Genomic DNA, 55,815 nt, shown 5'->3' on the forward strand with positions numbered 1-55,815 from the left:
GGGCGAGCACCTGATCCACCACCGCCTCGATGGCGCCGGTGTCGGTCACCTGCCTCAGCCCCCGCTCCTCCACGATCTCGCCGGGCGCGCGGCCCGTCTCGACCATGGCCTCGAAGACCTCCTTGGCCAGCTTGCCGGACAGGGTGTTGTCCGCCATCAGGTCCAGCAGGGCGCCCAGGTCCTTCGCCGAGACCGGCGAGGTGGTGATGTCCGTCTTCGTGCGGTTCAGCGCGGCGAAGAGGTCGCCCATCACCCAGTTGGCCGCCAGCTTGGCATCGCGCCCGCGGGCGACCTCCTCGTAATAGGCCGCCGTCTCCTTCTCCAGCGTCAGCACATGGGCGTCATAGGCGGTGAGGCCGTATTCGCCGACATAGCGGGCGCGGCGGTCGTCCGGCAGTTCGGAAAGCCCGGCCCTCAGCTCCTCGATCCAGGCCGGCTCCAGCACCAGCGGCGGCAGGTCCGGATCGGGGAAGTAGCGGTAGTCATGCGCATCCTCCTTGGAGCGCATGGAGCGCGTCACGCCCCGCGTGGTGTCGAAGAGCCGCGTCTCCTGCTCCACCGTGCCGCCCGACTCCCAGACCTCGATCTGGCGCCGTGCCTCAGCCTCGACCGCCTGCATGACGAAGCGGATGGAGTTGACGTTCTTCACCTCGCAGCGCGTGCGGAACCCCTCCCCCGCCTTGCGGACGGAGACGTTCACGTCGGCGCGGAGGCTGCCTTCCTCCATGTTGCCGTCGCAGGTGCCGAGATAGCGCAGGATCTGCCGCAGCTTGGTGACATAGGCCCCGGCTTCCTCCGGAGAGCGGAGGTCGGGTTCGGAGACGATCTCCATCAGCGCCACGCCGGCCCGGTTCAGGTCCACGAAGGTCCGCGACGGGTCCTGGTCATGCAGCGACTTGCCCGCATCCTGTTCCAGATGCAGGCGGGTGATGCCGATCTCCTTGGTCGTGCCGTCGGAAAGCTCGATGGTCAGCTTGCCCTCCCCCACGATGGGAAAGGCGAACTGGCTGATCTGATAGCCCGTCGGCAGGTCGGCGTAGAAATAGTTCTTCCGGTCGAAACGCGACCAGGGGTTGATCTTCGCCTTCAGCCCCAACCCGGTGCGCACCGCCTGGGCCACGCATTCCCGGTTGATGACCGGCAGCATGCCCGGCATGCCGGCATCCACGAAGGAGACCTGGCTGTTCGGCGCGGCACCGAAGGCGGTCGCCGCGCCGGAGAAGAGCTTGGCCTCGGAACTGACCTGGGCATGGACCTCCAGCCCGATCACCAGTTCCCAGGGGCCGGTCTCGCCCTCGATCGTATAGCTCATGCGAAAGCCCTCACGCCCGGCAGGGCGGTGAAATCGGCGGCCCGCTCCAGGGCGGTGCCGATCGCGAAGACGGTTTCCTCGTCGAAGGGCTTGCCGATCACCTGCAGGCCCAGCGGCAGGCCCTGCGCATCCAGCCCGGCCGGGACGGAAAGGCCCGGCAGGCCGGCGAGGTTCGCCGTCACGGTGAAGACGTCGTTCAGGTACATGGCGACGGGGTCGTCCTGCTTCTCGTCCGCGCCGAAAGCGGCCGAGGGCGTGGCGGGGGTCAGGATGGCGTCCACCCTCTCCCAGGCCTCGTCGAAGTCGCGCTTGATCAGCGCCCGCACCCGCTGCGCCTTCAGGTAGTAGGCGTCGTAATAGCCGGCGGAGAGCACATAGGTACCGATCATGATGCGGCGCTTCACCTCGGCGCCGAAGCCGGCGGCGCGGGTGTGCTCGTAGAGATCCTTGAGGTCGCCGCCGGTGGAGACGCGGGCGCCGTAGCGCACCCCGTCATAGCGGGCGAGGTTCGAGGAAGCCTCGGCCGGCGCCACGATATAGTAGGTCGGCAGCGCGTATTTCGTATGCGGCAGGGAGATCTCCACGATCTCCGCCCCCTCGGCGCGCAGCCAGTCGAGCCCCTGGTCCCAGAGCCTGCCGATCTCCTCCGGCATGCCCGGCAGGCGGTACTCCTTCGGCACGCCGATGCGCAGCCCCTTCACCCCGCGCGCGCAGGCGGCGGCGAAATCCGGCACCGGCATGTCCACCGAGGTGGAGTCCTTCGGGTCGAACCCGGCCATGGAGCCGAGCAGCAGGGCGCAGTCCTCCACGGTCCGCGCCACCGGCCCCGCCTGGTCGAGCGAGGAGGCGAAGGCCACCACGCCCCAGCGCGAGCAGCGGCCATAGGTCGGCTTGATCCCCGCGATGCCGCAGAAGGCCGCCGGCTGGCGGATCGAGCCGCCCGTGTCCGTCGCCGTGGCGCCCAGGGCCAGCCGCGCCGCGACAGCGGCGGCGGAACCGCCCGAGGACCCGCCGGGAACCAGCTTCGTCTCCGGGTCGTTGCGGCGGGACCAGGGGTTCTCCACCCCGCCGAAGGCGGAGGTGGCGTTGGAGGAGCCCATGGCGAACTCGTCCAGGTTCACCTTGCCCAGGAAGACGGCGCCGTCGCGCAGCAGGTTGGCGGTGACGGTGCTCTCATAGGGCGGCACGAATTCGCCCAGGATCTGGCTGGCCGCCGTGGTGCGGGTGCCCTCGGTGCAGAACAGGTCCTTGATGGCCAGCGGCACGCCGTCCAGCCTGCCCGCCCGCCCCGCCTTGCGGCGAGCGTCGGAGGCGCGCGCGGCCTCCAGCGCCTTCTCCGCCGTGACGGTGATATAGGCGTTCAGCCGGGGGTTCAGGGCCTCGATCGCGTCCAGATGGGCGCGGGTCAGCTCTTCGGAAGTGATCTCGCCCTCGTTCAGCGCGTCCAGCGCGCCACGGAGCGTGAAATCGGTCGGGCGCATCTTATTCGACGACCTTCGGAACGGTGAAGAAATCGCCCTGGCGGTCGGGCGCGTTGGCGAGGATCTTTTCCGGCATGCCGCCATCGGTCACGACATCGTCCCGCATGCGCAGGACGGCGAGCTCGGGCATGGCGGCGCCACCCGCCATGGGCTCGACGCCGGCCGTGTCCACGGCCTGGAGCTGCTCCACCCAGGCCAGGATGCCATTCAGCTCGGCTTGCAGGCGCGTGACCTCCTCATCCTCCAGGTGGATGCGGGCGAGCGACGCGACGCGCCGGACGGTGGCGGTATCGAGCGACATGTTCGGGAAGGAACCCCAGTTCAGAGTACAGACAAAGGCCAGGAAGCGAGCGGCGGCCCCGAAGTCAAGGCCCGTGCGTCGCCGGCCTCCGCGAAGGGGCCCCGGAGACGACCGGGCCGGCCCCCGCGCCCTGCCCGACCCGGGCTTGCCGGCCCCTGTGGGGCGGGGGCGGTTCACGGCCTGAAACCCGGCGCGTCCCAGTGGCTTTTGCCGCTGGGACGCGGGCGGCACCGGGAAACGAAGCGTAACTTCGGGGGCGCAACGGTCGATCCTCGGGCGGGTTCGGCCTAGAAGCACCGCTCACCGAGAAAGACCACGGCCGGATCAGGGGCCGCGGACCCTTGGCCTGTCCTTGGAGCCGCGCCCCGGCACAGCGAAGAGGACAGTGACTGCATGAGGCTATCGCGCGTCGGACACGGACCGGCCCCAGGCCGGGACCGCCGGAGAACCATGACCGCCGGGATGAACCGCCCTGGCGCGAGGTCCCCGGCTCCGGCCCTCGGCCTGCCTCTGCTGCTGCTCGCTCTCCTGCTGGCCCTGGCTGCGCCCGGCCTGTCCCGGCCCGCCCTGGCCCAGAATACCTCGCCCCAGAACGCCGCCACGGCTCCCCAGCCCGCGGCGGCCGGGCTGACGCCCGAGGAGGCGCGGCGGGCACTGGATGTGTTGCAGAACGACGCGCGCCGCCGGGACGTCATCACCACCCTGGAAGCCATCGCCCGCACCGCGCCGCCCCCCCATGGCACGCCCGCTTCGGGCACCACCGCCGCGGCCCCGGCGGCGGGAGGCACAGACGAGGCTCCGAAGACCCCCGCACCGCCGGCCGACGCCGCGCCCGCGGCAGGGACCCCGGACCGTGTTTCATTGCAGGCGGACGGCATCCTGGCGCAGCTCATCGTCGCGCTGTCCGGATGGTTCGGGAATGCCTCGGACTACCTGGTCACGGCGGGGCGGACCGTGGGCAATGTCCCCCTGGTCTGGGACTGGATGACCCGCACGGCGACCAACCCCTATGCCCAGTCCACCGCCCTCGACGCGGGCTGGAAGCTGGTGCTGGTCTGCGCCCTGGCCTGGACGGCCCGCCGCCTCGCCAGCCGCGCCCTGCGGCGCCCCACCCAGATGGTGATCCACCGGGCCGAGGAAGGCGTGGCCCGGCGCCGGCGGGAGCGTGAGGCCATAGGGCCGGAGGCGGCCGGCCTCGCCAGCCGGGCGGAGCTGCGCTTCCTGCGCCGCCTGCCCCTGGCGCTGCTGCGCCTGCTGCTGGAGCTCCTGCCCATCGCCGCCTTCGCCGCCGTGGGCAACCTGCTGCTGGCCACGCCGCTGAACGATGGCTGGACGGTGCCGCTGATCATCCTGGCCGCCGTCAATGCCTATGTGATCCAGCACATCGTCATGGCCATCTGCCACATGCTGGCCTCGCCGGACCATGCGGCCCTGCGCCTCTTCGACATCAGCGACGAGACCGCCGCCTATATCGAGGTCTGGCTGGCCCGGATCAGCCGCGTCGTGGTCTATGGCATGGCAGTGCTGGAGATCGCCCGGGTGCTGGGCCTCTACAGCCTGGCCTATATGTCCGCGGCGAAGCTGCTGATCCTCATCACCCACCTGATGATGGTCGTGGTGGTCCTGCAATGCCGCAAGCCGGTGGCCGAGGCGATCGCCGCCCCGCATGGCTCGCACACTGCCTTCGCCCTGGCGCGCAACTGGCTGGCCGCCATCTGGCACGTGCTGGCGATCTTCCTGATCCTCGCCATCTGGTTCGTCTGGGCGGTGGAGATCCGCAACGGCTACGGCCTGCTCTTTCGCTATTTCGGCCTGACCGTGGTGGTGCTGGTGGTGGCGCGCCTGGTCACCGTCGGCATCCTGGGCCTGCTGGACCGCATCTTCCGCATCGATGCCGAGAAGAAGCTGCGCCTGCCTTTCCTGGAGGAACGGGCCAACCGCTACTACCCCGCCCTGCGCCGGCTGATCTCGCTGGCCATGACCCTGGTGACGGTGCTCGCCGTGCTGCAGGTCTGGGGGGTGGACGCCTTCGCCTGGTTCCACAATGGCCGGCTGGGCGAGCGCATCGCCAATTCCGCCGTGGTCGTGCTGATCGCCGCCCTGGTCGCGGTGGTGATCTGGGAACTCACCAATTCCTGGGTGGACCGGCAGATCACCGACATGGCCGCGCGGGGCGACTATGCCCGCTCCGCCCGGCTGCGCACCCTCTTGCCGCTGCTGCGCACCGCGCTGCTGACCGCCATCCTGATCGTGGTGGGCTTCACCGCCCTCAGCCAGCTCGGCGTCAACATCGCCCCGCTGCTGGCCGGTGCCTCGATCATCGGCGTGGCGCTCGGCTTCGGCTCGCAGAAGCTGGTGCAGGACGTGATCAACGGCATGTTCCTGCTGCTGGAGAACGCCATGCAGGTGGGCGACTGGGTGACCGTCTCCGGCCTGTCCGGCTCGGTGGAGGCGCTCTCCGTCCGCACCATCCGGCTGCGGGCGGGCGACGGCTCGGTGCATGTGATCCCCTTCTCCTCCGTGACCACGGTGACCAACACCAACAAGGGCGTCGGCAATGCCGCCGTCTCCGTCACCGTCGCTTCCGACGAGGACACCGACCGGGTGGGCGAGGTGCTGAAGGAGATCGGCGCCGGGCTGCGGCAGGACCCGGCCTTCCGCGACAACATCCTGGACGACTTCGCCCTCTGGGGCGTGGACAAGGTGGATGGCGCCACCGCCACGGTGGTCGGGCAGATGAAGTGCCGCGACAGCGGCCGCTGGGGCGTGCAGCGGGAGTTCAACCGCCGCATCAAGAAGCGTTTCCAGGAGCTGGGAATCCAGATCGCGGTCCCGGCGCAGGCCATCATCCTCGCCCGCGCGCCGCGGGATGAGGAGCACCGGCCGGAACCTGCCCCGGCCAAGCCCAAGGACCCGTCCGGCGCCGAGACGCGCTCGCCGCCGCCTTCCGCGCTCAGCAACACCGAGTGAATGGCAGGCACCTCACGGATCGGGCGAGATTTCCGGTCCAGGGGGTTGTTTTTACGGCTATCCTGCCCCGGGCATCCGATCCGGCAGGGCTGGGTGGCGTGGCTTCCGCTTGACGGCGGCCACGCCCCCGGCGAAAGCCCGGGCTCATGCCCCTCCTGCCCCTGCCCGAATTGCGGGCCGCCCTGCCCCGGGATGCCCGGCTGATCGGGATCGATCCCGGCCGCCGGACCATCGGCCTCGCGCTCTCGGACGTGCTGCTGATGCTGGCCTCACCCTACCGTTCCATCCCCGGGGCAAGCTCGCCGCCAATGCCGCCGAGATCCGGGCCATCGCCACCCGTGAGGGCGCGGGCGGACTGGTGGTGGGACTGCCGCTGGGGCTGGACGGTTCCTTCGGCCCCGCCGCCCAGGCCGCCAAGGACTGGGCCATGGCTGTGTCCGAGGCCGTGGGCCTGCCCGTTTCCCTCTGGGACGAGCGCCTGTCCTCCTCCGCGGTGAACCGGATGCTGATCGACGAGGCCGACCTGTCCCGCGCCAAGCGGGCGAAGGCCGTGGATGCCGCCGCCGCCGCCTACATGCTGCAATCGGCGCTGGACGCCACCCGCCCCCCGCCCGCCCCCTGATCCCCCCACACAGGACCGGAACGCGGCGGGCTTCCGCCGAATCCACGCCGCGCCTATGGTCCGCCGCGACATTGGACGCCCGCCCGGAATGGTTGCCTTCCCCTCCCGACATCTCCTGGCCATCGAGGGCCTGCACCCGGTCCATATCGCGGACCTGCTGGACCTCGCCGAGAGCTATGCCCTGCTCAACCGCTCCGGGAAGACGCAGCGCGACGTGCTCAAGGGCCGCACGCTGATCAACCTCTTCTTCGAGGACTCGACCCGCACCCGCACCAGCTTCGAACTGGCGGGCAAGCGGCTGGGGGCGGACGTGATCAACATGTCCGTCTCCAACAGCAGCGTGAACAAGGGTGAGACGCTGCTCGACACCGCCTCGACCCTGAACGCCATGAAGACGGACCTGCTGGTGGTCCGCCATGCCCAGTCCGGCGCCCCGGCCCTGCTGAGCCAGAAGGTGGATGCCGCGGTGATCAACGCGGGCGACGGCACGCATGAGCACCCGACCCAGGCGTTGCTGGATGCGCTGACCATCCGCCGCCACAAGGGCAGCCTGGAGAACCTGACCGTCGCCATCTGCGGCGACGTGCTGCATTCCCGGGTCGCGCGCTCCAACATCCATCTGCTGAGCGCCATGAACTGCCGCGTGCGGATCGTCGGCCCGCCGACCCTGATCCCCTCCGCCGCCGACCGGCTGGGGGTGGAGATCCACCACGAGATGCGCTCCGGCCTGAAGGATGCCGACGTGGTCATGATGCTGCGCCTGCAGAAGGAGCGCATGGCCGGCGGCCTCGTCCCCTCGGCCCGCGAATTCTTCCGCTTCTACGGGCTGGATGCCGAGAAGCTGCGTGTCGCGAAGCCGGATGCCATCGTCATGCATCCCGGCCCGATGAACCGGGGCGTGGAGATCGACAGCGCCGTGGCCGACGACCCCAGCCGCAGCGTGATCGGCGAGCAGGTGGAGATGGGCGTGGCCGTCCGCATGGCCGTGCTCGACATCCTCTCGCGTGGCCCGGGCCGGAACGACCGCTGATGACCGATACGATCTTCACCAATATCCGGCTGCTCGACCCGGCGAGCGGCCTCGACGCCACCGGCGGCCTGCTGGTGCGCGGCGGCGCGATCGCGGAAGTGCTGCAGGGAGGCCCGGCGGGCATCCCCGAGGGCGCGACGGTGGTGGATGGCGGCGGCGCCTGCCTCGCCCCCGGGCTGATCGACCTGCGCGCCGCCGTGGGCGAGCCGGGGGCCGAGCACCGGGAGACCATCGCCTCCGCCGCCCTGGCCGCGGCGGCGGGCGGCATCACCACGCTCTGCGCCCTGCCGGACAGCGAGCCGGCGCTGGACGATCCGGCGCTGCTGCAATTCGTGCTCCGGCGCGGGGAGGCGACGGGCAGCCTCTCCATCCTGCCCTATGGCGCCGCCACGCGCGGCTGCGCCGGCAAGGAGATGACCGAGTTCGGCCTGCTGCGGGAGGCCGGGGCGGTCGCCTTCACCGACGGCAACCATGCCATCGGCGACGCCAGGACCATGCGCCTGGCCCTTTCCTATGCCCGGGCCTTCGGCAGCTTCATCGTGCAGCACCCGGCCGTGCCGAGCCTGTCGCGCGGCGCGGCGGCGACCGAGGGGGAGCTGGCGACGCGGCTGGGCCTGCCCAGTGTGCCGGCGGCGGCGGAGGCGATGCAGGTCGCCCGGGACATCGCCCTGGCACGGCTGACCGGCGGCCATGTCCACTTCGCCCACCTGTCCACCGCGGCGGCGCTGGAACTGGTGCGGGAGGCCAAGGCCGAGGGGCTGCGCGTCACCTGCGACACCGCGCCGCCCTATTTCGACCTGAACGAGACGGCGATCGGCGACTACCGCACCTATGCCAAGCTGGAGCCGCCCCTGCGCCCCGAGCGCGACCGCGAGGCGGTGGTGGCGGCCCTGGCCGACGGCACGATCGACGCCATCGCCTCCGACCACCAGCCGCGCGACGCCGATGACAAGCGCCTGCCCTTCGCCCAGGCCGAGGCCGGCGGCGCCGGGCTGGCCACGCTGCTCGCCGTCACCCTGGCCCGCGTCCATGCCGGGGACCTGCCGCTGCTGCGGGCGCTGGAGCTGCTGACCATTGCTCCGGCGAAGCTGCTGGGGCTGGAGGCCGGGCGCCTCGCCGCAGGCGCGCCGGCCGATCTCGTGCTCTTCGACCTGGAGCGCGCCTGGAAGGTCGAGGCCGGCAGGCTGCCCGGCAAGGCGCAGAACTCGCCCTTCGACGGGCGCGCGCTGGAGGGCCGGGTCCTGGGCACCTGGAAGGCCGGGCGGCGGGTCTTCGGATGAATCCCGGGATCACCCCCTGGACCCTGCATCTGCTGGGGCTGCTGATCGGGCTGCTGCTGGGCTCCATCCCCTTCGGCCTGATCCTGACCCGGGCCGCCGGGCTGGGCGATATCCGCAGCATCGGCTCCGGCAATATCGGCGCCACCAACGTGCTGCGCACGGGCAACAAGAAACTGGCCGCCGCGACGCTCTGCTGGATGCGCTGAAGGGCACGGCAGCGGTGCTGCTGGCCTCCGCCCTGCTCGGCCCCGGTGCCGCCCCGGCGGCGGCGCTGGGCGCGGTGCTGGGCCATTGCCATCCGCCCTGGCTCGGCTTCCGGGGGGGCAAGGGTGTCGCCACCTCGCTCGGCGTCTTCCTGGCCCTGTCGGTCTGGGTCTTCCTGGCGGCGGCGCTGGGCTGGCTATTGGTGGCGAAGATCACCCGCATCTCCTCCGCCGGGGCGCTGGGCGGCTTGGCCGTGGCGCTGCTGGCGGCCTGGGCGCTGGAGGTGCCCGCGGTGGCGGTCGCGGTGACGCTGATCGTGCTCTACGTCTATGTGCGGCACCACGCGAACATCCGCCGCCTGCTGGCCGGCACGGAGCCGCGTATCGGGCAAGGCAAGGAAAAGGCTTGAACGAGGCGGAGGCCCTGGCCCGGCTGCGGCTGGCCCGCACCGAGGGGATCGGCACGGTGCGGTTCCGCCAGTTGCTGGAGACCTTCGGCAGCGGCAGCGCCGCGCTGGAGGCCCTGCCCCGCTGGCCGGCGCGGCGGGAAGGCGGGCGCTTCGAGCCCCCGCCCCCGATGCGGTCCGGCGGGAATACGATGCGGTGCGGGAGGCGGGCGGCCGTTTCCTGTACTGGCAGGAGGAAGGCTATCCCGAACTCCTGTTCCTGATCGGCGATCCCCCGGCGGTCCTGGCCGTGCTGGGCGATCCGGCGATCCTGGCGCTGCGGCAGGTGGCCATCGTCGGCGCGCGGAACGCCTCGGCCCCCGGGCGCCGCATCGCGGAGGAGATCGCGGCCACGCTGACCGCGGATGGGATCGTCGTCACCTCCGGCCTGGCGCGCGGGGTGGATACGGCCGCTCATGAGGGCGCCCTGCGCAAGGGGCGCACCGTGGCGGTCCTGCCCGGCGGTCTGGACATCGCCTACCCGCCCGAGAATGCGCGGCTTCAGGAGCGGATCGCGCTGGAAGGCGGCGCGCTGGTAGCCGAGCATCCGCTGGGCACGCAACCCTCCGCCCGGCATTTCCCGCGCCGCAACCGGATCGTCGCCGGGCTCAGCCTGGGCGTGGTGGTGGTGGAGGCCGCGATGAATTCCGGCACCCTCCTCACCGCCCGCCATGCCATCGAGGCCGGGCGCGAGGTCTTCGCCGTGCCGGGCAGCCCGCTCGACCCGCGCTGCCGGGGCTCCAACGACCTGCTGCGGCAGGGTGCGACCCTGTGCGAGCATGCCGGCGACGTGCTGGCGCACCTGCCGGAAGCGCCGCGCCCGGTGCTGCTGCGGGCCCCCACCGTGGTGCGGCAGACGGCCACCGGACCCGCCCCGAAGGCGGTAGATTCGGTATCAGAACCATCCGCCGATACCTCGGAACCCGGTTATCTCCTTGACCTGATTGGCTATTCTCCTGTGGCGGTTGACGAAATCCTGCGCCGCTGCCACCTCTCCCATTCCGATCTTCAGGGCCTGATCGCCGATCTCGAGATCTCGGGACGGATCGAGGTGCTGCCTGGAAACCGCATTGTCCGGTCCGCCGTTGCGGGTCGGGAGGACACCTCAGAGCGAAAATGACCGACGTCGTCGTCGTAGAATCCCCCGCCAAGGCCAAGACCATCAACAAGTATCTGGGTGGCGGCTACAAGGTCATCGCCTCCTTCGGCCATGTGCGCGACCTGCCCGCTAAGGACGGTTCCGTGCGGCCCGAGGAGGGCTTCGCCATGGACTGGGAGTCCGAGGAACGCGGTGAGCGGCAGCTGCGCGAGATCGCCTCGGCGCTGAAGGGGGCCAAGCGGCTCTTCCTCGCCACCGACCCGGATCGCGAGGGCGAGGCCATCTCCTGGCATGTGCGGGAGATGCTGGAGAAGAAGCGGCTGCTGAAGGGCCTCGAGGTCCACCGCATCACCTTCAACGAGATCACCAAGCGCGCCGTCCAGTACGCCATCGAGCATCCGCGCGACCTGGATACGCCGCTGATCGAGGCCTATCTCGCCCGGCGCGCGCTCGACTACCTCGTCGGCTTCACCCTCTCCCCCGTGCTCTGGCGCAAGCTACCGGGCAGCCGCTCGGCCGGGCGGGTGCAGTCCGTCGCGCTGCGCCTGATCTGCGAGCGCGAGGCGGAGATCGAGGTCTTCAAGCCGCGCGAATACTGGACGGTCGAGACGCGCTTCGCCACGCCGATCGGGGCGCAGTTCACCGCCCGGCTGACGCATCTCGACGGCAAGCGGCTGGAGCAGTTCGACCTGCCCGACGAGGCGGCCGCGAAGCGCGCCGTCGCCGCGATCGAGGCCGGGGCCTTCTCCGTCGCCTCGGTGGAGAAGAAACGGGTCCGCCGCAACCCGCAGGCGCCCTTCACCACCTCGACCCTGCAGCAGGAGGCCTCGCGCAAGCTCGGCTTCGGCGCCCAGGCGACGATGCGCTTGGCGCAGCAGCTCTACGAGGGCGTGGAGATCGGCGGCGAGACGGTCGGCCTGATCACCTATATGCGAACCGACGGCGTGCAGATGTCGGCGGAGGCGATCCAGGCCATCCGCGGCCATGTCGGCGAGGAGTTCGGCCAGAACTACCTGCCGCCGCAGGCCCGCGAATACTCCTCCCGCGCCAAGAACGCCCAGGAGGCGCACGAGGCGATCCGCCCGACCGACGTGCACCGCACGCCGGGGCAGGTCGCGCGCTACCTGAACCCGGACCAGCGTCGCCTCTATGATCTGGTCTGGAAGCGCGCCGTGGCCAGCCAGATGGCCTCGGCCGAGCTGGACCAGACCACGGTGGAGATCGCCGAGGGTACGGGCCGGACGAAGCTGCGCGCCACCGGCTCGGTGATCGCCTTCGACGGCTTCCTGAAGCTGTACCGGGAGGATGTGGACGACGCTCCCGCCTCCGCGCTCGGCGAGGAGGACGGCCGCGTGCTGCCGCCCATGGCGGAGAAGGACCCGCTGAAGCGCGGCGAGGTGACGCCGGAGCAGCATTTCACCCAGCCGCCGCCCCGCTATTCCGAGGCCTCGCTGGTGAAGAAGATGGAGGAGCTCGGCATCGGCCGCCCCTCCACCTATGCCTCCATCCTGCAGACGCTGCAGGACCGCAACTATGTGAAGCTGGAGAAGCGGCGCTTCCAGCCGGAGGATCGCGGGCGCCTCGTCACCGCCTTCCTGGTCGCTTTCTTCGAGCGCTATGTGGACACCGGCTTCACCGCCGCGCTGGAGGAGAAGCTCGACGACATCAGCGGCGGCCGCGCCGACTGGCGGGAGGTCATGGCCGAGTTCTGGGATGCATTCTCCAAGGCCGTGGATGCGACCAAGGACCTCAAGATCAGCGACGTGATCGACGCGCTGGATGAGGATCTGGGCCCGCACTTCTTTCCGCCCGCGGATGACGGCAAGGACCCGCGCGAGTGCCCGAACTGCCATACCGGGCGGCTGGGGCTGCGGCTGGGGCGGACGGGCGCCTTCATCGGCTGCTCGAACTACCCGGAATGCCGCTACACCCGCCCGCTGATCGCCCCCGGCGCCGAGGGCGACGAGGCGGCAGGCTTCTCGGACGGGGTGCGGGAACTGGGCACGAGCCCGGAAGGCGTGCCGGTCACCATGCGGCGCGGGCCTTATGGAATCTATGTCCAGCTCGGCGAGCCGGGGGTGGATGCCAAGGGCAAGCCCACCAAGCCGCGCCGCGCCAGCCTGACCCGGGGCATGGACCCGGAAGGCGTGACGCTGGAGCGTGCCCTCGCCCTGCTGTCGATGCCACGCATCGTCGGGGTGCATCCCGAAACGGGCGAGGAGATCACCGCGCATCTCGGCCGCTTCGGCCCCTATCTGACCATGGGCACGCTGTCCAAGTCGCTCGACAAGGACGACGACGTGCTGACCATCGGGCTGAACCGTGCCGTCGCGCTGCTGGCCGAGGCCAAGCCGCGTTCCGTGGTGCTGGGCGAGCATCCGAAGGATGGCGCGCCCGTGGAGATCCGGCGCGGCCGCTTCGGCCCCTATGCCCAGCACGGCCAGACCGTGGCCAGCCTGCCGCGCAATGTCCAGGCGGAGGATTTCACCCTGGAGCAGGCGGTGGCGCTGCTGGCCGAGAAGGGCAAGCAGCTCGCGCCCAAGGGAGCCAGGGGCAAGGCGAAGCCGGGCGCGAAGAAGGCGACCGCCAGGAAGGCTGCGGATAAGGCTGCGGATACAGCCCCGTCTGACGGGGATGCCGCGCCGGCCAAACCCGCGAAGGCCAAGCCCGCCCGGGCCACCAAGGCGGCGGGCGAGACGGCCAAACCGGTGGCCCGCAAGGCGGCTGCCAAACCCGCGCTCCGCAAAACGGCCGCCAAGCCGGCGGCGCGCAAGACCACCGCCAAGGCCTGAGTGGGGACGCCGCCGCGATGATACGCCGCATCGCTGGCGGTCCCGGCCGGGGCCTCCGGGTGAAGGTCCGCGAGGGTGCCGGCCCCCAGGCCAGCGCCCGCCGCCGCGCCGCGGCCCGGCCCGAAGCTCCGGCCAGCCTGCCGACGCGGAGAGGAATTGCGTGCCTTCCTGCGCGCCTCCGGCGGCACGGTGGGCAAGAGCCAGATCGTGCGGCATTTCGGCCTGGGCGTGGAACACCGCCCGGCGCTGCGTGCGCTGCTGAAGGAGCTGAAGACCGAAGGCGGCGCCGCGCCGTCCGGCCGGCGTTCCTTCCGCCATGCGGCCAACCTGCCGGAAACCGCGATCGTCGAAGTCTTCGGCACCGATCCGGATGGCGATCCCCTCGCCCGCCCGGTGAACTGGGAAGGCGGGCGCCCACCGCTGATCTACATGCGCCCCGAGCCCAGGGGGCAGCCCGCCCTGGCGCCGGGGGAGCGGGTGCTGGCGCGGCTGAAGCCGGCGGGGCGCGAGAAGTACGAGGGCCGCACCATCCGCCGCTTGGCGGAACAGGGCTCCTCCCGCGTGCTGGGCATGTTCGAGAAGGGCTTGGTCCGCCCCGTGGACCGGCGCATCCGGGCCGATTGGCGCGTGCCGCCCGGCGAGGAAGGTGGGGCGGAGGATGGCGACCTGGTCCTGGCGGAACCCCTGCCCGGCCACGGACTCGGCCTGCGCCCCGTGCGGGTGCTGGAGCGGCTGGGGAAGATGGGCGAGCCACGCTCGGTCTCGCTGATCTGCATCCATGCCCATGGCATCCCCGACACCTTCGACGGCGAGGCGCTGCGCCAGGCCGAGCGTGCCCGTGGTGTCGGGCCGGAGGGGCGCGAGGACCTGCGCGACCTGCCGCTGGTCACCATCGACGGCGAGGATGCGCGGGATTTCGACGATGCCGTGCATGCCGAACGCGATGGCGAGGGCTGGCAGGTGACGGTCGCCATCGCCGATGTGGCGCATTACGTCCGCCCCGGCTCCCCGCTGGACCGGGAGGCGCGGCGGCGCGGCAACAGCGTCTATTTCCCCGACCGGGTGGTGCCGATGCTGCCGGAGGCGCTCAGCAACGGCTGGTGCTCGCTGCGGCCGGACGAGGATCGCGGCTGCCTCTTCGTGCGGATGCGCTTCGATGCGGAGGGGCGGAAGCAGTCGCACCGCTTCGGGCGCTGCATCATGCGCTCCACTGCCCGGCTGACCTATGAGGCAGTGCAATCGGCGCAGGAGGCCGGCGAGGCGCGGTTCGCGGATCTGTACGGTGCCTATCGCGCCCTGCTCGGCGCGCGGGAAAAGCGCGGTACGCTGGATCTCGACCTGCCGGAACGGAAGGTGGAGCTGAGCCCGGAAGGCAAGGTCCTCGCCGTGCGGCCACGGGAGCGACTCGATAGCCACCGGCTGATCGAGGAGTTCATGGTCGCCGCCAATGTCTGCGCGGCGGAGGAGCTGGGGCGCCTGCACCAGCCCTGCATGTACCGCATCCATGATCGCCCCTCGGATGCGAAGCTGGAAGGGCTGCGGCAGTTCCTGGAGACGTTCGGCCTGTCCCTGCCACCCGGCACCGAGTTGCGCCCGCGCGACTTCGCGCAACTCCTGGAACAGGTGAAGGACCGCCCGGAGGAGCGGCTCGTGCACGAGACGGTGCTGCGCGCCCAGTCCCAGGCCGAATACGCGCCGGACAATATCGGTCATTTCGGCCTCGCGCTGCGCCGCTATGCGCATTTCACGAGTCCGATCCGCCGTTATGCGGACCTTCTGGTCCATCGCGCCCTGATCGCCGGTTTACGCCTCGGTCCGGATGGCCTGACTAGCGAGGAAGCGCAGGGGTTTACCGAGATCGGTGAAGACATCACGCGAACCGAGCGCCGCGCCGCGCAGGCGGAGCGCGACGCGGTGGACCGCTATCTCACCGCCTATATGGCGGACCATGTCGGTGCTAGCTTCGCGGCACGGGTTTCCGGGGTGACACGCTTCGGTCTCTTCGTCACGCTGGACACCAATGGCGCGAGTGGAATTGTTCCGGTTCGCGTCTTGCCGGATGACCGATGGGAGCACGAGGAAGGCGCGCAGCGCTTGGTGGGCCGTCATACGGGCCTCGCCTTCTCGTTGGGACAGCCGGTCGAGGTCCGCTTGGCCGAAGCCATGCCCCTGACCGGCAGCCTGACATTCGATATCCTGCAAAGCGACCCACGCGCGGGGCGCAAGGCGGGCGGAAGGCGTCCTGCCAGCGGAAAGACCCGTTCCGCCGCATCCTCGCGGCGGCGCTGATCCTCCTTGTCCCGGCGCTGCTCCTGGGCTCTGTCCCGGCACGCGCGCAGAGCTTCCCGGCGCCGCTGATCGAGAGCACGCTCCAGGCCGGCTTCGAGGCGATCGCCGAGCGGCATCTCGACCCCGTGACGCCGCCCGACCTCGCCCTCTGGGCCCTGCGCGGGCTGACGGCCATCGAACCGGGCTTCGACGTGGAGTCGCGCGATGGCGTGCTGCGCGTCTCGCTGCTGGGGCGGAGCCTGGCGCAGCGCGCCATACCGGGCACGCTGGCCGAGGCCGCCACCGTGCTGTCCTGGCTCTATGGCGCGGCCTGGGGGGTCTCCCCCACCCTGCGGCGGGCCGGCGCGGATGCGGTGCTGCAAGCCAGTTTCGATGAGGTGTTCAACCACCTCGATCCCTATAGCCGCTATGTTTCCCCCGCCACCGCCGACAGCGACCGCGACCGCCGCATGGGCACTGCCGGGCTGGGCCTCCAGGTCGAGGGCGGGCCGCGTGGCGCCACAGTGCTGGCCGTGATGCCCGACAGCCCCGCCGAGGCGGCCGGGCTGCAGACAGGGGACGTGCTGCTGAGCCTGAACGGCATCTCGCTGGCCCGGCAGACGCCGGAGCGGCTGGCGGCGCTGCTGGAAGGCCCCCTGGGCTCGCGCGCGCGCCTGCGCATTCAGCGCGGCCGCAGCCACCGCAACATCGTGCTCCGGCGAGAGGTCGTGCCACCGCAGACCGTCCGCACCGCGCGGCAGGGCGATGCGCTGGTGCTGCGGATCACCGCCTTCTCCTCCGACACGGCGGACCAGCTTGGCGAGGCGCTGCTGATGGCCTTCGACCATCCCACGGCCCCGGCACCGCGGAGCCTGATCCTGGACCTGCGCGGCAACCGGGGCGGCTTCCTGCGCGAGGCGATCCGGGTGGTGGACAACATCCTGCCCAGCGGCATCGTCGCCCGCACCGATGGACGGCATCCGGATGCGCGCCGCGTCTGGCACGCGGCGGGGATGGATCTCACCCAGGGGCGGCCGATCGCCATCCTGGTCGATGGCCGCACCGCCTCCTCGGCGGAGATCGTGACGGCGGCGCTGTCCGACAACGGCAGGGCGGCGGTGGTGGGCAGCGCCACGATGGGCAAGGGGTTGATCCAGATCCTGGTGCCGCTGCCGAACGAGGGCGAGCTCTCGCTCTCCTGGTCCCGCATCCTGGCCCCGGATGGCTGGCCCCTGCAGTCGCTGGGCGTGCTGCCCTCCCTCTGCACCAGCCTCGGGGCGGACAGCACCGCCCGGAGCCTGGAGCGGCTGGCCCAGGGGGATGCCCCCATGGGCGCCGTGCTGCGGCGGCAGCGGCAGGCACGGGTGCCGGTGCTGCCCAGCGAGATCACGGCCCTCCGGGGTGCCTGCCCCCCGCCGAGGGCCGGGACGGCGATCTCCAGGCAGCGGTCACGCTGCTGTCGAATCCGGAAGCCTACCGCGCCGCCACAGCGAAGTGACGGCGCGGCCGCGAGGGAGCGCCCGGCATGGGTGCCATCCGGCCGGTGAGGGTTGTTTCCGCGAGAGAAAGCTTGACGCGGCGGGCGCGGTGACTAGGTTGCGCCGTTCAACGGCCGGGGCTCAGTGCGCAGGCCTGTTTACGGAATCAGACCATGGCCAAGTCCAACACGATCCAGATCAAGCTCCTCAGCACCGCCGAGACCGGCTACTTCTACGTCACGAAGAAGAACACCCGGAATGCCCAGGGCAAGCTGGAGCTGAAGAAGTACGACCCGGTGGCGCGCAAGCACGTCGTCTTCCGCGAAGCCAAGATCAAGTAATCGCGGCGCGCCCCGGCCCATCCGGGGCGCCACCCTTCCTGCTCCGGCATGACCGGAGCGCGATGACAGAAGCCCGACCGGAACCCGGCCGGGCTTTCGCTTTTGTGGGCGTTCGTTCGGCCGGGCGGCTTGCTCAGGCCGCCGCGCCGGTTCCGCTGCGCGCGATTTCGAGCCGGTTCCGCCCGGCGGCCTTGGCGCGGTAGAGCGCGCCATCCGCCGAGGCCAGGAGGTCGTCCAGCAGGACGCCGTCCCCACCGCTGGCGCCGCCGATGCTGATGGTCACCCGGACCGGGCCGGAAGGCAGCCAGACGGGCTCCTCTCCCACCGCCAGGCGCAGGCGTTCCGCCACATTCGCCACATCAGCGGGGGAGCGGCTGGCCATGATGACCAGGAATTCCTCGCCGCCATAGCGGGCCACGATATCGGAGGAGCGCAGGTTGGCCCGCAGGCGCTGCGCGACCTCGCGCAGCACCACATCGCCGCCGGCATGGCCGAAGGTGTCGTTCACGCGCTTGAAGTGATCCACATCCATCAGCAGCACCGAGGCACCGCCGGAACGCAGCATCGCCTCCAGATGGCGGGAGGCGTAGAGCCTGTTGCGCAGGCCGGTCAGGCTGTCGGTGACCGCCGCCTCCAGCGTGCGCTGGAGATCCTCGCGCAGCCGGTCCTGATAGAGCTTGCGCCGGATCTGGTTGCGCGCCCGCGCCCGCATCTCGTTGCGGTCCACCGGGCGCAGTACATGGTCGTTGGCGCCGAGGTCGAAGCCGCGGAGCACGAGCTGCCGCTGCGCCGGATCGGCGACCAGCAGCACCGGCAGGTCGCGCGTGCCGGACTGCGCCCGGAGCCGGGAGGCGAAGCGCAGACCGTCGCCGGCATCGAAGGAGAGGCTCAGCACGGCCAGCTCGAACTCGCCCGACATCAGCGCGTTCCAGGCCGCGCCATGGTCGGTAGCCACGAAGCAGACCACGCCATCCTCGGCCAGCGCCTCCTCCAGGAAGCGCGATTCCTCGCGGTCCTCGGTGATGACGATGGCGCGCGTGCCGATCATGCTGTTCAGCGCGCGCAGCCCGCCGGTCATGCCCAGGTCGCCGGTGCTCTCGGAGCGGATGTGGAAGGCGTCCAGGACCTGCTTGGTGCGCAGCAGGGCACGCAGCCGCGCGAAGAGCATGGCGTGATCGACCGGCTTGGACAGGAAGTCGTCCGCGCCCGCTTCCAGGCCGCGGATGCGCTCGCTCTGATCCGTCAGGGCGGTGATCATGACCACGGGGATATGGCCGGTCTGCTTCTGCGCCTTCAGGCGGCGGCAGACCTCGTAGCCATCCATCCCCGGCATCATCACGTCCAGCAGGATGACGTCGGGCGCCCATTCCTCGGCCAGGCGGATGGCCGCCGGGCCGGAGCTGGCAGAGGCGACCTCGTAGTATTCGGCCCGGAGGCGGGCTTCCAGCAGGTGGATGTTCGTCGCGATGTCATCCACCACCAGGATGCGGGCGCTCACGCCGAATGATCCTCCGCCTTTGGCGCGACGTCATGGCCGGCACCGGAACAGCCGGGCGGCACGACGCGAACGGCTGCTTGTGGCCGGGCACGAAGACCGGAAGAAGGACAAAGTGTGACGATTTTAGATCACTCCCCCGTCCCTTCGGGCGGCCCTCGTGGCTGATGCCACCTTTGCCCATACCGCGCCGGTTCCGCAACCTTCGCGGGAGCTTTGCCCGGACATTGCCCGGGGCTCTCCGCGCCACCGGCCCCGACGCGGCGCGCCAACACCTTCTACATACCGCATGCCGATCACCCCGGCGAGCGAAATGATTGTGCACAGCAGCATCGGCATGATCCAGGGCCAGAAGGCGCTTCCAGATCGCCTCCCGGCCACGGTTTGCCCAGGCAGTTGCGATCAGCGCCGGGCAAACTGGGTCTTGCCGAACATGTTCTCCCGCTCCGTATCGGTGATCGGCCCCTGGCGCGAACGGTCGGACAGTACGGCGACCCCGCGCTGGACGGCCGGGCGGGCGGCAATCGCATCGTGCCAGCGCCGGACCGAGGGGTAGTCGGACAGGTCGATGCCACGCCGGTCGGGGTTCCGGATCCAGGGGAAGGTGGCGATGTCGGCGATGGAATACTCGCCCCCGGCCAGCCATTCGGCTTCCGCCAGGCGCTTCTCCAGCACCCCGTGCAGCCGCCGGACTTCGTTGCCATAGCGTTCCACGGCATAGGGGATGCGCTCCGGAGCATAGGCGGCGAAGTGGTTGTACTGGCCGAACATCGGCCCGACGCCGCCCATCTGGAACATCAGCCATTGCAGCGCCTTCAGCCGTTCCACCGGATCCGCGGGGATCAGGCGGCCGGCCTTCTCGGCCAGATAGATCAGGATGGCGCCGCTCTCGAAGAGCTGGAGCGGCTGCCCGCCCGGCCCGTCCGGATCGACGATGGCGGGGATGCGGTGGTTCGGCGTGATGGCCAGGAATTCCGGGCGGAACTGCTCCCCCGCCCCGATGTTCACGGGCACCACACGATAAGGCAGGCCCAGCTCCTCAAGCGCGATATGGACCTTGTGGCCATTGGGTGTGGGCCAGCTCCAGACTTCGATCATGCCATGCTTCCTCGGCTGCGGAGGGGCCGGAATTGGGGAGGCTGTGACCAGTCGGCAAGCCGCAAACCAACGGTTGCGAAGTCCGGAATAATTAACCACCATCGCGGGAAATTGTCTGGAGTATCCCGGAATGGTGGCTTGGCTGCCCGAACATGCGGAGGCCTTCCTCGGCAAGGATGGGCTGATTGACACACGCCGTCTTCTGGACGCGACCGCGGAGGCGGAACGGCTGGCACGGCTGGACAGCCAGCACGAAGGCATTCCGGTCAGCGATCCACGGTTCCACATGCCCTTCTCGGACCCGGCGACGGTGCGTGAGGTGCTGCCGCAACTGACCGTGGCCCTCCATCTCCTGCAGGCTGAGCCCGGGCATCGCGTGCTGGATCTCGGCTGCGGCCATGGCTGGCTGTCGCGCCTGCTGGCGCAGCAGGGGCTGGAGGTGCAGGCGGTCGATCCTTCCGCCACCGTGATCGGCAAGGCGAAGGCCTTCGTCTCGGTCCACCTGCCCCAACTCGCGGCACGGCTGAAGACAGGCGTGCTGGAGAAGGGCCGGATTCCCCTCCCCGACGCCTCGGTGGACCGGATCATCGCCTTCCACAGCCTGCACCGGCTCGGGGACCTCGCCGCGCTGCTGCCGGAGATGCAGCGGGTGCTGGCGGAGGGCGGCCGCGCGGTGATCATGACCGCGGCGCCCGGCCAGTCCCGTTCCCCGGCGGCGCAGGCGAGGATGCGGGCCACCGGCATCGCCGAGCCGGAAACGGACCCCGCCGCGATCCAGGCCGCCGCCGCCGCCGCGGGCTTCGCGCGCTGCGAGTTCGGCCTGGCGACTCGCCAGCCCCTCGTGATGGGCGCGGCAGCCTATACCGCCGAACTGGAGCGCGTCTCGCGCCAGGACAAGCCCGACGCCGCGCCCTCCCCGGCTGTGCAGGAGCGGGGCTTCGCGGAGCTGAATGCCTGGTTGCGCCAGGACTGCTGCATCGTGCTCAGCCGCACCGGGGAGGCGCCGGACAGCCGCGAGATCCCACCCCTGGCCAAGCGCAAGGCGCCGATCGCCGAGATCTCCATCCTGTCAGGCACGGCGACCAAGCAGAAGCTGTCGCTCACCGTGGCGATCCGCAATCTCGGCGGCTATCGCTGGCGTCCGGGAGGAACCGGTGCGGGCGGCGTCAACCTCGGCGTGATGCGGCGCCTGGCGGACGGCACGCTGGAGCGCGACTTCCGCCGCGTCCGGCTGAGCGCGCAGGAGATCATGCCCGGGGAGACGGTACAGATCGTCTTCGAACTGCCGCTGCAGGACGCTCAGGGCTGGAACATGGACCTGGTCGCCGAGGGCGTGAGCTGGTTCGGGGCCGAGATCGCCCTGGACCGCACCGGCGCGGCCGTGCCGAAGGCCGGTTGACCGGGCGCGCCGTTCCGACAGCCGCTTTCCGGGGCGATTCGCGATCCGTCGATTTCCGCCGGAGTCGTGGATTGCCCCTGGATTCGTGTACGGAAGATGGCGCAGAATGCATCTCCGGCCGCCCGGCTGATTCCCGTGGTGCCTGCTTCGTGCCGGTTTCCGCGTCCATTCTGTGGCAGTTCAGCCACAGCGACACAGGACGCATTTCCGGCATCCCTGCCTCTCATGCTGGTGAATATGCTTCGCCGCGGCGGCGTGCATTTTGAGTGTCGTTCGTCCCCCCGATGAAGGACTCTACTCAATGAAACTCCGTCACGCGTTGCTCGCGACGACCCTGTTCATGGCCCCCGGTGTCGCGATGGCGCAGTCTGCCTGGTGGACGCCGCCGAGCTGGCTCGCCACTCCCGTCGCACAGCCGATCACCGGCCTCTACCTCTCCGGCGGCGCCGGCTGGAACCACGCCAACAAGCGCAACGTCACCTCCGACGGCGGCGCCAACGGCTTCTTCGACGCCACGGTGAACAACCGCCAGGGCTCGTTCAAGTTCAGCGAAGGCTGGGGCGGCCAGATCGCTGTCGGCTGGGGCTTCGGCAACGGCCTGCGCGCCGAGGTCGAGGGCAACTTCCGCGACAACCCCACCAGCAAGGTCGGCGGCTGGTCCAGCCGTGGCGTCGGCACCACCAGCGGCAACTTCTTCAGCGGCACCGGCCGCATGCGCCAGTACGGCGTGATGGTGAACGGCTACTACGACTTCCAGCTGCCGGCCTGGTTCCCGAACATGCCGATCCCGGTCGTGCCCTATGTCGGCGGTGGCGTGGGCTGGATCTGGACGGATCTGGACAATGTCGGCGGCACGCGGGTGAACAGCGTCGGTCGTCCGGGCGACAACCTGACCATCGACGACACCGCGGGTGCCTTCGGCTACCAGGGCATCGCCGGCCTGGCCTTCCCGATCCCGGCCGTGCCTGGCCTGTCCCTGACGGCCGAGTACCGCTACCTCGGCACGCTGCAGACGAAGTATGACGGCATCGTCCGCACCGCTTCGGGCCAGATCCCGACCCGCGGCAAGTTCGAGATCGACGGCGCGAACAACCACTCCGCCATGCTGGGCCTGCGCTACGCGCTCTGGACCCCGCCGGCGCCCGTGGCCGCTCCGCCGGTCGTGCCGCAGGCTCCGCAGGCCGTGGCCCGCACCTACCTCGTGTTCTTCGATTGGGACCGTTACAACCTGACGGACCGCGCCCGGCAGATCATCTCCGAGGCGGCGCAGAACGCGCGGACCACGGGTTCGACCCGCATCGAGGTGGCCGGCCACGCCGACCGCTCCGGCACGCCGCAGTACAACATGGGCCTGTCGCGCCGCCGCGCCGACGCCGTGGCCGCCGAGCTGGTGCGTCAGGGCATCCAGCGTTCGGAGATCACGGTCGAGGCTTTCGGCGAGAGCCGTCCGCTGGTGCCGACCGCCGATGGCGTGCGCGAGCCGCAGAACCGCCGCGTGGAGATCGTCCTGCGCTGATCGCGCGGACACTCCATACGCCGCTTCAGGAAAGGGGCCGGTCCGCGAGGACCGGCCCTTCTTCTTTGCCCGCCCCGCCACTTGTCCAGCCTGGGCGCGTTACGCAACGCCACAAGCCCACCCGCTGTGCCAGACCAGGGAAGCTGTTACAGTCACGTCCGCGAACCGCGCCGCGCCATCCGCACGGACGGCGGATCGTTGGGACCACCGAGGCAGCGCCGCCACGACGCCGGGCGCGCCCTGCCTCCCTGCCGGCACGGGATCGAACCCCTGAGGACCAAGGCGTGATCACCGGTGCGGCGGTACCGGAAGCGGGGCAGATCCTGCCGGAGATCCTTGATCTCCTGCAGGCGGCACCCGGCGACCGGGAAAGCGGATGGCGGCTGCTCGCCCTGGCCACCGGCACCCCGTCCGGGCCACGCCAGCGCATGGTGGTGCTGCGCCACTTCGAGCCCGGCAGCCTGACCCTGCGGCTGCACAGCGATGCGCGCTCCGGCAAGGTGCACGAGATCGCGGCCGATTCATGTGTTTCCCTGCTCGGCTGGGATGCCGCGCGGCAATGGCAGGTGCGGCTGGAGGGTGAGGCACGGCTGCATCGCGACGGCGCCCTGGCCGACCGGGCCTGGACCGAAATGCCCGATGGCGAGCGCCGCAGCTACGCGGCCCCCGACCCGCCCGGCAGCACCGTACCCGCCCCTCCCCCACCACCCACCGTGACGCCCCGGGCCCGCGCGAATTTCTGTGTCATCACCATCAGGCTGCGGCAGATGGAGTGGCTTCACCTCGACCCCGAACGACACCGCCGGGCCTGCTTCCGTTTCCTGGGCCATGGCGTGGAGGCAAGATGGCTGATCCCCTGACCCCTGATGCCGCCGCCAAGGCTCCGCCGCCCGACCGGGAGCGGATCGCCGAAAGCATCCGGCGCCTCGCCACGCAGCGTGGCGCGGAGAAGTCCATCTGCCCCAGCGAGGTCGCCCGCGAGCTGGGCGGCGAATCCTGGCGCAGCCTGATGCGGCCGGTGCGCGACACGGCGCTGGAACTGGCCCGCCGGGGCGAGATCGAGGTCCTGCGCAAGGGCAAGCCGGTGGAACCCGGCCCCAAGGGGCATGGCGATGTGCGCGGGGTCATCCGCCTCCGGATCGCCGCGCGCTGACGCCGCCTGCCGCCCATTGGCCTTTTTCGTTTTGACACGTTGGAGATCCCGCGATGCGTGACACGCGCGGTGCCCTCAGGGACGCCTGGGCCCTGGCCCGCCCCTTCTGGTTCAGCGAGGAACGCTGGTCCGCCCGGGGCCTCCTGGCGGTGGTGATCCTGCTGAACCTCGCTCTGGTGGGGATGAACGTGATCCTCACCTTCTGGAACCGTGCCTTCTACAACTCCCTGCAGGACAAGAACTGGGAGGCCTTCTCGCAGCTCCTCTTCCTGGGCCGGCACGATCCGGACGAAGGCTATCTTCCGGGCTTCTGCGTGGTGGCGGCGCTGTTCATCCTGGTGGCGGTGTTCCAGCTCTATCTGCGGCAGTTGCTGCAGATCCGCTGGCGGCGCTGGATGACTGGCCGCATCACCGGCGACTGGCTGCGGGACCGGGCCTATTACCGCATCGCGCTGACCGACACGGGCACAGACAATCCGGACCAGCGCATCTCCGAGGACATCAACAACTTCGTCAGCCAGAACCTGTCGCTGGGCCTCGGGCTGATGAATTCGGTGGTGACGCTGCTTTCCTTCATCGCCGTGCTCTGGAACCTGTCCGATCCGGTGAACGTGCTGGAACTGCCGATCCCCGGCTATCTCGTCTGGGTGGCCCTGCTCTATTCGGCGCTCGGCACCTGGCTGACGCACTTGGTCGGCCGCAGGCTGATCCCCGTGAACTTCCAGCAGCAGAGGCTGGAGGCGGATTTCCGCTACTCGCTGATCCGGGTGCGCGAGAATGCCGAGGGCATCGCCCTGCACCATGGCGAGGCAGGCGAGGAACGCAGCCTGGCAGGGCGCTTCGCCGCGGTGGTGGCGAACTGGCGCGCGCTGATGACGGTGACGAAGCGGCTGACCTTCTTCACTTCGGCCTTTGGGCAACTCGCGGTCATCTTCCCCTTCATCGTCGCCGCGCCGGCCTTCTTCGCCGGCCGCATCCCGCTCGGCGCCCTGACCCAGACCTCCTCCGTCTTCGGCCAGGTGCAGGGCGCGATGTCCTGGTTCGTGGACAGCTACGGATTGCTGGCCGACTGGCGCGCGACGGTGCAGCGTCTCGCAGGCTTCCGCCAGGCCATCGCGATGTCGGAGGCACGCTCCGGTGAAGGGCCGAAACTCGCCCCCGCCAGCGGCAACCATTTCGCGGCGCGGGATGTCGAACTGCAGCTTCCCAATGGCCGCGTGCTGGTGGGCGATGCCGACCTGTCCCTGGCGCCGGGCGAGGCGGTGGTGGTCACCGGCGCCTCGGGCAGCGGCAAGTCCACGCTGTTCCGGGCGCTGTCAGGCATCTGGCCCTTCGGCCGCGGCCGGGTGGAGATCCCGGAGGGCGCGCGCGTGCTCTTCCTGCCGCAGCGGCCCTATATCCCGCTTGGCACGCTGCGCCACGCGGTCTGCTATCCCATGGCGGAAAGCGATTTCAGCGAGGATCAGGTGCTGGACGCGCTGAACAGTGCCGGGCTGGAGGGCTTCGTCCCGCATCTGGATGAAAGCGATACCTGGGAGCGCCGGCTTTCGGGCGGCGAGCAGCAGCGTCTCGCCCTGGCCCGCGCCTTCCTGCAGAAACCCGACTGGCTCTTCCTCGACGAGGCGACGGCCAACCTCGATCCGGAATCGGAGGAACTGCTCTACGCGCGCCTGCGGGAGAAGCTGCCGGCGACCGGCATCGTTTCCATCGCCCATCGCCCGGCCGTGGCGCGCTTCCATGACCGCGGCCTGCGCATAGGCGGTGGCAAGCTCGCGCCGGTCGCGACGGCCGGGACCTGACAGACGAAGGGCCGGAGGAAAGCCCTCCGGCCCCGGCCTCCGTCAGGCGGCGGGGTCGCCCCCGCCGGCCGGGTCCTCAGTGGCCGTCGTCCTGGCCCTGTTCCGGCGCCGCGTCGCTGTTGAGCATCGTGTAGCGCTCCTCGCCGATCTTCTCGATCAGCGTGAACTGCGCATGCAGGAAGTCCGCATGGTGCTCCTCGTCGGCGAGGATCTTCACCAGCAGGTCACGCGAGATGAAGTCGCGCACGCTCTCGCAATAGGCGATGCCCTCGCGGAGATCGTTGATCGCCTTCGCTTCCAGCTTCTCGTCGCATTCCAGGATCTCCTTCACGGTCTGGCCGATCAGGACCTGGTTCAGGCGCTGCACGTTCGGCAGGCCGTCAAGGAACAGGATGCGGTGGATGAGATCATCCGCATGCTGCATCTCCTCGATCGATTCCTTGTACTCGTGCTTGCCGAGCTTGGTGACGCCCCAATGGTTCAGCATGCGGGCGTGCAGGAAGTACTGGTTGATCGCCGTCAGCTCGTTGGTGAGCTGGGTGTTCAGGTGCTCGATGACCTTGGGGTCGCCGTAAGCGGACATGGTCTGTCTCCCGTCTCGTCTGGAACAACGAGAAGACAGATCGTCCATCAAGCGTCAAGTCGTTGTTTTTCAACGATTTTGAGATTGAGAAACAGTTTCAGCGCGCGGCGCGTGCCTGAGCCTGTCCCGGCTGATCCCGCATCATGGCCAAAATCATACGGGTACAGGTGCCGCACTGTGCCTTGCAGCCGCATTTGGAATAAATCTCGCAGCAGCGGCTGGCGCCGGACGCGATGGCATCCTTGACCTGAGTGTCGGTGATTCCGTTGCAGAGGCAAACATACATGCGGATGTCGCGTCCGTGTGATGACGGGCCCGCTATCGCATCCAGCTCGATTCGATGCAAGTCATTCTTAGTTTCCTTCGCAGTTCATTCTCTCCTTGCCTCGTCACTGGTCATGCGGGTGCGTGGCTGGGGCGCTTGCCAGGGATGTACCGGCGTCGGCGACGGTGTGGCCGCCCTGGCGGTCCTGCTCCTCGGGGCCTTGGGCGGATCGCCGTAGCAAAGCACCCGGACCACGGAGCGGCCTGTCTCCTCCATGAGGTCAGCGAGGTTGCGAGGCTGACTCGCCGCATCGGCGAAAGCGGATGCCTCAGTCAGTGGAAGATCGTAGTCGCGCAGGAAGCGCCGCAGCAGCCGCGGCGCGATAGCCAGGTTGACGTTCTGCGGCAGGGTGCCGTTCCGCAGCAGCGACAGGATGGCATCAGCCTGCCCCACCGGCATGCCAACGACCCGGCCCGACATGTCCAGCAGGGCCCCGCCGCTGTTGCCGGGCTGGGTCGGCGAGGTGTACTGGATCCAGCCATCATTCTCACCCACACCGATGGCGCTGACATTGCCGCCGGTCACTGTGGGTTCTCGCGTCTTCACGTTCATGCCTGGAAAGCCCATCGCCGCCACTGGGGTGCCCGGGCGAACATCCGTGGCGATCGCCAATGACGGGCGGTTCAGCCCCGGCACATCGACCAAGGCAAGATCGAGTTCCTCGTTGCGGCCGCGCAGCTTGGCACCGGCCAGTTCCGCCAGCCCGGCCTGGACCGAAACCTGCCGGCAGCCATTCACCACATGCCAGTTGGTGACGATGAGATGCGGCGCCACGGCGAAGCCGCTTCCGGTTTTCCGAATTCTGTCTTCTGCTGCCGTCTGGGCGACGGCGTAGCGATAGGCAGGCCGCGACGGTAGGGCGCTTTCCTCCCGCCCGATATCGGGTGCGAACTCCTCCCCCGCCGCCAGCTTCGCGGGCCTGGAACGCGCCGGCTTCGGCATCAAGGATGGCACGGGTGCCACTTCGACAGGACGCGCCGCCCACTGACGGGCGCGCGTGAAGCTTTCCGGCGACAACTGACGTTCGAAAGCTGCAAGGCCGGGCTGGATGACAAAGGGGCCGCGATGCTGGCTCTCGCGCAGGATCGCCCAGCGCGCCGCCTCGACGGGATCGGCTTCCATGCCGCGCCCCAGCAGCGCCGCCACCATGAGGCAGCCCTGAGCGCGGAGTTGGCCGCGGCTGGCTCCATAGCGCCACCAAGCCACCGCCCTCGCTTCGTCACGCTCCGTGCCATAGCCGCTGGCATGGGCGCTGCCCGCCTCGGCAGCGGCGTGGAGATGCCCGGCCAGGGCGGCCTGCTCCAGATAGTAGAGCGCCTCCGCCGCTGTTTCATCCTCATCCCGGCTTTCCAGCAGGATCTGGGCAAGACTGTACATTGCTTCCGGGTCGCGATCCCGTGCCTGCTGCCGCAAAGTAGCCTCCGCCACACGCGGGCGCGCCACGAGGCGGGATGGCGGGCGGTGACAGCCGGAGGCCAGCGCATCCGCCGTCAGGTTCCCAAGCCGATCCGGTGCCGCCGCCTCCGCAGGGTCAGCCAAGCCCAGGAGCGCGACACTGGACAGCAGAAGGAGACAGCGAAGCATGTCGATTCCTCAACCAAAGGTTGAAGAAATGTAGCGTCACGGAAATGTTACGAGAAGTGATCGGGCGCCGGAAGGAAGGGATAGTCTCTTCCGCCGAAGTGGAGGGCTCCCTCACCCCCGCCCACAGGTCGCGAGCACGTCCAGCACATCCTCGCCATACCGTTCCAGCTTGCTGGCCCCCACGCCGGGGACGGTGGCCAGTTCGTCGAGATCGGTGGGCTTCTGCGCCGCGATCTCGCTCAGGGTGCGGTCGCTGAAGATCATGTAGGCGGGCAGCGCCTGCCGCTGCGCCTCATCCCGCCGCCAGGCGCGCAGCGCCTCGAAGACTGGATCGCCGGAGGAGGCGGGCGCCTCGCGCCTGCGTGGGCCGCCCCGGGCGGAGATGCGCGGCAGGATGGCCTCCTCCCGCAGCATCACCTTTTCCTGCCCTTTCAGGATCGGGCGGGCGGCCTCGGTCGGGCGGTATTCGCCATGATTCTCCACCGCCACGTCCAGCGCGCCCCGGGCCACGAGCTGCCGCGCGATGCTGCGCCAGTTCTGGGGCGAGACATCGCGGCCGACGCCGAAGGTGGGAAGCTGGTCATGGCCGAACTGGAGGACCTTCTCCGTCTTCTCTCCACGCAGCACGTCCACCAGATGGCCCAGGCCGAAGCGGCTGCCCGTTCGGACCACGGCCGAAAGCAGCTTCTGCGCCGCCACGGTCCCGTCGCGCAGGCTGGGTGGGCGCAGGCAGGCGTCGCAATTGCCGCAATCCCGCTCCAGATCCTCGCCGAAGCAGCGCAGCAGGATGCGGCGGCGGCAGGTCGCGCTCTCGGCGATGGCGACCATGCGGTTCAGGCGCTCGCGCTCGATGCGCTTCTGCTCGTCGGAGGCCGGGCTCTCCTCCAGCCGGTGGCGGGCCCAGACGATGTCCTCGGCCCCGTGCAGCAGCAGGGCGCGGGCCGGCAGCCCGTCGCGGCCGGCGCGGCCGATCTCCTGGTACCAGCTCTCCGGGCTGGCCGGCAGCGTGGCATGGGCGACCCAGCGCACATCGGGGCGGTCGATCCCCATGCCGAAGGCGACGGTCGCCGCCATCACCACCGCATCGCCGCTGGCGAAGCGCTTGTGCGCGGCGCGCTTGTCGGCGGCCTCCATCCCGGCATGGAAGGAGATGGCGTCATGGCCGTTCTCGCGCAGCCAGCCGGCGGTCTGCTCGGCGCCCTTGCGCGTGGCGCAATAGACGATGCCGGCACCACGCCCGTCGGAGGCTTCCCGCGCGAAGGCCAGGATCTGCCGGCGGGCGCTTTCGCGCGGCGCGGCCTCGATGCGGATGTTGGGGCGGTCGAAGCCGCCACGGAAGACAGGGTCCTCCGTCAGGCTCAGGCGTTCGCGGATATCCTCCACCGTGCGCGCATCGGCGGTGGCGGTGAGCGCGATGCGCGGCACCTCGGGGAAGAGGCGGGCCAGCACGTCGAGGTCGCGGTAGTCGGGGCGGAAATGATGGCCCCACTGGCTGACGCAATGCGCCTCGTCGATGGCGAAGAGGGCGAGCTCCGTGCGGCCCAGCCGCTCCAGCGTCGATTCGAGGTTCAGCCGCTCGGGTGAGACGTAGAGGAGCTTCAGCGCGCCCCGCGACAGGTCGCGGAACAGGTTGCCACGCTCGCCCTCCTCCATCTCGGAATGCAGGGCGGCGGCGGCCACGCCCGCCTGGCGGAGGGCCGAGACCTGGTCCTCCATCAGGGCGATCAAGGGCGAGACCACCACGCCCAGGCCGGGGCGGCAAAGGGCGGGGACCTGGTAGCACAGGCTCTTGCCGCCGCCCGTCGGCATCAGCACCAGGCCGGAGCCGCCCGCCACGATGTGGTGGACGATCTCCTCCTGGCGCCCGCGGAATCCCTTGTGGCCGAAGACCTCGCTCAGGACCTTGCGGGGGCCATCGGCCTCCTGCCCGGTCCCGCGGTCAATCAGACGGTCACGCAGAAATCCGAGCATCAGTTTCCGATCTTGATCTCCACCCGGCGGCTCTCGACGGGGGTGGCTTCATAGGGGATGGCGCCAAGCGGCAGAACGGTGATGCGCGACCCGTCCACCTTGTCCGCGCGAAGCTGCGCCGCCACGGCCTGGGCGCGGAGCTGGCTCAGCTCCCGGTTGCCGCCGGCCACGGGGGTCGGCTCGGGATTGGCGAAGCCCAGGACGGTGACCCTGGTCTCGGGATAGCGATTGGCGATGTCGGCCGCCTCGGCGATCAGGCCCTTGGCCGCGTCGTCGAGCATCGCGTCGTCGCGCTGGAAGAAGACGACGCGGGCCTGGGGCGCGCCCATCTTCGGGCTGGCGCAGGCCGCCAGCAGGGGCAGGGCCGCGAGGGAGGCAAGCAGGAAAAACCGGCGCATCGGCGCGCGTCTCCGGGACAATGTGACGGGCCGTGCCATGCGATGCCCGTTCCGCCCCGTCAACGGGCCGGAACGGCTCCACGGCCGCTGCGGGCCTTCACCTGATTCATTGTGATCAGCCCGCCGCATGGAAGGCCCGGCCACCGGCCAGGCGCAGCACCCGCGTCGGGTGTTCCGCCCCGGTCAGGCGATGCGTGATCAGCAGGACCGTGCGCCCGGCGGTGGCCTCGTCCAGAGTCTCCAGGAAGGCGCGCTCGGCGCTGACATCGAGTCCCGCCGCGGGTTCGTCCAGGATCAGCACCGGCGCCGGGGACAGCAGCGCCCGTGCCAGGGCCAGGCGCCGTGCCTGCCCGCCGGAAAAGCGCGCCCCCGCCTCGCCGCAGCGTGTCTCCAGCCCCAGCGGCAGGGCGCGGACCAGATCGCCGATCCGCGCGCGGTCCAGCGCCTGCCAGAGTTCCGCCTCGTCCGCTTCCGGCCGGGCGAGGCGGAGGTTGGCGGCGATCGTGTCGTCGAAGAGCCGGGCATCCTGGGTCAGGCATGTGACACGGCGGCGCAGGTCATGGGCGGCGAGGCTCGCGATCTCCACGCCGCCCAGGGTGATGCTGCCGGATTGCGGACGGGCGAGGCCCAGCAGCAGCGCGGCCACGGTGGACTTGCCGGCGCCGGAGGGGCCGAGCAGCACCACCCGCGCCCCTTCCGGGATCTCCAGCGAGAAGCCGTCCAGCACCGGCTCCCGGTCCGCATCCCAGGCGAAGCGGATGTCGCGCATGCGGATGGCATGGCCCGGCGGCAGGGGCGCCGGCACGGCCGGGTCGGGGGCCGGAACCGGGGCGTCGGCGGCCTCTAGCAGGCGGCGCGCGGCGGCACCGGCACCGGCCAGCGCGATCCCGGCGCGGGGCAGCGCGGCGAGGCTCTCGGCGGCGGCGAGAGCGAGGAACAACGCGGGCACCGCCAGCGCCGCGGCACCCGCGCCGCCGGCCAAGCCCCAGGCCAGGGCGCCGAGCAGCGCGGCCTGGGCCAGCAGCGCCCCGGCGGCCCCGCCCAGCGTGCCGATGTGGGAGGCGTAGCCCTCGGCCAGGGACTGGGCATGGCCGGCCTCGGCCAGCCGCGCGCCGGCCCGGGCCTCGCCATTGTTGGACAGCACGTCCTCCAGCCCCAGCAGCGGCTCCACGGCGCGGGCGCGGAGGGCGCCGCGTGCCTCGGCCACGGCGGCGGAACGGCGTGCGGCCAGGGGGGCGAGCAGCGGCGGCAGCAGCAGGGCCAGGGCCAGCGGCAGCGCCACCACAGCCATCAGCCCGGGCGAGGCCCAGCCCAGCAGCACGGCGATGGCCAGCACCGTGGCCGCGGCCGCCGCCATCGGCGCCATGGCGCGCAGGTAGAGTCCGTCCAGCGCCTCGACATCGGAAACCAGCCGCCCCAGCAGGTCTCCGGCGCGGCGCAGCCCGATCCCGGCCGGCAGGCGCTCGGCCAGCCGGCGGAAGAACCAGACCCGGGTATCGGCCAGGGCGCGGAAGGTCGCGGCATGGGTGGTCATGCGCTCCATCCAGCGCAGCACCGGGCGCAGAAGGATCAGCGGCCGCAGCAGCAGCAGCGCGCCCGCGGCGGCGGCCATGGCGCCGTGGCGCAGGCCCTGCGACACGCCATGCCCGGCCAGGGACAGCAGCGCCACGCCGGACAGGGCGGCAAGGCAGGCGACCAGCGCGCCGAGCACCAGCCCGGCCCGGTGCGCCCGCCAGAGGCCGAGGATGCGGGACAGATCACGCCACATGGCCGGCCTCCTTGCCACGGCGCGCCTGCCCGGCCACGCGCCCATCCTCCAGGGTCAGCACCCGGGCGGGGAAACGCTGGCGCAGCAGCGGCGAATGGCTGGCGATCACCGCCGTCCGCCCGGCGCAGAGGCGGCGGAGCCCGTCAAGGACCTCCGCCTCGGTGCCGGGGTCGAGATGGGCCGTCGGCTCGTCCAGCAGGACCAGGGGCCGGTCGCGCAGGAAGGCGCGGGCCAGCGCCACACGCTGCGCCTGCCCGCCGGAAAGCCCCCAGCCCCCCTCGCCCACCAGCGTGTCGAGGCCGTTGGGCAGATCCGCGGTGAAATCCGTCACCCGCGCCTCCCGCGCCGCCGCCTCCACCGCCGCGTCATCGGCCTCCGGCCTGGCGAGGCGGATGTTCTCGCGGATCGTGTCGCGGAACAGATGCGGGCGCTGCGGGACATAGGCGGAGAGGCGGCGCAGCTCCTCCGGCCGCAGGGCCAGGGCATCGCGCCCGTTGAGGGCGATGCGCCCGGAATCCGGCCGGCGGAAGCCCAGCAGCAGGCGCAGCACGGAGGATTTCCCGGCGCCGGAAGGCCCCGACAGCACCAGCGTCTCGCCCGGCATCACGCGGAAGGTGACGCCGTCCAGCGCGACGGGGCGCGCCGGGTCGTAGCGGAGCGAGACATTCTCGAAGGTCAGCACCACGGAGGGCGGCACCTCCTCCAGCAGCAGCCCTTCCCGTTCCGGCGCATCGAGCAGCGGCGCCAGCTCGGCGGCAGCCCCGGCGGCGGACATGCGCTCGTGATAGGCGGCGGAGAAGGCGCGCAGTGGCGCGAAGAAGGCGGGCACCAGCAGCAGCACGAAGAGCGCCGAGACCGGCGAGGGATGGCCACCGGTGACCAGCGCGGCATGGCGCCAGGCGAGGCAGCCCAGCACTGCCGCGGCGATCAGTTCCAGCCCGGCGGAGCCGAGGAAGGCCACGCGCAGCACCCGCATCGTCCGCTGCCGCAACTCGTCGGCGGCCTGTCCCAGCGCCTTCGCCTCGTCATCCTGGCGGTTGAACAGGACCAGGGTGGGCAGGCCCCTCACCCGGTCCAGGAAGCGGCCGGAAAGGCGTTGCAGGGCGTCGAACTGCCGGCGGCTCTGGATGGCGGCGCCGATGCCGGTCAGGGCCATGGAGACGGGCACGAGCAGCCCGCCGGCGGCCAGGATCAGCCCGCCCACCGGGTCCATCAGCCCCGCCGCCAGGGCGATGGCCGCCGGCACCAGCAGGGCCAGCATGGCAGCGGGCAGCCAGCGGGCGAAATAGCCGTCCAGCGCCTCGACCCGGTCCACCACCAGCGCGGCACGCTCCCCGGCGGGGCGCTCATCCGCCGGGCCGAGTTCCAGGAGGCGGGCCAGGGCCTGTTGCCGCAGCCGGGCGCGGGCAGCGGCGCCGGCGGCGTGCTGGGCGCGTTCCTGCGCCATGCCGAGCCCGGTCTGCAGCAGCAGGAGCACGGCGGCGGCGGCGAAGGCGGTCCAGCCGGACCCGGCCACCGCACCCGGAAAGCCAAGCAGGGTGGCGAGCAGGGTGGCGATGAACCAGGCCTGGGCGATGCCACAGATGGCGGCGGCGAGACCGAGGCCGGTGGAGCGGAGGAGGCGCGGACGATCCTCGCGCGCGACACGGGACAGGAGCCGCCGGGCCGCCGCGTTATCCGCCTTTGAGGAAGACATGGCGGCACCCTCTAGACCACTCCGCATCCGCATGCACCCTTTCCCCTGTTTCTTCCTTGTTTCGCGAGGGTCCCGCATGCTGCGACAGCATGGCCGCTACGACTACCACCCCTGGTCGGAACGTCCACGCTGGACCTGGCCGGATGGCGGCCACCTCGCGGTCTATCTCGGCGTGAACCTGGAGCACTTCGCCTTCGGCGAGGGGCTGGGCGCGGAACTGGCCCCCGGCGGCCCGCAGCCGGATGTGCTGAACCATGCCTGGCGCGACTATGGCAACCGGGTGGGGGCCTGGAGGCTGCTGGAACTGCTGGACGAACTGGGCGCCCCCTGCACCGTCCTGGCCAACAGCGCCATGTACGGATACGCGCCGCAGCTCATGGCGGCGCACCGGGCGCGCGGGGACGAGATCGCCGGCCATGGCCACAGCAACAGCGAGCGGCAGAGCGTGCTGCCCGAGGAGGCCGAGCGGGAACTGATCGCCGAGGCGACCGCGGTGCTGACGCGGCATGAGGGCCGGGCGCCGCGAGGCTGGCTCTCGCCCTGGATCGCGGAGAGCGTGGCCACGCCGGACCTGCTGGCGGAGGCGGGCTACCGCTACACGCTGAACTGGTGCAGCGACGACCAGCCCGTCTGGCACCGCACCCGCTCCGGCCCGCTCCTCGCCATCCCCTATCCGCAGGAGGTCAACGACATCCCCGCCATCGTGGCGCGCAAGGACGGGGCGGAGCAGTTCGCCGCGATGATCGTGGCGGATTTCGACGAGCGGCTGCGGCAGGTGCGGGACGGCCGGGCGCAGGTGATGGGGATCGCCCTGCACCCCTATATCGTCGGGCAGCCTTATCGCCTGGCGGCGCTGCGCCGGGCGCTGGCCCATGTGCTGGCGCCGCGAGCCGGGGTCTGGGTCTGCACCGCCGGGGCGATCCATGACCATGTCGCCGGCCTGCCGGCCGGGACGTGCCCAGGCGGTTGAGCCCCCGGCCAGGCCATCGGCCTCGTGGTGCATGGCCTATCGGGGTTTGACAGCCCCCGCCGCGCGGTGGGGCCGGGTGCCGCACGCGCGGGTTGCCTTATGTGCCAGCCCCCTATCAACCGGATGAGTAACGGGATGTTTGCACTGCAACAAAGCGACACATTTGCCGTGCTTTCGCTTCCGCTTTCGTGATTTGGCAACCCCTGATGCGTTTTTCTCAATAGTCTCTTAATATAGACACTCTGGAGCACACTCTCACGGGCTGGGAAAATTGCCTTGTCGCTCCATGTCCAGTTCCGCATCGTCAGCACCTGGAGCCAGGGCTTCCAGGCCGAGATCGTCATCACCAACGGGGGACAGACCTCCATGCGGCGCTGGACACTCTGCCTGGTTCCAAGTTGGCAGATCCTGGAAGTCTGGAATGCCCGGCATGACGGCCAGGCCGTGCAGGGGCACCTCATCCGCCTGCATCCCGAGGGGACGGACCCGCTGCATCCGGGGCAAAGCTCGACGATCGGGCTGATCGCCAATGGTCCGCCCCAGATTCCCGTCATCAGGACATGCTGGGACGATACCGGCCCGCCGCTTCCTCACCCCTCCCCCGGTTGCCAGGGCTGACCGCCGCGCCGGGTCCGCTCACCGCCAGCAGAGCAGGAGATCCAGGACGCTGAGGACATAGCCCAGCATCAGGAACAGGAAGCCCAGGATCACGAGGAACAGGCCGATCACGTATTTCATCGTGGCGACGCCGTAATCCACCAGCGTCCAGCCGAACTGGACCACGGCGCGGCCTCCGTAGCAGCTCGGGCGCGGCGCGGCCTGATCCCTTTCCGCCGCCATCGAGGGGGCGGCCAGTGCCACGGAGCAGGTGACGGGAACCAGGCCGGCGCCACCGGCCGTCAGGGGTGAGACGATCAGGAAAGCCAGAAGGAGGGACCGCAGGAGTCCCCACGCGGATCGGTTGAACATCGCGGCCGAAGCTGCGGCAGGGCACCGTGTCGGTCCAGCCCAGGCCGCGCAACCCTGCCGCCATCCGGATAGCCGGTCCCGGTTGCCGGCCCCACCCGCCGGATCAGGGCAGGCGGCGGATCGGCACCGGTTCCGTCCGCAGCCAGCTCGGCCAGCCGAGGGTCCTCTCGATCGTCACGAGCAGGAGCGACAGCGCCAGGGCCACCAGGATGACCATCGCCTTCCGGCGGCCGGGCGGATGGCGCCACCACTGCACCATCTGGATCAGCAGGCGCGTGAGAGGGTCCATCCGTGGGCGGCTCAGCCAGGCGTCATCAGGCGCATGTTGTCCAGCAGCCGGGTCCGCCCGAGCCGCGCGGCCACCAGGGCCAGGGCTTCCGGCGTGACGGTCCGCAGTTCCTCCATCGTCGCGGCATCGGCGATGCTGGCATAGTCCAGTTGCAGCTGTGGCTCCCGCCCGACCATGTCGCGGATCAGCCGCCGCAGCACCTCCGCGTCGCGCTCCCCACCGAGGGCCGCCTGCCGCGCCGCCTCCAGCGCCCGCAACAGGGTCGTGGCGATGCCCCGCTCCTCCGGGCTGAGATAGGTGTTGCGGCTGGACAGGGCGAGCCCGTCGGGCTCGCGCACCGTCTCGCCGATCTCGATGCGGCATGGCAGATCGAAATCCGTGGCCATGCGCCGCACGATGGCGCATTGCTGGGCATCCTTCTGCCCGAACCAGACGGCGCCGGGCTGCAGGATGTTGAGCAGCTTCAGCACCACCGTCGCCATGCCGTTGAAATGGCCCGGACGGACAGCACCCTCCAGCCGCTCGCCCAGGGCACCGACCTCGACGTGACAGGCGAAGCCCGCGGGGTAGAGGGTCGCCGGTTCGGGCACGAAGACCAGATCGACCCCCTCCGCCTCCAGCAAGGCGAGGTCGCGTGGCAGGTCGCGCGGGTAGCGTGACAGGTCCTCATTCGGGCCGAACTGGGTCGGGTTGACGAAGATGCTGACCGCCACCGCCCCGCAGGCGGCCCTGGCCTGCCGTACCAGGCTCAGATGCCCCGCATGCAGGAAGCCCATGGTGGGCACGAAGCCCAGCGTCGCATGGCGGGAACGGGCGGCGCGGACCTCCCCGATCGTCCGGCAGATCCGCATGGCGCGTGGCGAGGTCTCCGTCATCCCTATGCTTCCTCCGGCCGGGTGTTGGCATCGATCCAGTCCAGATAGGCCGCCGATCCGCCCAGGACCGGAAGAACCAGGATCTCCGGCAGCTCGTAGTCATGCAGGCGGAGGATCAGTGCCTCCGCCTCCGCCAGCCTTTGCCGCGTGGTCTTTGCCTGGAGCAGGAATTCCGGCCCGGCCTGCACCTCGCCCCGCCAGCGATAGGTGCTTTCGACCGGCGTGACCTGCACGCAGGCCGCCAGCCGCGCCGAAACCAGGGCGCTGGCGATGTCGCGCGCCCTGGCGTCGCTACCCACTGTCGAGGACAGCACGACGAAGCCTTCCTGCATCCCCATCCCGGCTTTCTCCCTGTCGCGGGCCATCTCCATGCCCACGATCCGGCCGGGGCGCCGGGACGGGCATCCCGCGGCCCGCCGGGGGCCGTCGCGGCTCTGGCATTGGGCGATGGAGAATGCAAGAAGCCCACCGACATGCTTCCGTCCCTTCCCCATGCCCGGGACCGTGCGCGGCCGAGCCGGTGCCACACTTCTCGGTTGCTCCGATGGCTGATGCCGGGGCTGATGCTGGCGCTGTTCGCGACAACACCGCTCGCGGCGGCACCCAACCTGCGCGGGCCGGACGACCTGCGTGGCAAGGAGGTCTGGGCCATGGACGAGACGCGGATCGGCACCGTGGCCGGCGTCGCCGGCGCCCCGCCCATGGTGAAGATCCTGCCCAACCCGGCGCTGGGGATCGGGACGGCCCCCTTCTCCGTGCCGGCCGGCCTGCTGCGGGATGCGCCGGAAGGGCGCCTGGTGCTGGACATGACGCCGTGGGAGTTCGAGACCTCGGTGGTCAGGGCCCGGGCCGAAACCCAGGCGAAGCCACTGGCCAAGCCGCCCGCATCACCGCGGTGACCCGCCCGCGGGGCCCGTGAAGGTCAGGCCACCTGCCCCCGGTTCCGACGAGGCACCGCCATCCCGGTTGGGCCCAGCCCGTCCCGTCAGCGGCCGGTCCGTGCCGCTGGCGCGGCTTCGGCGCGGCCCGCGAGGCCGGGGGTGGACAATGCGACGATCGCCACCGGCGCCGTGCCGGTTTCCGGCATGCCCAGACGGGCCGCGACACCCGGGCTGACATCGAGGATGCGGCCGCCCCGGTGCGGCCCCCGGTCACGCACGCTGACAACGGCCGAACGGCCGTTGCGCAGGTTCGTCACGCGGGCCTGCGTGCCCAGCGGCAAGGTCCGGCTGGCCACCGTGTCGGATTTCGGGTCGAAGCGGCCGCCATCCGCCATGGGCCGCCCCGCGAGGCGCCGGGAATAGACCGAGGCATGGCCGCGCTGTTCCCGCAGGGCCTGCCGCTGCGCCCCATGGCGCGGCGAGGCATGCCGTCCGGCTTCCGCCGCATGCGCATGGCGTTGCGCCGCCGCATGGCCGGCGGGATGGCTGGCGGGGTGGTTCGTATGGTGGCTGCCGTGGTGCTGCCGGGGGGCAGCACGCGGCTTGGCGGCCTCGGCTGCAGCCACCCCGCCCGTCATGGCACAGGCCACCATCGCGATCCCCAGGATCGCCGTCTTCCATCCGGTCAAGCGCCGTTCCCCCTTCCCGTTGCGGATCCCCATCCGTGACAGGAAGCCCAGTTCGTGACCCGGAGTTGCCGGCGCAAGGGGATGTGGTCGTGCCCGGTGCCTATCCCTGGCCCCTATCCCCGGTTCCGGCCGATCAGCCGCGCGGCCACCATCAGCACAATGCCCAGCCCGATCACGAGCGCCGTGGCCGGCGAGGTCCGCACGGTGTCCAGGATCGCACCCGGCACCCAGACCAGTGAATCCATAATCCGGCGTGGCACCCAGAGCAGGGTGTCCCAGCCCACCGCATAGGCCGCGACCCCGAGCGCCACGAGGAAGGTTCCGAGGGACCAGAGCTTTGCCGACATGCGTTCCTTGATCGTTTCGCCCGAGGCCGTCAGGGACGGGCCTGCTGCTTATCCGCATGGACCGGGGGCCGTCACCCCTGCCTCGCCGTATGGGAACCACGGGCGCGGAAGACATGGCCCATCACGGCGCGGTGAGTGTCAGGTGTTTCCGCTTGTCACCGGCGCCCCACCCACGGCCACCATGGCCTCAACCGGCGGAGGAAAGCCGGCAGGCGGTGGAGGCGACGATGACGGTGAAGACCATCCTGCGCAACAAGGGCTCCGAGGTGATCAGCGTGCGGCCGCAACTGCCGTTGGTGGAGGTGGCGCGCGTCCTCGTGCAGCACCGGCTCGGCGCCGTGCTCGTGCGGGAGGCGGAAGGGACGGGCCCCGTCCTCGGCATCCTGTCCGAGCGTGATATCGTTCGGGCGCTGGCCAGCGATGCGGGTTCGGTCAACGGGCTGGTGGCCGCCGATGTGATGACGCGCGTGGCCTATACGGTGACACCGGACACGCCGATCATCAAGGCCCTCGAGATGGTCACGGACCGCCGGGTGCGGCATCTGCCGGTCTACGAAGGCGAGACCCTTTGCGGCATCGTCTCGATCGGGGACCTGGTGAAGGCCCGGATCGAGCAGGCGGTGGGCGAGGCGGAGGCCCTGCGGGATTACGTGACGGCTGGATAGTCCCGCCCTGGCCTGGCCTGGCGAAGGCGGCCGCCGGGGATGCAAATTGGACGGCGCCCGCCTTACGGATTGGCCCCGGCTCAGCCTTTTGACATCCACGAGGGCTGGAAAGGTGGCGTCCCGTACGGGATTCGAACCCGTGTCGCCGCCGTGAAAGGGCGGTGTCCTAGGCCTCTAGACGAACGGGACAAGACCGGAGAGGCGTTGGCGGCTAACTAGCCTGCCCCGATGCGCGCGTCCATGGGCAGAGAAGCGGTTTTTCAGCTCTGCCCCTCCAAAGCGGCAACGGCGTTCTTGGCGGCCTCGCTCAGGGTGGGGTGGATGTGCACGCCATCCAGCATGGTGCGGATGCCCGCCCTGGCATTCATCAGTTCCACGAAGAGCTGCACCACCTCGGCCCCCGAATCGCAGAGGGCCGCGGCACCGAGGATCTCTCCCGTCCCGGGGTCGGAGAGGACCTTGATGAAGCCTTCGGTGCGGCCGATGTCGCGGGCCTTGCCGCTTTCCGTCATGGGCTTCCGCCCGAGGCGATAGGGCCGTCCGGATTCGCGGGCCTCCCGCTCCGACAGGCCCACGCGCCCCAGTTCCGGCTCCGTGAAGATGGCATAGGGCACGATGCGCTGCGTGGTGCGGGCGCCATCCCCCAGGAACAGGGATTCCAGGATGCGGAAATCGTCATAGGCGGTGTGGGTAAATTGTGGCCCGCCCCGGATGTCGCCGACGGCGAAGACCCCCTCCACCCCGGTCCGCAGGTGATCGTCCACCTCCAGTATGCCCTTCTCGCCAGGGTGCAGGCCGATGCTGTCCAGCCCCAGCGCATCCGTGTTCGCCTGGCGCCCGGCGGCGAGAAAGAGATGCGTGCCTTCCAGCACCCGCCCCTCCAGGTGAAGCCGCACCCCCTCGCCTGCCGCCTCCGCCCGGCTGGGCTTCGCCCCCAGATAAATGGCGATCCCTTCGGCCTCCAGGACCCCGCGCAGGACTTCCGCCACGTCCGGGTCCTCCCGTTCCGTGAGTTGCGGGCCGGATTCGATGATGGTCACGGCCGATCCCAGGCGGCGGTAGGCCTGCGCCAGCTCCAGCGCGATGGTGCCACCGCCCAGGAAGAGCAGATGGCCCGGGCGCTCGCGCAGCTCGATCCAGTTCCGGCTGTCGATCAGCGGAACCTGTTCCAGCCCGGGCAGGTCCGGCCACGCCGCGCGGGAGCCGGTGTCCAGCACCAGCCTGTCGGCCAGCACCACCGCCTCCCCCACGCGGATGCGGAAGCGGCCGTCCTCGCGCCCCTCGATCCGGGCCTCGCCTCGCAGGAGGCGCGGTGCGCCGGGCTGGCGGAAGCTCCCCTCCAGTTCGCCCCGCTGCTCCGCCACGAGGGAACGGGCCCGTTCCATCACGGCGGCGAAATCCACCTCCACGACGGGAATCCGCACACCCCATTCGGCCGCGCGGCGGGCCTGGGCAGCCAGTCGGGCGGAGGCGATCACCGCCTTGCTGGGCGTGCAGCCGAAATTGACGCAGGACCCACCGAGGGCATCACGCTCGATCAGCAGGACATCCCGGCCTGCCTCAGCCAGGGCACGCGCCAACGGCACGCCTGCCTGCCCGGCTCCGATGATCACGGTCTCCGCGGTCTGCATGGCCATGGGCGCCTGGTCCTCCCCTGCGTTCAGTGCAGGAAAGCCCGGTTGCGGGACAGGTTGCGCAGGGGATTTCGGCATATCACCCGCCGGCTTCGGCGTGGCCATGCTCGGATCGGTGTGAAGGAACTGGCGCGCCCGAAAGGATTCGAACCTCTGACCCCCAGATTCGTAGTCTGGTGCTCTATCCAGCTGAGCTACGGGCGCCGGCCAGTGGCGGGGTGATAGCCGAGGCTTCCCGGCGGCGCAATGGCGCCGTGACGGTTTTTCGACACGGATCTGTCATGCGCCCGGCCATGCGAAAAACCCCGCTGCGGAGCCGCACCGGGGTCTGGAATGATTTGATCTGTCAGGAGAATTTCTGGCGCGCCCGAAAGGATTCGAACCTCTGACCCCCAGATTCGTAGTCTGGTGCTCTATCCAGCTGAGCTACGGGCGCCGGCCAGTGGCGGCCTGATACTGCGGTGCCGGGGGAAGCGCAAGAGCCCCTCCCCCATTTTCAGCACGTGTCAGCCCGCCAGCTTGTCGAGTTCGCGCAGGATGGCATCGCCCATCACGGAGGTGCCGACGCGGGCCGTGCCGGGCGACATGATGTCCGCCGTGCGCAGGCCGCCGGCCAGCACGTTGTTGATGCTCTGCTCGATCAGCGCCGCATCCTCCTCCATGCCGAAGCTCCAGCGCAGCAGCATGGCGAAGGACAGCATCTGCGCGCAGGGATTCGCGATGCCCTTGCCGGCGATGTCCGGCGCGGAGCCATGGATCGGCTCATAGAGCGCATGGCGCCGCCCGGAGGCATCCGGCGCGCCCAGCGTGGCGGAAGGCAGCATGCCGAGCGAGCCGGTCAGCGCCGCCGCCAGGTCCGACAGCACGTCGCCGAACAGGTTGCCGGCCAGGATCACGTCGAACTGCTTCGGGTTCGAGGCGAGCTGCATGGCGCAGTTGTCGGCATACATGTTCTGCAGGTCGATATCCGGGAATTCGGCCTTCGCCACCTCCCCGACCACGGCGCGCCACAGGCGGCCGGACTGCATCACATTCGCCTTGTCGATGCTCGTGACCTTGCGCCCGCGGCTGCGCGCGAGCTCGAAGGCGACGCGGGCGACGCGGGCGATCTCGTCCTCGGTATAGACCTCGGTGTCGATGCCGCGGCGCTTGCCGTCCGGCATCACCTCGACGCCGCGCGGCTCGCCGAAATAGATGCCGCCCGTGCTCTCACGCACGATGATGATGTCGAGGCCGCTGACGATCTCGGCCTTCAGCGAGGAGGCGCTGGCCAGCGGCGCCAGCACCGTGGCGGGGCGCAGGTTGGCGAAAAGGCCCAGCTCCTTGCGCAGGCGCAGGATGCCGAGCTCCGGCCGCTGCTCGAAGGGCAGGTTGTCCCATTTCGGTCCGCCGACGGAGCCGAAGAGCACGGCATCCGCCTCCTTGGCCCGTGCCACGGTCTCGTCGGAGCAGGGCGTCCCCTCGGCATCGATGGCGGCGCCGCCGACCAGCCCTTCCTCCACGGTGAAGGAGGCGGTGCGGCGACGGTTCATCCAGTCGATGACGCGGCGGACCTCGCGCATCACCTCGGGGCCGATGCCGTCGCCCGGCAGAACCAGGATCTTCTTGTTGGCCGTCATCAAAGAGTGGTTCCCGTCCCGAACATCCAGGGTTGCGCGGCGCGCTTGCGTGTCTCGAAGGCGTCGATCGCGGCGGCATGCTCCATGGTCTGGCCGATATCGTCCAGGCCATTCAGCAGCAGGTGCTTCCGCAGCGGATCCACGTTGAAGGGGATCTCCTCCCCATCCGGGCGGATCACCACCTGGCGCGCGAGATCGACCGTCAGCCGTGCATTGCCGCCCAGCTTGGCATCCTCCATCAGCTTCTCGCAGACGGCATGCGGCAGGCGCACCGGCAGGATGCCATTCTTGAAGCAGTTGTTGTGGAAGATGTCCGCGAAGTCCGGCGCGATGACGCAGCGGATGCCGAAGTCCAGCAGCGCCCAGGGCGCATGCTCGCGCGAGGAGCCGCAGCCGAAATTCTCGAAAGCGATGAGGATCTCGGCCTTGCGATAGGGTTCCTGGTTGAGCACGAAGTCCGGCTTCTCGCTGCCATCGGCCGCGTAGCGCATGTTGGCGAAGGCGCTCTTGCCCAGGCCGGTGCGCGCGATGGTCTTCAGGAAGCGGGCCGGGATGATCATGTCGGTATCGACATTGGCCAGCGGCAGCGGCGCCGCGATGCCGGTCAGCGTGGTGAAGGGCTGCATCAGCGCATGATCTCCCGCACATCGGTCAGGTGTCCGGTGACCGCCGCGGCGGCGGCCATGGCCGGGCTCAGCAGGTGCGTGCGCCCACCGGGGCCCTGGCGCCCCTCGAAGTTGCGGTTCGAGGTGGAGGCGCAGCGCTCGCCGGGCTTCAGCTTGTCCGGGTTCATGCCCAGGCACATGGAGCAGCCCGCCTCGCGCCACTCGAAGCCGGCCTCGATGAGGATCTTGTCCAGACCCTCCCGCTCCGCCTGCTCCTTCACCAGGCCGGAGCCCGGCACCGCCATGGCGCGCACGCCCGGGGCGATCCTGCGGCCCTTCAGAACCTCCGCCGCGGCGCGGATGTCCTCGATGCGCCCGTTGGTGCAGGAGCCGAGGAAGACCGCGTCGATCTTCACCTGCTCCATCGGCATGTTCGCCGTCAGGCCCATATAGTCCAGCATGCGCTGCATCTGCGCGCGCTTCGCCTCGTCCGCCTGCTCGGCCGGGTCGGGCACGCGGCCGGTCACCGGCACCACCGTTTCCGGCGAGGTGCCCCAGGTGACCTGCGGCACGATGGCACTGCCGTCCAGCGTGACCTCGGTGTCGAAATGCGCGCCCGGATCGGAGGGCAGCGTGCGCCAGTACTGGATCGCGCGCTCCAGCGCCTCGCCCTTCGGCCCCATCGGGCGCTCAGCCACATAGGCGAAGGTGGTCTCGTCGGGGGCCACCATGCCGGCGCGGGCACCGGCCTCGATCGACATGTTGCAGATCGTCATGCGGCCGGCCATGTCGAGGCCACGGATCACCTCGCCGGCGAACTCGATCACATGGCCCGTGCCGCCGGCGGTGCCGATCTTGCCGATGATGGCCAGCATCACGTCCTTGGCGGTGACGCCGAAGCCGAGCTTGCCATCGACCGTGATGCGCATGTTCTTCGCCGGCTTCTGCAGCAGCGTCTGGGTGGCGAGCACATGCTCCACCTCGGACGTGCCGATGCCGAAGGCCAGCGCGCCCATCGCGCCATGGGTGGAGGTATGGCTGTCGCCGCAGACGATGGTCATGCCCGGCAGGGACAGGCCCAGCTCCGGCCCGATGATATGGACGATCCCCTGCCGCTTGTCGGAAAGCGGGATGTAGGGAACGCCGAATTCCTTGACGTTCTTTTCCAGCGTCGCGATCTGCAGCGCGCTCTCGGCCTCGTTCACACCGGTGAAGCGGGTCGCGTCGGTGGGAACGTTGTGGTCCACCACGGCGATCGTCGCATCCGGGCGGCGCACCTTGCGGCCGGCCTGGCGGAGGCCCTCATAGGCCTGCGGCGACGTGACTTCGTGGGTAAGGTGCCGGTCGATGTAGAGGAGCGCCGTGCCGTCGGGCAACGTCTCGACGACGTGCGCGTCCCAGATCTTGTCGAACAGCGTGCGCGGCTTGGTTGCCGACATCGTGCGATCCTCCTGCAGTCAAAAAAGGCCCGCACCGTTGCCGGGGCGGGCCTTGCGGGCGCTCAGGCCTGCTTGCCTTCCGCCGGCGCCGCCGTCTCGCGCGTCATGGTGCGCTCGGCGATGCGGGCGGACTTACCGGTGCGGCCACGCAGGTAGTACAGCTTGGCGCGGCGCACCTTACCGCGGCGGACCACGGCGATCTCCGCCACGTTCGGGGAATAGAGCGGGAAGACGCGCTCCACGCCCTCGCCATAGGACAGCTTGCGGACCGTGAAGTTGCTGTGCAGGCCCTTGTTGGAGCGCGCGATCACGACGCCCTCATAAGCCTGGGTGCGGGTGCGCTCGCCCTCGACCACCTTCACCATCACGCGCACCGTGTCGCCGGCCTGGAAGTCCGGGGTGGCGCGGTTCGCGGTCAGGCGGGCCTTCTGGTCCGCATCGAACTGCTGAAGCAGGTTCATCTGTGTTGTCCTCGTCTTAACCGTTGATGTGGGAAGCGTCCGACGCTTCCACGTATGCTGTGTGGCGGGCCCAGAGATCCGGGCGGCGCAGGCGCGTGGCGGCCTCGGACTGCGCCGCGCGCCAGTTTGCGACCTCGGCATGGTGGCCGGAGAGCAGCACGTCGGGCACGCGGCGGCCGTTCCATTCGGCCGGGCGGGTGTAGTGCGGGTATTCCAGCAGGCCGTGGGAGAAGGACTCCTCCTCCCCGCTCTCGCTCGCCCCCATGACGCCGGGCAGGAGCCGGACGCAGGCATCGAGCAGGACCATGGCCGCCGGCTCGCCGCCGGACAGGACATAGTCGCCGATCGAGACCTCGGTCATGGCACGCGCTTCGATGACACGCTGGTCCAGCCCCTCGTAGCGGCCGCAGAGCACGACCACCCCGGGCCCGGCGGCGATGTCGCGCACCAGGGCCTGGTCGAGCAGCCGCCCGCGCGGCGTCATGTAGAGCAGGGGACGCTCATCCCCCTCCGCCATGACGGCCCCGCAGGCCGCGTCGATCACGTCCGGCCGCATCACCATGCCGGCGCCGCCGCCGAAGGGCGTGTCGTCCACGTTGCGGTGGCGCCCGGTGCCGAATTCGCGGATCTGCCGCGCCTCCAGGCTCCAGTCGCCCCGCTCCAGCGCGCGGCCGGCCAGGGAATGGCCCAGCGTGCCCGGGAACATCTCGGGGAAAAGGGTCAGGATGGTGGCGCGCCAGCTCATGCGGCCTCCCCTTCCCCCTTCTCCGAGTCACTCTCGGGCTGCACCACGATCTCCTCCGGCGGCACCACCGTGCAGCGCCCGCCGGCGACATCGACCACCGGCACGCAGGCGCGGGTGAAGGGAATCTCCCGGTCCCGCCCCTTCGCGTCGCGCAGGGTCACGAAGGCGCCGCCGCCGAAGTCGTCCACCGACACGATCCGGCCGAGCACCACCCCATCCTCGCCCACGGCCGAGAGGCCGATCAGGTCGGACAGGTAGAACTCGTCCTCCTCGGTCGGCGGCAGGGCCTCGCGCGGGACATAGAGCCGCACCCCGGTCAGCCGCGCCGCCGCGTCACGGTCGCTCACGCCCCGCACGCGGGCCAGGCCGCCCGGCAGCACCTCGACGGCGAAGCTCCGCTGGCCGCTCTCGTCGGTCAGCGTGCCATAGGCGGCGATCGCCTCCGGCGCCTCGGTGAAGGAGCGCAGTCGCAGCAGCCCCTTCACGCCATGGGGCCGGCCGAACTCGCCCACCAGGATACGCTTCGCACCCATCGGTGTGCCTCAGGAACCTCCGCCTTCGCCTCAGCCGTTCGCGGCCGCGGCGCGCTCCTGCGCCTTCTTCTTCGGCGCGGACTGCTTCGGCTGCTCGCGGAACTCAGGCATCGGGGCCAGACCGGCCTTGCCGAGGAACTTCGCCACGCGGTCGGTGGCCAGCGCGCCCTGGCTCAGCCAGTGAGCGATGCGCTCGTCATGCAGGCGGATGCGCTCGGCATGGTCGGCCGGCAGCATCGGGTTGTAGGAGCCCAGCTTCTCGATGAAACGGCCATCGCGCGGCGAGCGGCTGTCGGCCACCACGATGTGGTAGTAGGGGCGCTTCTTGGCACCGGCGCGGGCAAGGCGGATCTTAAGTCCCATGAGGTCCTCTCAGTACAGCTTGGAAAGGGGTTAGAAGGGCCGTCGGCCGCCGGCACCGGGCAGCAGGGCGGAAAGCCCCCCACGCATCAGTCCCTTCTGGCCGAGCTTGTTCATCCGCTTCATCATCGCGGACATGTCGTCGAACTGCTTGAGCAGCCTGTTCACTTCCTGGACCGTGACGCCGGAGCCGGCGGCGATGCGCTTCTTGCGCGACGCCTTGATGATGTCCGGCTTGCGGCGTTCCTGCACGGTCATGGAGGAGATGATCGCCGCCTGACGCTTCAGGATCGACTGGTCGAGATTGGCGTTCTCGAGCTGCGCCTTCATCTTGCCGATGCCGGGCAGCATGCCGAGGATGCCGGAAAGCGAACCCATCTTGCCGATCTGCTTGAGCTGGTTCGCGTAGTCCTCCAGGTCGAACTGCCCCTTCTGCATCTTCGCGGCCAGCTTCTCGGCCTGCTCACGGTCGATGGTCTCGGCGGCGCGCTCCACCAGCGAGACGATGTCGCCCATGCCCAGGATGCGGCTGGCGATGCGGTCGGGGTGGAAATCCTCCAGCGCGTCCAGCTTCTCGCCGGCGCCCAGCAGGCGGATCGGCGCGCCGGTCACGGCACGCATGGACAGCGCGGCGCCGCCACGGGCATCGCCGTCCACGCGGGTCATGGCGATGCCGTTGACGCCCACTTTCTCCTGGAAGGCGCGGGCAGTGTTCACGGCGTCCTGGCCGGTCATGGCGTCCACCACCAGAAGCGTCTGGTGCGGCTTCACCATGGCCTTGACCTGGGCGACCTCGGCCATCAGCGCCTCGTCGATCGCCAGACGGCCGGCGGTGTCGAGGATGACGACGTCGTAGAGCTCGCGCCGCGCCGTATCGAGGGCGCGGGCGGCGATCTCCAGCGGCCCCTGCCCGGCGACGATCGGCAGCGAACCGACCTCGGCCTGCTTCGCCAGCGTCTCCAACTGGAGCTGCGCGGCGGGGCGGTGCACGTCCAGCGAGGCCAGCAGCACCTTCCGGCGCTCGCGCGTGCGCAGCCGCAGCGCGATCTTGCCGGAGGTGGTGGTCTTGCCCGAGCCCTGCAGGCCGACCATCAGGATGGCGACGGGGGCCGGTGCATTGATGTCGATGCCGCGCTTGCCGTCATCGCCCTCGCCGCCGCCCAGGGCTTCCACGAGCACGTCGTGGACGATCTTGACGACCTGCTGCGCCGGGGAGACGGACTTGATGACCTCCACCCCGACGGCGCGCTCGCGGACCTTGTTGATGAGGTCCCGCGCCACCGGCAGGGCGACGTCGGCCTCCAGCAGCGCCACGCGAACCTCGCGCAGCGCCTCCGCCACGTCGGCCTCGGACAGGGCGCCACGCCGGCGGAGCCGGTCGAACACCCCATTCAGCCTGCCTGACAGCGCTTCGAACATGCGGGCGCCAAAACTCCAATGCGGTTCGCGCCGCTGCGCGAGCCTTCGCGGAGCGGCGGAGCCGGCCACCCTGGGCAGCCGACCGGTTTGCGGGACATGTCCCGGATGTGGGGGCTCTACGCCGCCCCCGCCCCCGGGTCAAGCACTTCGTCCCGGCCCGGCAGGCTCAGCCAGGCATCGGCGGGGTGGAGGCGGATCGGGTCGATCCTCATCGCCCTGCCGGCATGCCGCAAGGCGGCCCGCGCCGCCACCCGGCTTGACGCCGCGCCCGCCGCAGTCCGCCATGCGCGCCGACGCGTCAAGGAGAGTCGCCGCATGATCGCCCTGGACCCACGCCGAGCCGCCGGGGAAGCCCACGCCATCGCCCAAGGCTGGACCGAGGCCGGCGGCCCGGGCGGCGCCATCGTGCTGTTCGGGCCGGATGGGGTGCTGGAAGGCTTCGGCGGCGGCTTCGCCTCGCTGGAAACCCGCACGCCCTTCACGCCCGATACACCGAACCGCTGGGCTTCCATCAGCAAGCAGTTCTGCACCGCCACCGTACTGCTGGAGGGGCTGGACCTCGCCGCGCCGCTGGGCAGCCTGGTCCCGGAACTGCCGGAGGCGGTGGGCGCCGTCACGCTGGGCCAGGCGCTGGACATGACCGGCGGCCTGCCGGACCTGATGGAGACGCTGTCCCTGGCGGGCCTGCCCTCCTCCGCCTCGATCACGCGGGCGGAAGCCTTCGACGCCATCCGCCGCCTGCCCGGCATCAACGGCATCCCCGGCGCGGAGATGACCTACACCAACACGGGCTACCGGCTGGTGCAGCATGTCTTTCCGGAGCAGCGCGGGCGCTCCTATGCGGAACTGCTGCGCGAGCGCCTGCTGCGCCCGCTGGGGCTGGAGGCGGTCCACTTCCCCGAGGACGAATCCGAGCCGGTCACCGGTCTCGCCACCGGCTACTGGCACGATGGCAGCGAATGGCGCCGCGGCCGCTACGGGCTGCAATACTCGCCCTCCGGCGGGCTGGCGGGCAGCGCCGCCACCCTGGCCAAATGGGGCGCGGCGCTGATGGCCGGGCGCGGCCCGCTGGAGGGGATGCTCGCGCGGCTGAAGGCGGCGCGGGAGCCGCTGGGCGGCTTCTACCGCCTGGGGCTGAATGCCCCGGTCCTGGCCGAGGATGTCCCGCTTTTCGGCCATGGCGGCTCCTTGCCCGGCTATAAGGACCATATCCTCCTCTCGCCCTCGCTCGGCCTGGGCGTGGTGGTCCTCTGCAACCGCGAGGACGCGGACCCGCTCTGGAACGCCCTCCGCATCGTCTCCGCCTGGACGGGACGCGCCCTGCCCGCCACCGCTGGCCTGCCCGCCGGCCTCTACGCGGCGGCCAGCGGCCCCTTCTGGGCCGAGGCCACGGGCGACACCATCACCTTCATGGGCACCACGGACCGGCTCTTCGCGGATGGGGCGGGCGGGGTGCGGACCCTGCCCGTCTATCTGGAAGCCACGCTGAAGGCGGAGGCGGATGGCAGCCTGCGTGGCCATGTCGGCCGCATGGCGCAGCACCTCCTGCCGGTTCCGCCAGGGCTGGCGCTGGCCCCCTCCCTTGTCGGCGAATGGCGGGACGACGCCTATGGCGCGCGGCTGAGCATCCGGGCCGATGGCAACGCCGAACTGCCCGGCATCCCGGGCGTGCGGACCGCGCTGACGCCGCTGCCGGGTGGCCGCGCCCTGGCCTCTCGCACGCATAACGGCTCGACCATGCGGATCTGCCTCTTCCCTGCTGGCGAGGGACGCCTGCGCCTCGCCTCGCACCGGTCGCGCGTGCTGGAATTCCGGCGCGCCTGACGCGCCGGCCGCCGCGCTCTCCTGAAAAGGGAGCGCGGCGAAGCCGTCAGTGGATCTCGTCGGCCTTCGAGAGTGCTTCCTTCAGCGCCGCCACGGAGAAGTCGCGCGAGCGGCACAGATCCAGCACCACCGCCTCCCGCCGCATGCAGAGCTCGATCGCGGCGGGCAGCTTGGTCACCGCGTCATGCGGCACGACCACGGCGCCGTGCCGGTCGGCATGCACCACCGCGTCGTGATGCGCGGCCATGCCGTGCACCGAAACCTCCTGCCCGTACTGCACCACATGCACATAGGCGTGGGAGGGGTTCACCACCCCCGCCAGCATCTGGAATCCGGCGGCGGCGGTGTCGAGGTCGCGGATCGAGCCATTGGTGACGACGCCCAGCGCACCCAGCGACTTATGGACATTGGTATGGACCTCACCCCAGAAGGCGCCGGTTCCGGGCGTGTCGTCGAGGTCCTGGATCACCACCACGGTGGGCATCGCCGCATCCGCCACATACTCGTACCAGCCGAGCCGGGCGGCGCGGTCCACCTCCCGCGCCCGGCCGGAGGGCGAGGCGGCGCGGATCGTCGCGGTGCGGGCCAGGCCGCAGACCGGCTTCAGCGTCGGGTCGGAGGCGACCAGTGGGCGGATGGTGAAGCCGTAGCCGCGCCGGTGCGGCACCACCAGTTCCAGCGCGTTGCAGATCGTGGGCGTGTCCCATTGCCGCAGGGCGTCCAGATCCGCGGCGGTGAAGGGATACTCGGCCATGTCCGTCTCCTTGCCAGCCATCCCGGGGGCGCCGCTCCTTCCGCCGGCCCGGCCAGGATCATCATGGCAGGGCGGGGCGGCGCCGGGGCTGGGTCGGGCGCATCCTCCCGGTCGCGGGCGCAACGGTCAAATGCCAGAATACGCAGCCCGGACGCGGAGCCTGTGCCATGGCGGCAGGCTCCGCTCACCAGCCTCAGCGGCGGCGCAGCAGCAGCGTCAGCAGGATGCCGCCCAGCACCGCGATCGGCGCGCTCTTGCGTGCCACGCCGAGGAAGACCTCCTCCGCCGCGCCGGACAGCGCGACGTCGCGTACCGCCCGCGCCTCGATCTCCGCGTTGGAATGGCCGCTGCGCGAGGCAAGCAGCGCCAGAACCAGCGCCAGGACAAGATCCACCGCCAGCAGGATCGCCGCGGCACCCACGGCCCCGGCATGGAAGAAAGCGAAGTTGTAGATGAGGATATGCAGCATGATGAAGGCGGCGAGACCGAAGACGGCGGCGATCAGCCAGTAGAGCAACTGGTTGATCTTGCTCCCGGCCTGCACCTTCAGGCGGCGGCTTTCGGCCTGGGCCGCCATGCCCACGAGGCGGAGCGCGCGCAGCATCATCTCAGCGCCCCGTCAGGCGGGCGATGACATAGCCGATGGCCGCCGCGATCAGCAGCGAGGTCACCGGCCGTTCCCGCACCCGTTCCTGGAAATCGTCGTAGCGATACTGCACCGACTCGGCGACATCCCCCGCATAGGCTTCCACCCGGTCCACCCCACGGTTCAGCGAATCGGTACGTTCGGCGAGGAGCCCCTCCACCTTGCGGCGCAGGTCGGCGATCTGGGCGCGCACATCGGAGGCCGTGGCCTCCGCCTGTGCCCTGGCCTCCCGGCCGGGCTGGGACTGCTCTGACATCGTCGTCTCCTGTGGTCACGCGGTCGAGGTCGCAACGTCACGTTGCAGAACCGGTTGCCACTTGGCGAGAGCATGCTGCGAGAGGGCGTGGGCCTGTGCCCAGACGGCCATGGCTCAGGTCATGGCCCACGGCCATGACCGGCGGCTTTCCGGGCGGTCAGGCGGCCCTGCGCGTCCGGTCCCCAAGGTTGCGCGCGGGGGCGGCACGCTCGTGCAGGGGGAAGCGGACGCGCCAGCAGGTGCCTGGGCCATCTTCCCGCAGCAGGCGCCCGCCAAGCTGGCGTGCGAAACCGTCCAGGAGTTGCAGGCCGAGGCCCAGGCCACGTGGCGCGGCCTCGCTGGCGGGCAGGCCGACGCCGTCGTCATGGACATCGAGGATCACATCCGGGCCGTCCCGCGTGACGCGCACGGTGACGGTGCCGGTGGCATCGCCGGGAAAGCCATGGGCAACGGCGTTGCTGACCGCCTCCGTGACGAAGAGCGCGACCGTCACCGCTTGGTCGGTGGAGATCCGCAAGTCCCCTTCCGCCTCGATCCGCAGCTTCAGCCTCTCGCCGGCCACCTCCCCCTGGGAGGAGAACTGCTGGGTCGCCAGCTCCTCCAGGAAGGGACGCAGCGCGATCGCCTCGAAGGACTGCTGCGTGTAGAGGTAGCGGTGCAGTGTGGCGATGGCACGCACCCGGTCGCGCGCCGCCCGGAACTCCGCCTGCACCTTCGAATCGCGGATGCGGTTGGCCTGGAGGTTCAGCAGGGACGAGACGATCTGCAGGTTGTTCTTCACCCGGTGATGGATCTCGGCCATCAGCGCGTCGCGCTGGTCCAGCGCATCGACGAGATCCGTTTCCCGCGCCGCCAGCGCGCGCGTCGCGTCGTCGAAGGCCTGCTCCAGCTCGATCACCTCGCGCGGCTCGATGCCATTGGGTGCCCGCTCGAAGACCATGCCGGGGCGCCAGCGCTTCACCCGCTCCGTCAGGGAATGCAGCGGCCGCACCAGGCCGAGATCCGCGCCCACCACGATCGCAACCAGACAGACCAGCAGGAAGGCGGAGAGTTCCGCCATGCGTTGCAGCAGCGTGCTCCAGGCGGTGGCCCGGACCGGTTCATAGGCCTGCCCCACCACGATCCGCAGGCCCGGGCCGAAGGGCGCGACGGCATAGGACATCTCCGCGCCATTGCGGGCGGTGGCCTGCACCACGCTCTCCGGTGGGCTCAGGATCGCGAGGTCACGCGGTGCGAGATCTGCTTCCCCGCCCTGTAAGGGGACCACTTCCCCCTGCCCGTCCACCAGCCAGGAGAACTGCCCGGGAACGGGATAAAGGCCAGGGCGCAGGAAACTGCTCAGCAGCAGCGTGCCTCCCACCAGCACGCGAGGCTGACCGGGCGGGCGGGACAGCGCCAGGGCAAAGGGAAGCCTGGCATGCTGGTCACCATCGGCCGGGACGATGTCCCCGAAGGCCGGAAGCCCGCTGGGCAGGGCGGCGTTGATCCGGTCCCGCGGCGGCATGACGGCCCTCGCCTCCGGCAGGGCGGAGCAGATATGGGCGTGCTCCCCATCGGAGATCCAGAGATTGGCGTAGCGGCCGGGATAGAGCTCCAGCACCCGGCGCAACTCGCTCGCGCAGCCTTCGCCGGAACCGTTGTGCGGAAGGTCGATGCGCGAAAGGGATTGCAGCATGGCGGTCATGCCATCGACCTTGGCGGCGGCCTGGACGAGCACCAGCTCGCGCTGGGTCGCCAGACGGCGCGAAGCCTCCTCGAAGGTCGCCTCGCGTCCCTGCATCGCATTGGTGGCGGCAATCACGAGCACGGGTACGCCAGCCGCCATGAGCAGGGCGGTCATGCGACCTCTGATGCCTGCCAGGAAGCCGACGACCCGCCCCGCGCGCTGTGGCGGGACGGGCCTGCCGGTCATTTTTCCCGATCCTGCTCGATCAGCTTGAGAAGATCCTCGGGAATCGGCTCACTCGCCACGTCATCGAACATGGTGTGCAAGCCCATCTGGAGCCACTTGTTGAAGGCTGCATCGGAAGTACTTTCCGATTGCCGTCCGGCTTCCTCAGGCCTCTGACCGGCCAGCGGCATGGGACGTCCCTTTTTTTTCGGTTTGCCGTCCATTAACCGAAGATGGTTGCCCGATCCCCTTCATCGGCCGTCATGGAGGCGCGGCCCTTGCCCGAGACGGCGGCACGGCGCGGCTGGGCGGCGGGACGACTCGTCGCGCGACCGGTACCACGCTCCTCGCCGGTCAGCCAGCGCTGCAGCGTCTGACGGGCGCGGAAGACGCGGCATTTCGCGGTGCCGACGGCGCAGTTCATCGCCGCAGCAACTTCCTCATAGGACATGCCCTGCACCGTCACCATCACCAGGGCGGTGCGCTGCTCCACCGGCAGGCGGGCCATGTGGATGCGCAGTTCGCGCATCACCAGGCTATCCTCCTGCGCACCCGGGCGGGCAAAAGCGCTGCTCGGCACATCGTCCAGATCCGCCGTCTCGCGCTTGCGGCGGATGTCGGAGATGAAGCGGTTGCGCAGGATGCGGAACATCCAGGCGCCGAAATTGGTGCCGGGGGTGAAGGAGTGGCGCGCGGCCAGAGCCGAGGTCACGGCGGCCTGCACCAGATCATCAGCATCGGCACGGTTACGCGTCAGCGCCAGGGCTTGCACCCGGAGCCGCGGCAGTGTGGTGGTGAGCAGGTCGTGGAAGTTGAACTCACCTTCGTACGTCGCGGTCTGGGTGTCGGCGGTCTGGCTCATGTCGCTACTCCGCATATCGTGGCCGGCGAACAAGCCGGCCTTCATGGGAGGGGGGGGGGGGGGGGGGGGGGGGGGGGGGGGGGGGGGGGGGGGGGGCGGCGGTCAATGCACGAGCGCGAAAATCGGTTGCCGCCGAAGGCGCGTTTTCTTGCTTTTTTTCGTTTTTACATGAATTCAATGCATTAGATGGGTTCGTCCGCCTCTTCCTTCGGAGCGAAGCTGGTCGCGAGCCGGGCCCGGGCCCGGGACACGCGCGCCTTCAGCGTGCCGACCGCCACGCCCGCAATCCCGGCCGCTTCCTCGTAGGAAAATCCCAGAGCCCCGACCAGCACCAGCGCCTCACGCTGTTCCGCCGGCAGGCCGGCCAGGGCCCGGTCCAGCCCCGCGACTTCCAGCCGGGCATGCTGGCCACCTTCGGCACGCTCCTCTTCCTCCGGCCGCACGGCATCCAGCATCCGCCGCTCGCTCGCGCCACGGCGGCGGCTTTCGTAGAAGACATTGCGCAAGATGCTGAAACTCCACGCACGCAAGCTTGTTCCGGCCTGCCATTGCGCTTCCGCCCTGAGTGCCCGAACTAGGGTTTCCTGGACCAGATCGTCAGCGACGGAGACGTCGCGTGCCAGGAACCTTCCGAAGGCACGCAGATCGGGAAGAAGCTGTGCGAGGCCGGCGCG

The 55,815-nt window shown here is 70.3% G+C and carries 53 protein-coding genes, 3 tRNA genes and 2 pseudogenes (2 of these 58 running past the window's edge); 21 read left to right on the forward strand and 37 right to left on the reverse strand.

Annotation, left to right across the window (positions count from 1 at the left end):
* The 3 genes in view from gatB to gatC are tightly spaced (at most 1 nt apart) and all read right to left on the reverse strand, a layout consistent with a single transcriptional unit that may run on beyond the window.
* Positions 1–1,312, reverse strand: the 5' portion of a protein-coding gene (gatB, locus tag MVG78_RS13825) for an Asp-tRNA(Asn)/Glu-tRNA(Gln) amidotransferase subunit GatB (protein WP_247552391.1). 143 nt of this gene lie to the left of the window's left edge; only the first 1,312 of its 1,455 coding nucleotides appear in the window; the start codon lies at positions 1,310–1,312; its stop codon lies beyond the left edge, outside the window.
* Positions 1,309–2,793: an Asp-tRNA(Asn)/Glu-tRNA(Gln) amidotransferase subunit GatA gene (gatA, locus tag MVG78_RS13830; RefSeq protein ID WP_247552393.1), complete on the reverse strand. Its 1,485-nt coding sequence runs from the start codon at positions 2,791–2,793 to the stop codon at positions 1,309–1,311. Before gatA ends, gatB begins: the two co-directional genes overlap by 4 nt.
* A 1-nt stretch (position 2,794) precedes the next feature.
* Positions 2,795–3,094: an Asp-tRNA(Asn)/Glu-tRNA(Gln) amidotransferase subunit GatC gene (gene gatC, locus MVG78_RS13835; RefSeq protein ID WP_247552395.1), complete on the reverse strand. Its 300-nt coding sequence runs from the start codon at positions 3,092–3,094 to the stop codon at positions 2,795–2,797.
* 450 nt (positions 3,095–3,544) lie between these two features.
* On the opposite strand from gatC, the gene MVG78_RS13840 reads away from it, so the two are divergent.
* The 11 genes and pseudogenes from MVG78_RS13840 (at position 3,545) to rpmG (ending at position 17,623) form a co-directional block, all read left to right on the forward strand.
* Positions 3,545–6,064, forward strand: a complete 2,520-nt coding sequence (locus tag MVG78_RS13840; RefSeq protein WP_247552397.1) for a mechanosensitive ion channel family protein — start codon at positions 3,545–3,547, stop codon at positions 6,062–6,064.
* 146 nt (positions 6,065–6,210) lie between these two features.
* Positions 6,211–6,686, forward strand: a pseudogene (gene ruvX / locus MVG78_RS13845) (Holliday junction resolvase RuvX).
* Between the two features lie 88 nt (positions 6,687–6,774).
* Entirely contained in the window at positions 6,775–7,716 is a 942-nt protein-coding gene (locus tag MVG78_RS13850; RefSeq protein WP_247552399.1) for an aspartate carbamoyltransferase catalytic subunit, read from the forward strand.
* Entirely contained in the window at positions 7,716–8,996 is a 1,281-nt protein-coding gene (locus MVG78_RS13855; RefSeq protein WP_247552401.1) for a dihydroorotase, read from the forward strand. Before MVG78_RS13850 ends, MVG78_RS13855 begins: the two co-directional genes overlap by 1 nt.
* Positions 8,993–9,609, forward strand: a pseudogene (plsY, locus tag MVG78_RS13860) (glycerol-3-phosphate 1-O-acyltransferase PlsY). Before MVG78_RS13855 ends, plsY begins: the two are co-directional and overlap by 4 nt.
* Before the next feature lie 56 nt (positions 9,610–9,665).
* Positions 9,666–9,869 carry a hypothetical protein gene (locus MVG78_RS21785; RefSeq protein WP_345892888.1) on the forward strand — a complete coding sequence of 68 codons (204 nt, stop codon included), beginning with the start codon at positions 9,666–9,668 and terminating at the stop codon, positions 9,867–9,869.
* A complete protein-coding gene (dprA, locus tag MVG78_RS13865; protein ID WP_345892829.1) occupies positions 9,803–10,765 on the forward strand; it encodes a DNA-processing protein DprA in 963 nt (320 codons plus the stop codon). The genes MVG78_RS21785 and dprA overlap by 67 nt, the downstream gene beginning before the upstream one ends.
* Positions 10,762–13,536, forward strand: coding sequence for a type I DNA topoisomerase (gene topA, locus MVG78_RS13870; protein WP_247552403.1), 2,775 nt, complete (start codon positions 10,762–10,764; stop codon positions 13,534–13,536). The genes dprA and topA overlap by 4 nt, the downstream gene beginning before the upstream one ends.
* A gap of 156 nt (positions 13,537–13,692) precedes the next feature.
* Positions 13,693–15,825: a ribonuclease R gene (gene rnr, locus MVG78_RS13875; protein WP_247552405.1), complete on the forward strand. Its 2,133-nt coding sequence runs from the start codon at positions 13,693–13,695 to the stop codon at positions 15,823–15,825.
* A 125-nt stretch (positions 15,826–15,950) separates the two neighbouring features.
* On the forward strand, positions 15,951–17,351 hold the full coding sequence (locus tag MVG78_RS13880; RefSeq protein ID WP_247552407.1) for a S41 family peptidase: 1,401 nt from the start codon (positions 15,951–15,953) through the stop codon (positions 17,349–17,351).
* A gap of 104 nt (positions 17,352–17,455) precedes the next feature.
* Positions 17,456–17,623: a 50S ribosomal protein L33 gene (gene rpmG / locus MVG78_RS13885; protein WP_019459949.1), complete on the forward strand. Its 168-nt coding sequence runs from the start codon at positions 17,456–17,458 to the stop codon at positions 17,621–17,623.
* 133 nt (positions 17,624–17,756) lie between these two features.
* On the opposite strand, the gene MVG78_RS13890 is transcribed toward rpmG, so the two are convergent.
* Together MVG78_RS13890 and MVG78_RS13895 are read right to left on the reverse strand one after the other, a co-directional pair.
* Complete coding sequence (locus MVG78_RS13890; RefSeq protein ID WP_247552409.1) at positions 17,757–19,121, reverse strand: PleD family two-component system response regulator; 1,365 nt, start codon at positions 19,119–19,121, stop codon at positions 17,757–17,759.
* 399 nt (positions 19,122–19,520) lie between these two features.
* Positions 19,521–20,216 carry a glutathione S-transferase family protein gene (locus MVG78_RS13895; protein WP_247552411.1) on the reverse strand — a complete coding sequence of 232 codons (696 nt, stop codon included), beginning with the start codon at positions 20,214–20,216 and terminating at the stop codon, positions 19,521–19,523.
* Positions 20,217–20,346: 130 nt separating this feature from the next.
* Between MVG78_RS13895 and MVG78_RS13900 the strand changes: the two genes are divergently transcribed.
* From MVG78_RS13900 to MVG78_RS13920, 5 genes are all read left to right on the forward strand, one after another.
* Entirely contained in the window at positions 20,347–21,615 is a 1,269-nt protein-coding gene (locus tag MVG78_RS13900; RefSeq protein WP_247552413.1) for a class I SAM-dependent methyltransferase, read from the forward strand.
* Between the two features lie 319 nt (positions 21,616–21,934).
* Positions 21,935–23,131, forward strand: a complete 1,197-nt coding sequence (locus tag MVG78_RS13905) for an OmpA family protein (RefSeq protein ID WP_247552415.1) — start codon at positions 21,935–21,937, stop codon at positions 23,129–23,131.
* 284 nt (positions 23,132–23,415) lie between these two features.
* Entirely contained in the window at positions 23,416–23,991 is a 576-nt protein-coding gene (locus MVG78_RS13910; RefSeq protein ID WP_247552417.1) for a pyridoxamine 5'-phosphate oxidase family protein, read from the forward strand.
* Positions 23,976–24,284 carry a DUF3253 domain-containing protein gene (locus MVG78_RS13915; RefSeq protein WP_247552418.1) on the forward strand — a complete coding sequence of 103 codons (309 nt, stop codon included), beginning with the start codon at positions 23,976–23,978 and terminating at the stop codon, positions 24,282–24,284. Before MVG78_RS13910 ends, MVG78_RS13915 begins: the two co-directional genes overlap by 16 nt.
* A gap of 53 nt (positions 24,285–24,337) precedes the next feature.
* Entirely contained in the window at positions 24,338–26,083 is a 1,746-nt protein-coding gene (locus tag MVG78_RS13920) for an ABC transporter ATP-binding protein/permease (RefSeq protein ID WP_247552420.1), read from the forward strand.
* 76 nt (positions 26,084–26,159) lie between these two features.
* Here the strand turns inward: MVG78_RS13920 and bfr are convergent, their stop codons facing one another.
* From bfr to cydD, 7 genes are all read right to left on the reverse strand, one after another.
* Positions 26,160–26,666 carry a bacterioferritin gene (gene bfr / locus MVG78_RS13925; protein ID WP_247552422.1) on the reverse strand — a complete coding sequence of 169 codons (507 nt, stop codon included), beginning with the start codon at positions 26,664–26,666 and terminating at the stop codon, positions 26,160–26,162.
* Positions 26,667–26,763: 97 nt separating this feature from the next.
* Entirely contained in the window at positions 26,764–27,012 is a 249-nt protein-coding gene (locus MVG78_RS13930) for a (2Fe-2S)-binding protein (RefSeq protein ID WP_247552424.1), read from the reverse strand.
* Between the two features lie 24 nt (positions 27,013–27,036).
* Positions 27,037–28,575 (reverse strand): tetratricopeptide repeat-containing serine protease family protein, encoded by a 1,539-nt coding sequence (locus MVG78_RS13935; RefSeq protein ID WP_247552426.1) that lies wholly within the window; start codon positions 28,573–28,575, stop codon positions 27,037–27,039.
* Positions 28,576–28,686: 111 nt separating this feature from the next.
* Positions 28,687–30,546 (reverse strand): DNA helicase RecQ, encoded by a 1,860-nt coding sequence (gene recQ, locus MVG78_RS13940; protein ID WP_247552428.1) that lies wholly within the window; start codon positions 30,544–30,546, stop codon positions 28,687–28,689.
* On the reverse strand, positions 30,546–30,944 hold the full coding sequence (locus MVG78_RS13945; protein ID WP_247552430.1) for an OmpA family protein: 399 nt from the start codon (positions 30,942–30,944) through the stop codon (positions 30,546–30,548). The genes recQ and MVG78_RS13945 overlap by 1 nt, the downstream gene beginning before the upstream one ends.
* Before the next feature lie 115 nt (positions 30,945–31,059).
* On the reverse strand, positions 31,060–32,712 hold the full coding sequence (cydC, locus tag MVG78_RS13950; RefSeq protein WP_247552432.1) for a thiol reductant ABC exporter subunit CydC: 1,653 nt from the start codon (positions 32,710–32,712) through the stop codon (positions 31,060–31,062).
* Positions 32,702–34,408 carry a thiol reductant ABC exporter subunit CydD gene (cydD, locus tag MVG78_RS13955; RefSeq protein WP_247552434.1) on the reverse strand — a complete coding sequence of 569 codons (1,707 nt, stop codon included), beginning with the start codon at positions 34,406–34,408 and terminating at the stop codon, positions 32,702–32,704. The genes cydC and cydD overlap by 11 nt, the downstream gene beginning before the upstream one ends.
* A gap of 76 nt (positions 34,409–34,484) precedes the next feature.
* Between cydD and MVG78_RS13960 the strand changes: the two genes are divergently transcribed.
* Positions 34,485–35,378 (forward strand): polysaccharide deacetylase family protein, encoded by an 894-nt coding sequence (locus MVG78_RS13960; RefSeq protein WP_247552436.1) that lies wholly within the window; start codon positions 34,485–34,487, stop codon positions 35,376–35,378.
* A gap of 276 nt (positions 35,379–35,654) precedes the next feature.
* Positions 35,655–35,996: a cellulose binding domain-containing protein gene (locus MVG78_RS13965; protein ID WP_247552438.1), complete on the forward strand. Its 342-nt coding sequence runs from the start codon at positions 35,655–35,657 to the stop codon at positions 35,994–35,996.
* An 18-nt stretch (positions 35,997–36,014) separates the two neighbouring features.
* Here the strand turns inward: MVG78_RS13965 and MVG78_RS13970 are convergent, their stop codons facing one another.
* From MVG78_RS13970 to cutA, 4 genes are all read right to left on the reverse strand, one after another.
* The gene (locus MVG78_RS13970; RefSeq protein WP_247552440.1) at positions 36,015–36,161 is read right to left on the reverse strand and encodes a hypothetical protein; all 147 of its coding nucleotides are present in this window, start codon (positions 36,159–36,161) and stop codon (positions 36,015–36,017) included.
* Positions 36,162–36,450: 289 nt separating this feature from the next.
* Entirely contained in the window at positions 36,451–36,636 is a 186-nt protein-coding gene (locus MVG78_RS13975; RefSeq protein WP_247552442.1) for a hypothetical protein, read from the reverse strand.
* 11 nt (positions 36,637–36,647) lie between these two features.
* Entirely contained in the window at positions 36,648–37,511 is an 864-nt protein-coding gene (gene panC / locus MVG78_RS13980) for a pantoate--beta-alanine ligase (protein WP_247552444.1), read from the reverse strand.
* Between the two features lie 2 nt (positions 37,512–37,513).
* Positions 37,514–37,882 (reverse strand): divalent-cation tolerance protein CutA, encoded by a 369-nt coding sequence (gene cutA, locus MVG78_RS13985; RefSeq protein ID WP_247552446.1) that lies wholly within the window; start codon positions 37,880–37,882, stop codon positions 37,514–37,516.
* Between the two features lie 192 nt (positions 37,883–38,074).
* Between cutA and MVG78_RS13990 the strand changes: the two genes are divergently transcribed.
* Positions 38,075–38,410 carry a hypothetical protein gene (locus tag MVG78_RS13990; RefSeq protein ID WP_247552448.1) on the forward strand — a complete coding sequence of 112 codons (336 nt, stop codon included), beginning with the start codon at positions 38,075–38,077 and terminating at the stop codon, positions 38,408–38,410.
* 86 nt (positions 38,411–38,496) lie between these two features.
* Here MVG78_RS13990 and MVG78_RS13995 read toward each other — a convergent pair whose 3' ends face one another.
* Positions 38,497–39,081, reverse strand: a complete 585-nt coding sequence (locus MVG78_RS13995; protein WP_247552450.1) for a septal ring lytic transglycosylase RlpA family protein — start codon at positions 39,079–39,081, stop codon at positions 38,497–38,499.
* A gap of 113 nt (positions 39,082–39,194) precedes the next feature.
* Complete coding sequence (locus MVG78_RS14000; RefSeq protein ID WP_247552452.1) at positions 39,195–39,428, reverse strand: hypothetical protein; 234 nt, start codon at positions 39,426–39,428, stop codon at positions 39,195–39,197.
* A gap of 215 nt (positions 39,429–39,643) precedes the next feature.
* On the opposite strand from MVG78_RS14000, the gene MVG78_RS14005 reads away from it, so the two are divergent.
* On the forward strand, positions 39,644–40,093 hold the full coding sequence (locus MVG78_RS14005; RefSeq protein WP_247552454.1) for a CBS domain-containing protein: 450 nt from the start codon (positions 39,644–39,646) through the stop codon (positions 40,091–40,093).
* 113 nt (positions 40,094–40,206) lie between these two features.
* Here the strand turns inward: MVG78_RS14005 and MVG78_RS14010 are convergent.
* From MVG78_RS14010 to ffh, 12 genes are all read right to left on the reverse strand, one after another.
* A tRNA-Glu gene (locus MVG78_RS14010) sits at positions 40,207–40,282 on the reverse strand.
* A gap of 71 nt (positions 40,283–40,353) precedes the next feature.
* Positions 40,354–41,730, reverse strand: coding sequence for an FAD-dependent oxidoreductase (locus MVG78_RS14015; RefSeq protein WP_247552455.1), 1,377 nt, complete (start codon positions 41,728–41,730; stop codon positions 40,354–40,356).
* Positions 41,731–41,854: 124 nt separating this feature from the next.
* Positions 41,855–41,931: transfer RNA gene (locus MVG78_RS14020), tRNA-Arg, on the reverse strand.
* Positions 41,932–42,086: 155 nt separating this feature from the next.
* A tRNA-Arg gene (locus tag MVG78_RS14025) sits at positions 42,087–42,163 on the reverse strand.
* A gap of 70 nt (positions 42,164–42,233) precedes the next feature.
* A complete protein-coding gene (leuB, locus tag MVG78_RS14030; RefSeq protein WP_247552457.1) occupies positions 42,234–43,346 on the reverse strand; it encodes a 3-isopropylmalate dehydrogenase in 1,113 nt (370 codons plus the stop codon).
* A complete protein-coding gene (gene leuD / locus MVG78_RS14035) occupies positions 43,346–43,972 on the reverse strand; it encodes a 3-isopropylmalate dehydratase small subunit (protein ID WP_247552458.1) in 627 nt (208 codons plus the stop codon). Before leuD ends, leuB begins: the two co-directional genes overlap by 1 nt.
* Positions 43,972–45,390 carry a 3-isopropylmalate dehydratase large subunit gene (gene leuC / locus MVG78_RS14040; RefSeq protein ID WP_247552459.1) on the reverse strand — a complete coding sequence of 473 codons (1,419 nt, stop codon included), beginning with the start codon at positions 45,388–45,390 and terminating at the stop codon, positions 43,972–43,974. The genes leuD and leuC overlap by 1 nt, the downstream gene beginning before the upstream one ends.
* Before the next feature lie 62 nt (positions 45,391–45,452).
* Positions 45,453–45,851, reverse strand: coding sequence for a 50S ribosomal protein L19 (gene rplS, locus MVG78_RS14045; RefSeq protein WP_247552461.1), 399 nt, complete (start codon positions 45,849–45,851; stop codon positions 45,453–45,455).
* A gap of 16 nt (positions 45,852–45,867) precedes the next feature.
* Positions 45,868–46,596: a tRNA (guanosine(37)-N1)-methyltransferase TrmD gene (trmD, locus tag MVG78_RS14050; RefSeq protein WP_247552463.1), complete on the reverse strand. Its 729-nt coding sequence runs from the start codon at positions 46,594–46,596 to the stop codon at positions 45,868–45,870.
* Positions 46,593–47,129 carry a ribosome maturation factor RimM gene (gene rimM, locus MVG78_RS14055; protein ID WP_247552465.1) on the reverse strand — a complete coding sequence of 179 codons (537 nt, stop codon included), beginning with the start codon at positions 47,127–47,129 and terminating at the stop codon, positions 46,593–46,595. The genes trmD and rimM overlap by 4 nt, the downstream gene beginning before the upstream one ends.
* Before the next feature lie 30 nt (positions 47,130–47,159).
* Positions 47,160–47,492, reverse strand: coding sequence for a 30S ribosomal protein S16 (gene rpsP, locus MVG78_RS14060; RefSeq protein WP_247552466.1), 333 nt, complete (start codon positions 47,490–47,492; stop codon positions 47,160–47,162).
* 30 nt (positions 47,493–47,522) lie between these two features.
* Positions 47,523–48,908, reverse strand: a complete 1,386-nt coding sequence (ffh, locus tag MVG78_RS14065) for a signal recognition particle protein (RefSeq protein WP_247552468.1) — start codon at positions 48,906–48,908, stop codon at positions 47,523–47,525.
* A gap of 315 nt (positions 48,909–49,223) precedes the next feature.
* Here ffh and MVG78_RS14070 point away from each other — a divergent pair, with 315 nt between their 5' ends.
* Entirely contained in the window at positions 49,224–50,732 is a 1,509-nt protein-coding gene (locus MVG78_RS14070) for a serine hydrolase domain-containing protein (protein WP_247552470.1), read from the forward strand.
* A gap of 46 nt (positions 50,733–50,778) precedes the next feature.
* Here MVG78_RS14070 and MVG78_RS14075 read toward each other — a convergent pair whose 3' ends face one another.
* The 7 genes from MVG78_RS14075 to MVG78_RS14105 all read right to left on the reverse strand — a co-directional run.
* A complete protein-coding gene (locus MVG78_RS14075) occupies positions 50,779–51,507 on the reverse strand; it encodes an RraA family protein (protein WP_247552472.1) in 729 nt (242 codons plus the stop codon).
* A 172-nt stretch (positions 51,508–51,679) separates the two neighbouring features.
* Positions 51,680–52,093 carry a hypothetical protein gene (locus MVG78_RS14080; protein ID WP_247552474.1) on the reverse strand — a complete coding sequence of 138 codons (414 nt, stop codon included), beginning with the start codon at positions 52,091–52,093 and terminating at the stop codon, positions 51,680–51,682.
* A gap of 1 nt (position 52,094) precedes the next feature.
* Positions 52,095–52,388, reverse strand: a complete 294-nt coding sequence (locus MVG78_RS14085) for a hypothetical protein (RefSeq protein WP_247552476.1) — start codon at positions 52,386–52,388, stop codon at positions 52,095–52,097.
* Positions 52,389–52,545: 157 nt separating this feature from the next.
* Entirely contained in the window at positions 52,546–54,228 is a 1,683-nt protein-coding gene (locus MVG78_RS14090) for a sensor histidine kinase (protein ID WP_247552478.1), read from the reverse strand.
* 68 nt (positions 54,229–54,296) lie between these two features.
* Positions 54,297–54,503, reverse strand: a complete 207-nt coding sequence (locus MVG78_RS14095; RefSeq protein WP_428480665.1) for a NepR family anti-sigma factor — start codon at positions 54,501–54,503, stop codon at positions 54,297–54,299.
* The gene (locus MVG78_RS14100; RefSeq protein ID WP_247552480.1) at positions 54,503–55,141 is read right to left on the reverse strand and encodes a sigma-70 family RNA polymerase sigma factor; all 639 of its coding nucleotides are present in this window, start codon (positions 55,139–55,141) and stop codon (positions 54,503–54,505) included. Before MVG78_RS14100 ends, MVG78_RS14095 begins: the two co-directional genes overlap by 1 nt.
* Positions 55,142–55,323: 182 nt before the next feature.
* Positions 55,324–55,815 carry the 3' portion of a sigma-70 family RNA polymerase sigma factor gene (locus MVG78_RS14105; protein WP_247552481.1) on the reverse strand. The gene runs 24 nt beyond the window's last position, so 492 of the gene's 516 nt are visible here — the last part of the coding sequence; its start codon lies off the right edge, out of view — the gene reads right to left on this strand; its stop codon occupies positions 55,324–55,326.

It is taken from the genome of Roseomonas gilardii subsp. gilardii, assembly GCF_023078375.1.
GTDB lineage: Bacteria > Pseudomonadota > Alphaproteobacteria > Acetobacterales > Acetobacteraceae > Roseomonas > Roseomonas gilardii.

Bases quoted from the DNA above. Each gene is read 5' to 3' on its own strand.
- gatA (WP_247552393.1), bottom strand. From the start codon at position 2,793: ATGCGCCCGACCGATTTCACGCTCCGTGGCGCGCTGGACGCGCTGAAC.
- gatC (WP_247552395.1), bottom strand. From the start codon at position 3,094: ATGTCGCTCGATACCGCCACCGTCCGGCGCGTCGCGTCGCTCGCCCGC.
- MVG78_RS13840 (WP_247552397.1), top strand. From the start codon at position 3,545: ATGACCGCCGGGATGAACCGCCCTGGCGCGAGGTCCCCGGCTCCGGCC.
- MVG78_RS13850 (WP_247552399.1), top strand. From the start codon at position 6,775: ATGGTTGCCTTCCCCTCCCGACATCTCCTGGCCATCGAGGGCCTGCAC.
- MVG78_RS13855 (WP_247552401.1), top strand. From the start codon at position 7,716: ATGACCGATACGATCTTCACCAATATCCGGCTGCTCGACCCGGCGAGC.
- topA (WP_247552403.1), top strand. From the start codon at position 10,762: ATGACCGACGTCGTCGTCGTAGAATCCCCCGCCAAGGCCAAGACCATC.
- rpmG (WP_019459949.1), top strand. From the start codon at position 17,456: ATGGCCAAGTCCAACACGATCCAGATCAAGCTCCTCAGCACCGCCGAG.
- MVG78_RS13895 (WP_247552411.1), bottom strand. From the start codon at position 20,216: ATGATCGAAGTCTGGAGCTGGCCCACACCCAATGGCCACAAGGTCCAT.
- MVG78_RS13900 (WP_247552413.1), top strand. From the start codon at position 20,347: ATGGTGGCTTGGCTGCCCGAACATGCGGAGGCCTTCCTCGGCAAGGAT.
- MVG78_RS13915 (WP_247552418.1), top strand. From the start codon at position 23,976: ATGGCTGATCCCCTGACCCCTGATGCCGCCGCCAAGGCTCCGCCGCCC.
- MVG78_RS13920 (WP_247552420.1), top strand. From the start codon at position 24,338: ATGCGTGACACGCGCGGTGCCCTCAGGGACGCCTGGGCCCTGGCCCGC.
- bfr (WP_247552422.1), bottom strand. From the start codon at position 26,666: ATGTCCGCTTACGGCGACCCCAAGGTCATCGAGCACCTGAACACCCAG.
- MVG78_RS13935 (WP_247552426.1), bottom strand. From the start codon at position 28,575: ATGCTTCGCTGTCTCCTTCTGCTGTCCAGTGTCGCGCTCCTGGGCTTG.
- recQ (WP_247552428.1), bottom strand. From the start codon at position 30,546: ATGCTCGGATTTCTGCGTGACCGTCTGATTGACCGCGGGACCGGGCAG.
- MVG78_RS13945 (WP_247552430.1), bottom strand. From the start codon at position 30,944: ATGCGCCGGTTTTTCCTGCTTGCCTCCCTCGCGGCCCTGCCCCTGCTG.
- cydC (WP_247552432.1), bottom strand. From the start codon at position 32,712: ATGTGGCGTGATCTGTCCCGCATCCTCGGCCTCTGGCGGGCGCACCGG.
- cydD (WP_247552434.1), bottom strand. From the start codon at position 34,408: ATGTCTTCCTCAAAGGCGGATAACGCGGCGGCCCGGCGGCTCCTGTCC.
- MVG78_RS13960 (WP_247552436.1), top strand. From the start codon at position 34,485: ATGCTGCGACAGCATGGCCGCTACGACTACCACCCCTGGTCGGAACGT.
- MVG78_RS13975 (WP_247552442.1), bottom strand. From the start codon at position 36,636: ATGGACCCTCTCACGCGCCTGCTGATCCAGATGGTGCAGTGGTGGCGC.
- panC (WP_247552444.1), bottom strand. From the start codon at position 37,511: ATGACGGAGACCTCGCCACGCGCCATGCGGATCTGCCGGACGATCGGG.
- cutA (WP_247552446.1), bottom strand. From the start codon at position 37,882: ATGGAGATGGCCCGCGACAGGGAGAAAGCCGGGATGGGGATGCAGGAA.
- MVG78_RS13990 (WP_247552448.1), top strand. From the start codon at position 38,075: ATGCTGGCGCTGTTCGCGACAACACCGCTCGCGGCGGCACCCAACCTG.
- MVG78_RS14000 (WP_247552452.1), bottom strand. From the start codon at position 39,428: ATGTCGGCAAAGCTCTGGTCCCTCGGAACCTTCCTCGTGGCGCTCGGG.
- MVG78_RS14015 (WP_247552455.1), bottom strand. From the start codon at position 41,730: ATGGCCATGCAGACCGCGGAGACCGTGATCATCGGAGCCGGGCAGGCA.
- leuB (WP_247552457.1), bottom strand. From the start codon at position 43,346: ATGACGGCCAACAAGAAGATCCTGGTTCTGCCGGGCGACGGCATCGGC.
- leuD (WP_247552458.1), bottom strand. From the start codon at position 43,972: ATGCAGCCCTTCACCACGCTGACCGGCATCGCGGCGCCGCTGCCGCTG.
- leuC (WP_247552459.1), bottom strand. From the start codon at position 45,390: ATGTCGGCAACCAAGCCGCGCACGCTGTTCGACAAGATCTGGGACGCG.
- rplS (WP_247552461.1), bottom strand. From the start codon at position 45,851: ATGAACCTGCTTCAGCAGTTCGATGCGGACCAGAAGGCCCGCCTGACC.
- trmD (WP_247552463.1), bottom strand. From the start codon at position 46,596: ATGAGCTGGCGCGCCACCATCCTGACCCTTTTCCCCGAGATGTTCCCG.
- rimM (WP_247552465.1), bottom strand. From the start codon at position 47,129: ATGGGTGCGAAGCGTATCCTGGTGGGCGAGTTCGGCCGGCCCCATGGC.
- rpsP (WP_247552466.1), bottom strand. From the start codon at position 47,492: ATGGGACTTAAGATCCGCCTTGCCCGCGCCGGTGCCAAGAAGCGCCCC.
- ffh (WP_247552468.1), bottom strand. From the start codon at position 48,908: ATGTTCGAAGCGCTGTCAGGCAGGCTGAATGGGGTGTTCGACCGGCTC.
- MVG78_RS14070 (WP_247552470.1), top strand. From the start codon at position 49,224: ATGATCGCCCTGGACCCACGCCGAGCCGCCGGGGAAGCCCACGCCATC.
- MVG78_RS14075 (WP_247552472.1), bottom strand. From the start codon at position 51,507: ATGGCTGGCAAGGAGACGGACATGGCCGAGTATCCCTTCACCGCCGCG.
- MVG78_RS14080 (WP_247552474.1), bottom strand. From the start codon at position 52,093: ATGATGCTGCGCGCGCTCCGCCTCGTGGGCATGGCGGCCCAGGCCGAA.
- MVG78_RS14085 (WP_247552476.1), bottom strand. From the start codon at position 52,388: ATGTCAGAGCAGTCCCAGCCCGGCCGGGAGGCCAGGGCACAGGCGGAG.
- MVG78_RS14090 (WP_247552478.1), bottom strand. From the start codon at position 54,228: ATGACCGCCCTGCTCATGGCGGCTGGCGTACCCGTGCTCGTGATTGCC.
- MVG78_RS14095 (WP_428480665.1), bottom strand. From the start codon at position 54,503: ATGGACGGCAAACCGAAAAAAAAGGGACGTCCCATGCCGCTGGCCGGT.
- MVG78_RS14100 (WP_247552480.1), bottom strand. From the start codon at position 55,141: ATGAGCCAGACCGCCGACACCCAGACCGCGACGTACGAAGGTGAGTTC.